At 50.4% G+C, this 57671-nt stretch carries 52 protein-coding genes and 3 pseudogenes (1 of these 55 running past the window's edge); 5 read left to right on the top strand and 50 right to left on the bottom strand.

Going from position 1 to position 57671, the window contains the following annotated elements:
- Both AWJ19_RS14310 and AWJ19_RS14305 read right to left on the bottom strand, forming a co-directional pair.
- Positions 1–753, bottom strand: partial view of an ABC transporter permease gene (locus AWJ19_RS14310; RefSeq protein ID WP_068724695.1) — the 5' portion only. The gene continues 417 nt to the left of window position 1, outside the view; the window shows 753 of its 1170 coding nt (coding positions 1–753); the start codon lies at positions 751–753; its stop codon lies beyond the left edge, outside the window.
- 20 nt (positions 754–773) lie between these two features.
- The gene (locus AWJ19_RS14305; protein WP_068724694.1) at positions 774–1709 is read right to left on the bottom strand and encodes an ABC transporter ATP-binding protein; all 936 of its coding nucleotides are present in this window, start codon (positions 1707–1709) and stop codon (positions 774–776) included.
- A 183-nt stretch (positions 1710–1892) separates the two neighbouring features.
- On the opposite strand from AWJ19_RS14305, the gene AWJ19_RS14300 reads away from it, so the two are divergent.
- Together AWJ19_RS14300 and AWJ19_RS14295 are read left to right on the top strand one after the other, a co-directional pair.
- Positions 1893–3050 carry a histidine kinase gene (locus AWJ19_RS14300; protein ID WP_157890012.1) on the top strand — a complete coding sequence of 386 codons (1158 nt, stop codon included), beginning with the start codon at positions 1893–1895 and terminating at the stop codon, positions 3048–3050.
- Between the two features lie 51 nt (positions 3051–3101).
- Complete coding sequence (locus AWJ19_RS14295; RefSeq protein ID WP_068724693.1) at positions 3102–3770, top strand: response regulator transcription factor; 669 nt, start codon at positions 3102–3104, stop codon at positions 3768–3770.
- A 120-nt stretch (positions 3771–3890) separates the two neighbouring features.
- Here AWJ19_RS14295 and AWJ19_RS14290 read toward each other — a convergent pair whose 3' ends face one another.
- The 5 genes and pseudogenes from AWJ19_RS14290 to ftsE form a co-directional block, all read right to left on the bottom strand.
- Complete coding sequence (locus AWJ19_RS14290; protein ID WP_157890013.1) at positions 3891–5246, bottom strand: PDZ domain-containing protein; 1356 nt, start codon at positions 5244–5246, stop codon at positions 3891–3893.
- A 65-nt stretch (positions 5247–5311) separates the two neighbouring features.
- Entirely contained in the window at positions 5312–6781 is a 1470-nt protein-coding gene (locus AWJ19_RS14285; RefSeq protein ID WP_068724768.1) for a S41 family peptidase, read from the bottom strand.
- Positions 6782–6894: 113 nt separating this feature from the next.
- Complete coding sequence (locus AWJ19_RS14280) at positions 6895–8193, bottom strand: M23 family metallopeptidase (RefSeq protein ID WP_068724692.1); 1299 nt, start codon at positions 8191–8193, stop codon at positions 6895–6897.
- A gap of 61 nt (positions 8194–8254) precedes the next feature.
- Positions 8255–9169, bottom strand: a complete 915-nt coding sequence (gene ftsX / locus AWJ19_RS14275) for a permease-like cell division protein FtsX (RefSeq protein ID WP_068724691.1) — start codon at positions 9167–9169, stop codon at positions 8255–8257.
- A pseudogene (ftsE, locus tag AWJ19_RS14270) lies at positions 9159–9843 on the bottom strand (cell division ATP-binding protein FtsE). The gene ftsX and the pseudogene ftsE overlap by 11 nt, the downstream one beginning before the upstream one ends.
- A gap of 346 nt (positions 9844–10189) precedes the next feature.
- On the opposite strand from ftsE, the gene AWJ19_RS14265 reads away from it, so the two are divergent.
- The gene (locus AWJ19_RS14265) at positions 10190–11620 is read left to right on the top strand and encodes a VanW family protein (protein WP_068724689.1); all 1431 of its coding nucleotides are present in this window, start codon (positions 10190–10192) and stop codon (positions 11618–11620) included.
- A gap of 64 nt (positions 11621–11684) precedes the next feature.
- Here AWJ19_RS14265 and AWJ19_RS14260 read toward each other — a convergent pair whose 3' ends face one another.
- The 8 genes and pseudogenes from AWJ19_RS14260 to AWJ19_RS14225 all read right to left on the bottom strand — a co-directional run bounded on the left by AWJ19_RS14260 (position 11685) and on the right by AWJ19_RS14225 (position 20189).
- The gene (locus tag AWJ19_RS14260; protein ID WP_068724688.1) at positions 11685–12287 is read right to left on the bottom strand and encodes a DL-endopeptidase inhibitor IseA family protein; all 603 of its coding nucleotides are present in this window, start codon (positions 12285–12287) and stop codon (positions 11685–11687) included.
- A gap of 220 nt (positions 12288–12507) precedes the next feature.
- A complete protein-coding gene (gene pilO / locus AWJ19_RS14255; RefSeq protein ID WP_068724686.1) occupies positions 12508–13107 on the bottom strand; it encodes a type 4a pilus biogenesis protein PilO in 600 nt (199 codons plus the stop codon).
- Positions 13094–14737: a pilus assembly protein PilM gene (gene pilM / locus AWJ19_RS14250; protein WP_068724684.1), complete on the bottom strand. Its 1644-nt coding sequence runs from the start codon at positions 14735–14737 to the stop codon at positions 13094–13096. The genes pilO and pilM overlap by 14 nt, the downstream gene beginning before the upstream one ends.
- A gap of 15 nt (positions 14738–14752) precedes the next feature.
- Positions 14753–15502, bottom strand: coding sequence for an A24 family peptidase (locus AWJ19_RS14245; protein ID WP_068724682.1), 750 nt, complete (start codon positions 15500–15502; stop codon positions 14753–14755).
- Positions 15503–15579: 77 nt separating this feature from the next.
- Complete coding sequence (locus AWJ19_RS14240) at positions 15580–16065, bottom strand: prepilin-type N-terminal cleavage/methylation domain-containing protein (RefSeq protein ID WP_068724680.1); 486 nt, start codon at positions 16063–16065, stop codon at positions 15580–15582.
- 186 nt (positions 16066–16251) lie between these two features.
- Positions 16252–17457 (bottom strand): type II secretion system F family protein, encoded by a 1206-nt coding sequence (locus tag AWJ19_RS14235; RefSeq protein ID WP_068724678.1) that lies wholly within the window; start codon positions 17455–17457, stop codon positions 16252–16254.
- Complete coding sequence (locus tag AWJ19_RS14230) at positions 17457–18506, bottom strand: type IV pilus twitching motility protein PilT (RefSeq protein ID WP_082707891.1); 1050 nt, start codon at positions 18504–18506, stop codon at positions 17457–17459. The genes AWJ19_RS14235 and AWJ19_RS14230 overlap by 1 nt, the downstream gene beginning before the upstream one ends.
- Positions 18507–18525: 19 nt before the next feature.
- Positions 18526–20189, bottom strand: a pseudogene (locus AWJ19_RS14225) (ATPase, T2SS/T4P/T4SS family).
- Positions 20190–20499: 310 nt separating this feature from the next.
- On the opposite strand from AWJ19_RS14225, the gene AWJ19_RS14220 reads away from it, so the two are divergent.
- Positions 20500–22917, top strand: coding sequence for a choice-of-anchor A family protein (locus tag AWJ19_RS14220; RefSeq protein ID WP_068724677.1), 2418 nt, complete (start codon positions 20500–20502; stop codon positions 22915–22917).
- A gap of 83 nt (positions 22918–23000) precedes the next feature.
- On the opposite strand, the gene AWJ19_RS14215 is transcribed toward AWJ19_RS14220, so the two are convergent.
- Genes AWJ19_RS14215 through AWJ19_RS14200 form a run of 4 tightly spaced genes read right to left on the bottom strand, consistent with a single transcriptional unit; the run spans position 23001 to position 26051 of the window.
- Positions 23001–23204 (bottom strand): hypothetical protein, encoded by a 204-nt coding sequence (locus AWJ19_RS14215; RefSeq protein ID WP_068724675.1) that lies wholly within the window; start codon positions 23202–23204, stop codon positions 23001–23003.
- Between the two features lie 2 nt (positions 23205–23206).
- On the bottom strand, positions 23207–24901 hold the full coding sequence (locus AWJ19_RS14210; protein WP_068724673.1) for a pilus assembly PilX N-terminal domain-containing protein: 1695 nt from the start codon (positions 24899–24901) through the stop codon (positions 23207–23209).
- Positions 24902–24916: 15 nt separating this feature from the next.
- A complete protein-coding gene (locus AWJ19_RS14205; protein WP_068724671.1) occupies positions 24917–25462 on the bottom strand; it encodes a prepilin-type N-terminal cleavage/methylation domain-containing protein in 546 nt (181 codons plus the stop codon).
- On the bottom strand, positions 25446–26051 hold the full coding sequence (locus tag AWJ19_RS14200) for a prepilin-type N-terminal cleavage/methylation domain-containing protein (RefSeq protein WP_082707889.1): 606 nt from the start codon (positions 26049–26051) through the stop codon (positions 25446–25448). Before AWJ19_RS14200 ends, AWJ19_RS14205 begins: the two co-directional genes overlap by 17 nt.
- A gap of 117 nt (positions 26052–26168) precedes the next feature.
- On the opposite strand from AWJ19_RS14200, the gene AWJ19_RS14195 reads away from it, so the two are divergent.
- Entirely contained in the window at positions 26169–26978 is an 810-nt protein-coding gene (locus tag AWJ19_RS14195; RefSeq protein WP_068724668.1) for an alpha/beta hydrolase family protein, read from the top strand.
- 181 nt (positions 26979–27159) lie between these two features.
- Here the strand turns inward: AWJ19_RS14195 and argH are convergent, their stop codons facing one another.
- The 31 genes and pseudogenes from argH to AWJ19_RS14050 all read right to left on the bottom strand — a co-directional run.
- Positions 27160–28575, bottom strand: a complete 1416-nt coding sequence (gene argH / locus AWJ19_RS14190; protein ID WP_068724666.1) for an argininosuccinate lyase — start codon at positions 28573–28575, stop codon at positions 27160–27162.
- 116 nt (positions 28576–28691) lie between these two features.
- Entirely contained in the window at positions 28692–29927 is a 1236-nt protein-coding gene (locus AWJ19_RS14185; protein WP_068724664.1) for an argininosuccinate synthase, read from the bottom strand.
- Between the two features lie 358 nt (positions 29928–30285).
- The gene (gene argF, locus AWJ19_RS14180; protein ID WP_068724663.1) at positions 30286–31254 is read right to left on the bottom strand and encodes an ornithine carbamoyltransferase; all 969 of its coding nucleotides are present in this window, start codon (positions 31252–31254) and stop codon (positions 30286–30288) included.
- Positions 31251–32537 carry an aspartate aminotransferase family protein gene (locus AWJ19_RS14175; RefSeq protein ID WP_068724661.1) on the bottom strand — a complete coding sequence of 429 codons (1287 nt, stop codon included), beginning with the start codon at positions 32535–32537 and terminating at the stop codon, positions 31251–31253. The genes argF and AWJ19_RS14175 overlap by 4 nt, the downstream gene beginning before the upstream one ends.
- 83 nt (positions 32538–32620) lie before the next feature.
- Positions 32621–33424, bottom strand: a complete 804-nt coding sequence (gene argB, locus AWJ19_RS14170; protein ID WP_068724659.1) for an acetylglutamate kinase — start codon at positions 33422–33424, stop codon at positions 32621–32623.
- Between the two features lie 31 nt (positions 33425–33455).
- On the bottom strand, positions 33456–34685 hold the full coding sequence (argJ, locus tag AWJ19_RS14165) for a bifunctional ornithine acetyltransferase/N-acetylglutamate synthase (protein ID WP_277815809.1): 1230 nt from the start codon (positions 34683–34685) through the stop codon (positions 33456–33458).
- 27 nt (positions 34686–34712) lie between these two features.
- Entirely contained in the window at positions 34713–35762 is a 1050-nt protein-coding gene (argC, locus tag AWJ19_RS14160; protein WP_241781750.1) for an N-acetyl-gamma-glutamyl-phosphate reductase, read from the bottom strand.
- A 258-nt stretch (positions 35763–36020) separates the two neighbouring features.
- Positions 36021–36905 (bottom strand): YitT family protein, encoded by an 885-nt coding sequence (locus AWJ19_RS14155; protein ID WP_068724656.1) that lies wholly within the window; start codon positions 36903–36905, stop codon positions 36021–36023.
- Positions 36906–36959: 54 nt separating this feature from the next.
- Positions 36960–38073, bottom strand: a protein-coding gene (gene prfB / locus AWJ19_RS14150; RefSeq protein ID WP_128083602.1) for a peptide chain release factor 2 whose coding sequence is annotated in 2 segments (ribosomal slippage) — positions 36960–38000 and positions 38002–38073 — 1113 coding nt in all. Because the reading frame shifts where the segments join, the coding sequence is not laid out codon by codon here.
- Positions 38074–38520: 447 nt separating this feature from the next.
- Entirely contained in the window at positions 38521–41028 is a 2508-nt protein-coding gene (gene secA / locus AWJ19_RS14145; RefSeq protein ID WP_068724653.1) for a preprotein translocase subunit SecA, read from the bottom strand.
- Positions 41029–41325: 297 nt separating this feature from the next.
- Positions 41326–41877 (bottom strand): ribosome-associated translation inhibitor RaiA, encoded by a 552-nt coding sequence (gene raiA / locus AWJ19_RS14140; protein ID WP_068724651.1) that lies wholly within the window; start codon positions 41875–41877, stop codon positions 41326–41328.
- A 260-nt stretch (positions 41878–42137) separates the two neighbouring features.
- On the bottom strand, positions 42138–43562 hold the full coding sequence (locus AWJ19_RS14135; RefSeq protein ID WP_068724649.1) for an S-layer homology domain-containing protein: 1425 nt from the start codon (positions 43560–43562) through the stop codon (positions 42138–42140).
- Between the two features lie 516 nt (positions 43563–44078).
- Positions 44079–44276 (bottom strand): cold shock domain-containing protein, encoded by a 198-nt coding sequence (locus tag AWJ19_RS14130; protein ID WP_068724647.1) that lies wholly within the window; start codon positions 44274–44276, stop codon positions 44079–44081.
- Positions 44277–44499: 223 nt separating this feature from the next.
- Positions 44500–44835: a hypothetical protein gene (locus tag AWJ19_RS14125; protein ID WP_068724646.1), complete on the bottom strand. Its 336-nt coding sequence runs from the start codon at positions 44833–44835 to the stop codon at positions 44500–44502.
- Positions 44825–45217 carry a flagellar export chaperone FliS gene (gene fliS, locus AWJ19_RS14120; protein ID WP_068724644.1) on the bottom strand — a complete coding sequence of 131 codons (393 nt, stop codon included), beginning with the start codon at positions 45215–45217 and terminating at the stop codon, positions 44825–44827. The genes AWJ19_RS14125 and fliS overlap by 11 nt, the downstream gene beginning before the upstream one ends.
- Before the next feature lie 33 nt (positions 45218–45250).
- A complete protein-coding gene (gene fliD / locus AWJ19_RS37305; protein WP_277815808.1) occupies positions 45251–45658 on the bottom strand; it encodes a flagellar filament capping protein FliD in 408 nt (135 codons plus the stop codon).
- Entirely contained in the window at positions 45610–46740 is a 1131-nt protein-coding gene (gene fliD / locus AWJ19_RS14115) for a flagellar filament capping protein FliD (protein ID WP_277815807.1), read from the bottom strand. Before fliD (AWJ19_RS14115) ends, fliD (AWJ19_RS37305) begins: the two co-directional genes overlap by 49 nt.
- A 20-nt stretch (positions 46741–46760) precedes the next feature.
- Entirely contained in the window at positions 46761–47153 is a 393-nt protein-coding gene (locus AWJ19_RS14110; protein ID WP_068724642.1) for a flagellar protein FlaG, read from the bottom strand.
- Positions 47154–47214: 61 nt separating this feature from the next.
- Entirely contained in the window at positions 47215–49116 is a 1902-nt protein-coding gene (locus tag AWJ19_RS14105) for a glycosyltransferase family 2 protein (protein WP_068724640.1), read from the bottom strand.
- Positions 49117–49316: 200 nt separating this feature from the next.
- Positions 49317–50207 (bottom strand): flagellin Hag, encoded by an 891-nt coding sequence (hag, locus tag AWJ19_RS14100; RefSeq protein ID WP_068724638.1) that lies wholly within the window; start codon positions 50205–50207, stop codon positions 49317–49319.
- A 262-nt stretch (positions 50208–50469) separates the two neighbouring features.
- Positions 50470–50712, bottom strand: coding sequence for a carbon storage regulator CsrA (csrA, locus tag AWJ19_RS14095; RefSeq protein WP_068724637.1), 243 nt, complete (start codon positions 50710–50712; stop codon positions 50470–50472).
- A 1-nt stretch (position 50713) separates the two neighbouring features.
- A complete protein-coding gene (fliW, locus tag AWJ19_RS14090) occupies positions 50714–51157 on the bottom strand; it encodes a flagellar assembly protein FliW (RefSeq protein ID WP_068724635.1) in 444 nt (147 codons plus the stop codon).
- A gap of 89 nt (positions 51158–51246) precedes the next feature.
- Positions 51247–51810: a DUF6470 family protein gene (locus tag AWJ19_RS14085; protein WP_068724634.1), complete on the bottom strand. Its 564-nt coding sequence runs from the start codon at positions 51808–51810 to the stop codon at positions 51247–51249.
- 18 nt (positions 51811–51828) lie between these two features.
- Positions 51829–52746, bottom strand: coding sequence for a flagellar hook-associated protein FlgL (gene flgL / locus AWJ19_RS14080; protein ID WP_068724632.1), 918 nt, complete (start codon positions 52744–52746; stop codon positions 51829–51831).
- Positions 52747–52761: 15 nt separating this feature from the next.
- A complete protein-coding gene (gene flgK, locus AWJ19_RS14075) occupies positions 52762–54357 on the bottom strand; it encodes a flagellar hook-associated protein FlgK (protein WP_068724630.1) in 1596 nt (531 codons plus the stop codon).
- A gap of 51 nt (positions 54358–54408) precedes the next feature.
- The gene (locus AWJ19_RS14070; RefSeq protein ID WP_068724629.1) at positions 54409–54909 is read right to left on the bottom strand and encodes a flagellar protein FlgN; all 501 of its coding nucleotides are present in this window, start codon (positions 54907–54909) and stop codon (positions 54409–54411) included.
- A gap of 12 nt (positions 54910–54921) precedes the next feature.
- Complete coding sequence (gene flgM, locus AWJ19_RS14065) at positions 54922–55209, bottom strand: flagellar biosynthesis anti-sigma factor FlgM (RefSeq protein ID WP_068724627.1); 288 nt, start codon at positions 55207–55209, stop codon at positions 54922–54924.
- Positions 55210–55314: 105 nt separating this feature from the next.
- Positions 55315–55725, bottom strand: coding sequence for a TIGR03826 family flagellar region protein (locus tag AWJ19_RS14060; RefSeq protein WP_068724626.1), 411 nt, complete (start codon positions 55723–55725; stop codon positions 55315–55317).
- Between the two features lie 179 nt (positions 55726–55904).
- Positions 55905–56504: a ComF family protein gene (locus tag AWJ19_RS14055; RefSeq protein ID WP_128083601.1), complete on the bottom strand. Its 600-nt coding sequence runs from the start codon at positions 56502–56504 to the stop codon at positions 55905–55907.
- Between the two features lie 23 nt (positions 56505–56527).
- Positions 56528–56773 carry a hypothetical protein gene (locus AWJ19_RS34800; RefSeq protein WP_128083600.1) on the bottom strand — a complete coding sequence of 82 codons (246 nt, stop codon included), beginning with the start codon at positions 56771–56773 and terminating at the stop codon, positions 56528–56530.
- A gap of 2 nt (positions 56774–56775) precedes the next feature.
- A pseudogene (locus AWJ19_RS14050) lies at positions 56776–57671 on the bottom strand (helicase-related protein); the annotation flags it as partial.

Below are 57671 nucleotides of genomic sequence, written 5' to 3'. Positions count from 1 at the left end.
AATGACGCCGACACCCAGCATTTTGCCGATGAACAGCTGCGAGCCTTTGACCGGCATGGAATTAATCCGGAATAAGGTATGATTATCCTTTTCGCTAAAAAGAGAGCTGGTAACCGTAAGTCCGCTGTATAAAAGGAACATCAGCAGCATGGAAGCGGCGTAGAACTGGGAGGCCGTATAGGTTTTTCCTCCATTATTGAGACTTCCAAGCTGCACCGCAGGCTGGTCCGCCGTGGCCGGCATAACTGCTGTCAGAGCCTCAGGCCCCAGCGTCATGGCTGCCGCCTGCTTATAATTGATTTCGCTGAGAAAGTTGTCGAACACTGTGCCTGCGGTGGTATTGTCGCTATGGTTTTTACCGAGGATCAGCTCAAGCTCCGCCTGGCCGCCGCTTTGGATTTCACTGTCGAATCCCTGCGGTACTATGACTGCATAGCCGTATTTTCCGGTACGGAGTCCGCTTTCCGCTTCCTCGCGGGTCTGCACCTCAAACGGGCTGATATAATCCTTAACCTCATCCGATTTCACAAAAGCATCCAGCGTGGCCGATTTCGCCGGGGCTGCCGCTGCCGTATCTACAATAGCAACCTTCACCGGATTCACGGTCTCTGCGCCCTCAACCCCGACTACTCCGGAGAGTGAAGCTCCCAGCAGGAAAATCAGCACCACCGGCAGCAGAATCATATTCAGCAGCCAGGTACGTGAACGCAGCTGCCGGCGCAGCTCAAAGGTCATAATAGTCCAGATGTTCATATCCGTATACAGCTCCTTCCTCAGTCCCGGAGGGTCCGGCCGGTTAGGCTGAGGAACAGCGTCTCCAGATCCGGCTCTTCGATATGCAGGGAAACAATGCTTCCTTCATGCCTGGAAAAAATAAACAAGATATCCTGAAGCTCACTCTGCGAAGACGGCAGATACAGCTCAACCGCATCCTCTACAACCTCTACACGGTTGATCCGCGGATGTTTGCCCAGCTCACTGATCAGTCCGGGTGTAATGCTGGTTGCTTTCACGACGATTTTTTCTTCATGGGCGACCCGTTCGCGCAGCTCCTTTTCGGTACCGCAGGCGATGATATGCCCTTTATCCATAATCGCTACCCGGTCGCAGATCGCCGCAACCTCTTCCATGTAATGGCTGGTGTAGATGATCGTCGAACCGAGCCTGTTCAGTGCCTTGACCGACTCCAGAATATGATTGCGCGACTGCGGATCAATGCCGACGGTCGGCTCATCCATAATAATCAGCTTCGGACGGTGCATGATTGCACAGGCGATATTCAGGCGCCGCTTCATCCCTCCCGAGAAGGTGGACGGCTTCTCTTTGGCCCGGTCACTCAGTCCGGTAAAAACAAGCGCCTCCTCCGTCCGTTCCTTCAGCAGGCTGCCCCGCAGCCCGTACAGCTTGCCGAAGAACCGTACATTTTCCGCCGCCGTCATGTTTGCATACAGCGCCAGATCCTGGGGGACGAGCCCGATCCGCCTTTTAACCTCAATCGGATGCTCCTTCACGGATATGCCGTCGATCCGGATCTCACCGGAATCATATTTCAGCAGGCCGCAGATCATGCTGATGGTGGTGCTTTTTCCAGCTCCGTTCGGCCCGAGCAGCCCGAAGATTTCTCCCTCTTCAATATTGAAATTCACATGGTCCACTGTAAGCTTCTGATCATACCGTTTAACAACATCACTGAGCACTGCAAGAGTCATCCGCTCATCTCTCCTGTTCTTATCACTTCTATGGTTTCATTGTAGCGCATGGAGCGTTCCGCCGGAGGTACGCTAAGTCATGAGCTGGTGGTGACTAAAGTCATCTCCTGAACAGGGAGCCGGGTATGCTAAGATGAATATAGACTGTTACGGCCTTATATTATGATACAAAGGATGAATGACTTGACCAGAGAACTGCGTATCCTCCGTTACGGCCTGCTCATTATTCCGGCCGTGCTCTCCGTATATGTCTATGATTATCCGGACTACGGCTTGTTCACCTTCTATGTTCTGATGCAGCTGCTGCTGGCCACTGCCGGCGCACGGCTGCCGAAGCCTTTCCCTGCTCTGGCCGTTACTCTTGAACTGCTGTACAGTGCCTGGATGTGCCGGGAGTACGGGCTGCTGATGATTTTTCCGGCAGTCTCGGCGCTGCTCTGCTATTCCCGGCTCCAGCCCAAAGCGTTGCCTGTCCTGCTGACCTTTCTACATCTGGGCGTGCTGAACGCCGCCTTCAGCCCTTCAGCCCTTCAGGAACTGATCTATATGAATTTCACCTTCCTGCTGGCCGCCGGGCTAAACGAGCTGCTGCGCCGGGCGGGACGCGGCCGGGAAGATACCTTGTTCCTGTATGACGAGCTGCGCAAAAAGCATTTTGAGCTGGACGAGGCCCGCGGCCGGCTGCTGCAGTTCGCTTCCCAGGTGGAGAACGCGGCGCAGGCAGAGGAGCGGGTAAGAATCTCGCGGCAGCTGCATGATGATATCGGCCACCGCCTGATCCGGGTCAAAATGATGGTCGAGGCGGCCATCCATACCCTGCCGGGTTCACCTGAAGCAGGCATGGCCATGATGGGCCAGATCCGTGACCAGCTCGCCGCCAGCATGGACGATATGCGGACTGCCCTGCGGCAGGTTAACCATGCGCCCCAGCTTGAGGGAGCCTACGCCCTGGACCGGCTGCTGGAGGAGACCGGCCGGGATACCGGCATAGAAACCTCATACCAGGTGGAGGGATATGCCTATCCGCTCTATCCGAGCATGCAGGTGGTACTCTACAAAAATGCCCGGGAGGCATTAACCAATGCTTTGCGGCACGGAAAAGCGACGGTTGTCTGGATCTCTGTATTCTATAGCGAGCGTGAGGTTGTTATGGAGGTCGGCAATAACGGGCTGCTGCCGGAGGAGGATCAGCTGCGCAGGCTTCACGCAGGCGGCGGAATGGGGATGAAGGGAATGAACGAGCGTACCAGCCTTGTAGGGGGAACGCTGGAAGTGCGCGCCGGAGCACCGTTCACTGTTGTTACAAGACTGCCTGTTTACCGGCAGGGTGATTTTAAATGATATCATGAATAGATACATTACACCCAATCCAAACCGAGGTGAGCTTTCTGTATGATTAAAGTTGTAATTGTAGACGACGATCCTTTCATCCGCGAGAGCCTCAAGGTACTGGTCGGCCTGGATGCGGAGATTGAAGTAGCCGGCTGCGCAGGTGACGGCGCCGAAGCGCTGACGCTGCTGCAGGGGCTGACCCCTGTTGCCGATGTCGTCCTGATGGATATCCGGATGCCGGGCTGCGACGGGGTTGAGGGGACACGCCGGATCAAGGCGGCTTTTCCGCATGTATCCGTCCTGATGCTGACCACCTTTGATGATGATGAATACATCATTGAGGCGCTGAGGGGCGGGGCCAGCGGGTATCTGCTGAAGAATATTCCGCCGGACCGGATTATTCAGGGAATCAAAACGGTACATCAGGGCAGCATGCTGATCCACCCCGATATTGCCCGAAAAATGGCGGGATTTCTCCAGTCCGCAGCTCCCGCGGCGCTGCCTGTGCGGGAGCATCCGTCACTGGAATCCTACGGCCTGACCAAGGCGGAGCAAGGCATCGTTGCCTCTATTTCGGAGGGGCTGACCAATAAGGAGATCGCCGCCAAGCTGTTCCTGAGCGAGGGCACCGTCAAGAACTACATCACCGACATCCTCAGCAAGCTTGGCCTGCGTGACCGCACGCAGATTGCAATTTTTTATTTGAAGAGCCGGCAGCAGCAGGGGTGATTGACATCACCTGCGCCAGGCATGGGTATGCTATAACAAGATAAGGCCAGCCCCCGCAATTTCAGCGGGAGGCTGGCCTTTTGTTATATGCGAATTTTAGCCGGCTGGAAATCTGTCTGGTCAGGCATCCAGTGTCTCTGTATTAACGGTATTGGCTGGCTGCACCTTCTCCTTACTGGAGGCTGGCTGATCGTCGGCCGATTTGGCCCGTTTCAGTCCGGCCGGGGTGATCCCTCTGCGGCGGGTGCGGGTTCCTGTCTTCATCCCGATGATGCCGAAGATGCCGGTGGGCTTCGCAGCTGCAGTAACAGCCTCATCCGGGTCCGGCACTAGGATCATGCCGAGCTGGTGATGGTCCCCGGCGTAGATCGGACGCTGCAGATATTTGCTCTCCCCTTCCCGGTTCTGCACCTCCAGCTTGCAGTATGCCGGGTTCATGCGCAGCGCATCATGCAGCTGCGCCGCTTCGGTCAACAGGACCCCGTTGACCTTCAACAGCACTTCGCCCGGCAGGATGCCCAGCTCCTCAGCCGGGCTGCCCGGCAGGACGGCCAGCACCTTGCGGCCGGCCGGGGGATGCACGAACATGGGGCTGGTGCTGCGCTCTTCCAGAGCGCTGTACCAGTTCAGGCCTTCGTGCAGGAGAAGTGCGAGCAGCGCCGCAACCAGCGTCAGCGGACTCCAGACGGAAGCCAGCAGGCTTACGCCCAGGAGGACAACGCTGTACGCCAGCAGCCGGCCTGCGGTGCGGGCTGCCTTGCGCGCCGGCAGCAGGCTCTGGGTCATCTCGCTGAAGCCGATGATTACCGGCAGCGACACCAGCCCAAGCCCGCCGCCGAGCAGCGGCTGCCAGGGCAGATCCCCGGTTCCCGCGGCAGAGGGAACCAGCAGGAACAGCGGCAGCGGCCAGAAGGCCTCCAGCTGGTAGCCGCCGACGACCTTGCCGCGCTTGCCTTCCAGGAAGAGCGGGGACGCCAGCCGCGCGCCCTGCCAGCGCGCGAGCAGCGCTTCCGCGAGATGCAGCAGCCCGGCGAGCACGAGCAGCGCCGGGATGTCCATCTCCCGAAGTGCGGTTACCAGCCGCCCGGCTGTTCCAGCCTGCAATGCATCAGGGAAGAAGGAGAAAATAAACTGTAAAACACCGAGTAGCCCGATAGAGTAGGCAAAACACAGAAAGCGTACGCGGAAGAACATCAGGACCAGGCTGACAATCCAGATGCAGATTACAGCGTCAGGGGGCAGCGAAATGCCTAATGCAACCGCCGCTAATGAAACGAGCAGCCCCATCACCAAACCGCTCCACACCGTCCGCCATGTTTCAAGGCCCCAGCTATGCTGCTTCACATGAATCAGCTTGCGCTCCAGCGCGACCTGTCTGCGGTAATAGAGGACAATAAATAGAAGGGCAATATAATAATAAGGCTGAATCAGCAGATGTATGACCGCTGTGCCCAAGCTTGTAAGCAGTTCTAGCATCTCATTCAAACTGTCGTCACACTCCTTCTACTCGCTTCAAAAAAAGAAGGCTGAATTCAGCCTTCCTACTTGTTCGACGCGGCTTTCTGGATTTCCTTCCGTACCTCTTCGATTCCCCGGTTGCGCTGATTGTCATTGGCCGGGTCCTGAATGACCTTGATCAGAGCCAGCTCCAGCGCTTCCGCGGTTTTGGCATCGATGGCGCCGGTTGTCTGCAGCTTGGACGCGCTCTGGAATTTCTTCACTGCTTCCTTCGTCCCAGCGTCGAAATATCCGTCCTTGCGTCCCGGCTTGTAGCCAAGTCCGTCCAGCATCGTCTGGGCGCTCTTCACATCCGAGCTGTTCATATTGTATTGCAGTGTTACACTCTTGTTAATCGGCGCCACCGAGAAATAGTCCGGCTGGGCTACCGCAATGTCCGGCTCAATCCCTTTCCCGTGAATCCAGGTGCCGTCCGGTGTCAGCCACTTGGCGATCGTAATCTTCAGCAGACTGCCGTCTCCCAGCTCCTTTTCGAAGCTGGTCTGCACCGTTCCCTTGCCGAAGGAATGCTCCCCGATCAGCTTGGCTCCGGCTGATTGCTGCAGTGCTCCGGCCAGAATCTCCGAGGCGCTGGCGCTTCCCTTGTTCATCAGCACGACAACGGGATAATCCTTGCTGGAGCCCTTGGAGGTGCTGACCTCGCGCGATTTATCCTTGTTCTCTACCTGAACAATGGTTTTGCCTGCAGGCACAAACTGCTCTGCCATCTCGATAACCCGCTGCAGTACACCGCCCGGATCATTCCGTACATCGATGACAAGCCCTTTCATGCCCTGCTTCTCCAGATTGTCCAGCTCTTCCTTGAACCGTTCAGCGGTATTCATGGAGAACTGGGTCACTTCAATTACACCGATTCCGTCTTTCTCCATAGTGGCATAGACGGTCTCCAGCTTCACATCGTCACGGGTAATCACAAATTCCAGCGGCTCCGCTGATCCGGTACGCTGTACCTTGAGCGTTGCCTTGCTGCCCTTAGGCCCGCGGATTTTGGCGACTGCATCATTCAACTCCAGCCCGTCCAGCGTTTCGCCGTTAACGGACAGGATGATATCCTTAGCCTGGATTCCGGCTTTTTCGGCCGGTGCCCCCTTGATCGGTGAAACAACGACTACCTTGCCGTTATCCGAGGATACCTCTGCACCGATTCCGGAGAAAGAGCCTTCAATGCTCTCTTCAAACTTCTCTGCTGTTTCCTTGCCCATATAATTGGAATAAGGGTCGCCGAGTGCTTCCATCATACCGTTGACAGCACCGTCAATCAGCTTGTCCCGGTCTACTGTATCGTAATAGTTATCTTCAATCAGGTTAAGCGCGGTACCCAGCTTCTGCGATTCCTTATCCTGCAGACCGCTTCCCGTCTGCAGAACAGCCGCAACCCCTTCCCCCGCAGCTTGTCCGACAACCTGCATATAACCGGTTACGCCCAGGGTTAGAAGACTGCCGCAGAGCAGTGCAGCGACGATCATAAAGACCGCCGTGCTTTTCTTTAACATGATGTTCCCACCGTCCCTTCTGTTCATCTCATCAAGCCTGCATCCGTCCAGAAAGGACGGTATCTCTTCCAGTATATGCCGCTGGGCGGATTAATATTTATTGGTCCTCAAAATTACAGGTATGGCATCGGATCAACAGTCTTGCCGTCTACCCGGACTTCGAAATGAAGATGCGGTCCTGTGGAGCGGCCGGTCGAGCCGGACTCGGCAATTACCTGGCCTCTGTCTACCTTATCCCCGGCGGATACTCTGAGGCCCCCCTCGCGGATATGGCCGTACAAGGTCCACACGCCGCCGCCGTGGTCGATAATGACGCAGTATCCGTAACCGCTCCACCATTCGGCAACCAGCACTGTTCCGGAATCAGCAGCATGGATGCTGGTGCCCTGCGGAACTGCAAAGTCAACGCCGGTATGCATTTTGCCGACCTCGCCCGTCACCGGATGCGTCCGCTTCCCGTATCCCGAGGAGATCCGGGCCGAACCTACCGGCATGAGGAACGGACCGTTGCCGCCTGCATATTCCGAGGAGGAGCTCTCGCTGCTGACACTGCTGGAGGCCCTCGCTTTCGCTTTGGCCGCTGCGGCTGCCGCTCTGCGCGCCGCTTCTGCTTTGGCCGCCGCTGCCTTGCGTGCTGCTTCTTCTGCCTTCAGCTTGTCCTTCTGCGTTTCGAGTGCGGAACGCTCGCTGGCCAATTGCACCAGCTTAGCTTCCTGCTCCTCGGAGATTTCGCCTGAAACAAGAATCTCTTCATCATAATGGGCGATAAGCTCCTGCTTCTCTGCTTCCTTCTCTTTGAGGATGCTGCGCTGATCCTCCAGTTCGGTGTACAGCTGCTTGGCATTGGCATACTGCCCTTCCAGCTCGATCTTCTTTGCTACCACAGTCTCTTTATCCAGCTTGTGCTGCTCCAGCAGATCCTGATCCTGGTCTACGATCATTTTGAGGGAATCGGCCCGATCCAGGAAATCCGAGAAGCTGGTCGAAGACAGCAGAACGTCAAGATAGGAGACTGCCCCATCGGTATACATCAGCCGGACGCGGGATTCCAGCAGCTTTTCACGCGAAGCAATCCGCTCCTCTGCTTCACTAAGCTCGGTTGCCGTTACATTCAGCGACTCCTCGGTGCTGGCGATTTTACCGGAAATGGTTGTCATTTCACCTTTTACCTGCTCGATCTGAGCCAGTACATACTCGAGGTTCTGTGTCGTTTTGTTCTTATAGTGCTGCGCCTCCTGAGAGCGGGAAGCCGCCTTCTCCTGCGCGGCCTTGGCCGCTTGTACCTCTTGCTGCAGCTTCTTCAGCTGCTGATCTATTTCAGCTACAGTTGTCTTTTTGGCATATCCGTCAGAGGGTCCTACTAAAGTGACAGCCAGCAGTGCTACGGCTATTCCGGCGGCAATCTTCTTCAACTCGCACTCCCCATCCTTTTACTCCGTAATTTATAATGTCATTTCATGTCAGTAACGGTACTTACACCTTCAAAAACTTGCGGATCGACACGGTACTTCCCCAAATTCCGATCAGCATCCCCAGCCCCACCAGCAGACCGCAGAGCAGCACCCAGATTTCATTGAACGGGATCATCTGCAGCCCCAGCATCGGGTCTCCCTGTACGGAACGGGTCAGACTGCTGTAACCAATATACAGAACCCCGGAAGTCACAAGTGAGCCGATCAGCCCGATCAGTGCCCCTTCCACAAAAAACGGCCAGCGGATAAAAGCGTTTGTCGCCCCTACCAGCTTCATAATGCCAATCTCCTTGCGGCGGGCAAGAATGGTTACACGAATCGTATTGGAGATCAGGAACATGGACATCAAGGCCAGTCCCGCCACAAAAACAAAACCTATATTGCGCACAGCGCGCGTAATCTTGAACAGCGTCTCTACTGAGCCTTTACCGTAGTTCACTTTATATATCGGCTGCTCGTCATGCGTTTTGTTTAGTGCTTCTATCTTATCTGCTACAAACGGGACTGTGGTCGGTTCGATCACTTCAACCAGCAGCTTGTCCGGCAGCGGGTTATTATCTTCGTCAAAGCCTTCCAGCAGCTCGGCTGCATCCGGTCCCATATCCTCACGGAACTCGATCAGCCCCTGCTCCTTGGATACAAACTCTACCTTGCTGACTTCCGGCATGCTGCCGATTTCGTTCTGCAGGGTTTCCCGCATCTTCTGGTCAGTATTAAGCGTCAGATGCACATTGATCTGCACCTGGCTGTCCGCCTTGTCGGCGATGGAATTTACATTGAGTACAAGCAGAATAAAGACACCGAGCACGAATAGGGAGACGACGATAGATGTGATGGAGGCCACCGACATCCAGCCGTTGCGGAATACATTTTTGAAGCCTTCCCGCATATGGCGCAAGAAGGTTTTAAAACTCATAACCGTATTCCCCTCTCACCTGGTCTCTGACAATGTTGCCATGCTCGATTGCCAGCACCCGTTTGCGCATTTTATTAACAATATCCCTGTTGTGGGTAGCCATTACAATGGTTGTGCCGCGAAAATTAATTTCGTCCAGCAGCTGCATAATGCCCCAGGAGGTCTCCGGGTCCAGGTTGCCGGTAGGCTCGTCCGCAATAATGACCGACGGATTGTTGACAATCGCCCGGGCAATCGCAATCCGCTGCTGCTCTCCGCCTGAGAGCTGGGAGGGTTCACGGTTCGCCTTGCTTCGCAGTCCCACCAGATCAAGCACCTCGTTGACACGCTTCTTGATAATTTTCTTGGGGGCTTCAATGACATCCATTGCAAAGGCGACATTCTCGTAGGCCGTCAGCCTCGGCAGCAACCGGAAATCCTGAAACACTACGCCGATATTGCGTCTTACATAGGGAATTTTACGCGGCTTCAGCTTGCCGATATTGAACCCGCCTACTGAAATCTGGCCTTTGGTGGGCGTCTCTTCTCTATAAATTAGTTTCATGAACGTTGATTTTCGCGCCGGACGGTCCGACGACATACACGAATTCGTTGCGGTCGATCTTCACGGATATTCCCTGTAGAGCATGGGTCCCGTTGGGGTATGTCTTCCATACATCCTGCATTTCGATCAAAGTTATCACTTCCCGATTTTGTCATATTCCTCCAGCCGGCCGTCAGGTTCGACACCAAACCGCTGAATTTTACATAACTGCCCATTATCACAGGCTTATCTATTGTAACAAATCTGTAACCAAATGAGTACCCCGAAAGTTTTCGCGGACACGCTCATATACATAAAACAGGCCCTCACATGACGGGCTGCACTTCCTTTGTAATACATTCGAGCCTCTGCTGAGAAAATCCTGCCAGCCATTGTCCTACCTCTATATATCAGCTGGAAAACATGTTCCGTAAGTCTGTAACCTTGGCCTGCGCTGCTGCCCTGCGCAAATATGCCGCCCCGAAGGAGATCTTCTGATGAAAAAAATCCACCTCGCCCTTATTGCAGCTATCGCACTGCTTCTGACCGGCTCCCTGCTGGCCGGCGGGCTTCATTTATATGCGGGCCAGCAGACCGTGCCCAAGGGCACCCGGCTGGCGGGCTGGGATATCGGCGGCCTGGACATAGCCGAAGTCCGCAGCGGGCTGACGGACCGGCTGCAAATGCTCGAAGCCCTCCTCCTGATTCTCAAGGCAGGAGCCAACACGGAGTTGACCGTCAGCCTGCAGGAGGCCGGAGTGGCCTATGAAGCCGACAGCTTCCTTCAGGGCCTAAGGGCATTGTCCGAAGGCAACATGCTCGAGCGGGCCAAAGCCCGCCGCCGTTTTGCCGCCAGCTGGGATCTTGGTATTCATCTGGAAATTGAACATCTGCAAACGAGCTTAAGCCCTGCCTGGGAAAACGAATCCTTCGGCATTCCGGTTGACGCAACCCGGCGCATTACTGAAGATGACCGGGTGGTTTACACCAAAGAGACTACCTCATATGAAGTGGACTGGCACGGGCTGGAGCTCGCCCTGCGGGCTGCTCTGCCAACAAAGCTGGGCAGCCCGGACATATTGCCCGGTAAGAATATTACCCTGGAGGTGCCTTTAACTGTTAAAGAGCCTTCTATTACCTTAAAAGCTCTTCAGGATCAGGGAATCGAACGAAAAATCACGCAATTTAGCACCTCACTGGGCTTAAGCGGACCGGGGCGCACCTTTAATGTTGAGGCCGCCGCCAAGGCGGTGAACGGCACAATCCTGCCGCCGGATGCTGTATTTGATTACGGCAAGGCGATTGAAAAAGCCCAGCGGGAATCCGGCCTCCGTGAAGCACCGGTTATTGTCAACGGCAAGCTGCAGCCCGGCACAGGCGGGGGCATCTGCCAGGTATCCAGCACCCTCTACAATGCAGCCCTCAGGGCCGGTCTCGAGATTGTGGAACGGCGCAATCATTCCCTGCCGGTCAACTATCTGCCCAAGGGCCAGGATGCTACCTTTGCCCAGGGTTATATTAACTTCCGGTTCCGCAACAATACCGGTAAATACCTGATCATCAAGGCGGCTGTTGAAGGCCGGACCTTGACCGTGAAGCTGTTTGGCACTTTCCCGAAAAACGTATATTATACCGTTCAGTCCCAGACCGTCGAAATCCTGCAGCCTGCGGCCAGATATGTCAGTGATTCCTCACTGCCCCGCGGAGGCACACGCATGCTCCAGAGCGGCAAGGTCGGATATGTAGTCGAAACATATATTACGCGTTATGTAGATGGCAAAGCGGTGGAGAAAACAAAGCTGTCGCGTGATGTCTATCCGGCCCAGAAGCAGGTAATCGCCATTAACCGGGGCGGCATGAGCAAGGCTGTCCAACCTGAACCTGTAAAAAGGCCTCTGGTTGAAGACGGCGTGCGCAGCAATGAATAACAACTGCAAAAGACGTCAGAATCAGCTCTGACCGTCTTTTTGGATGCTACTATATAACTCTGCCTTAGAATAAAGTATCCGGCGACATATCAATTCTCCAGTAGCCGTTCACTTTTTTCAGTTTGACTACTACATCAGCATTATCCCCCTGCCCGTTAGGCTGAGGTACACTGAGCTCGAATACAGCCGTGGTTGCTGTTTTGGAGACCATTACTGCGGTGGCTTTATCATACTGCAGCTGGTTACCGATATCCTCATTAATCTGCGCCATTCTTCCATTCACTTCAATAAATTGAGTCTGTGCATAAAAAGCAGCCGCGTTATGCGTAAAGCCTCTTTTTATGTAATTCATCAGCTGCTGTCTGCTGCCGAGATCACTGGAAAGGTAGCGATATTCCGTTCCGTTGTACATAAAGGTCTCCATACCATGGGTATTACCGCCCGCATTGGAGTAGGTGTACAGCTTTTTGGCATGGACAACCAGCGGAATGATGCTTTTGACCGTTAGATTGTTGATCGTCGCAGGACCCTCTTTGCCAGGCAGAGAGGCTGCTACTGTCTTGACTGTTGTATTTCCTACTGTCGGCGTAGCCGCCAGCGCCCCGCTTCCCGCCGAAACCAGACCGAGCGACAAGGCCAGCGTACCGATCATCCACTTTTTATTCATCCTAAGTTCCTCCTCTTTATTCTGCTTCATTGTAGAGTGTGTTACATTCCATTGCTGCGTTCACTACTGTATACCTTACGGCAGCCTGTAAGCTAAAATACCCATTCCTTCTAATAATGAAAACGGATTTACCACCTTTCCGCGCAAAAAAACTCCGCTTTCCCGGAAAGGGAAAACGGAGTGTGCATACACCATTTATTTGCTGCTATGAGCCTGGTGATTATTCGGGGGAATCAGCCTGATAATAAGCCGTAAAAGCCACATTTGCCGTCAGGATGCTGCCCGGATTTTGTGCCGTTGGAAATTCATATGGCTGCTGAAAAGCAAAGGAATCGACTGTTACCAGTCTTGGCATCTTATTCAGCTGCTTCAGCCACTCATGGATCTCGGCATATCCGCCTTCAATGATAGCCGTCATCTTGATCTCCTGCAGTCCGGCTGCAGAGGCTGCCGCTACTCCCGCCCAGGTACTTGCTGTACTTGTGCCTGTCAGCGAGAAGCCGATGTCCTTCAATCTGGCATGCGAGCTGTCGCCGATAGCCTTCAGATCATTGATCAGCGCCTCACTGCCGTCGCCGGACGGAATAGCGGCCAGCGCCGTCTCTTCATCTGCACTCAGGCTGTCTCCAGCGCCTTTGAGCTCATTAATCTTGTTCTCCAGCACCGATCTTTCCCGGTCCAGCAAAGAAAGCTCACTCTCTTGCATTGCTATATCACTGCTTACCGGACGAATCGCCAGCATGTAAAAGGCAAACAGAATCAGAAACAGGATGAGCATTCCCATCACAATCGGCGAACGGTACTTGTTAATCTGTTCCACTGATATCCGCTCCTTCCTCCGCAGCAGCCTGCACATCCGCCGCTGACGGCTCTAAGGCTTCAGGTGCCATATTCACACGGTATACTGCTGTGTATTTAATCAGATTGGATACACTGCCGCCTATTCCAGTGCCTGCTCCGCCTTCGGTTAACTTTTCAATGGCCACTTCACGTGCGAACGGCATGCCCCGGAGGGAAGTCAGGTACGCTCCGCTGTGCACCATATCTGTAAAGTTCACGGTCAGCAGCAGATCTCCGCGGAACGAAAAGCTGATCTCACGGATTGCAGCGGCATAAGGCAGCTTCGACTGCAGCTCATTAAGCACAGCCGCGGCGTTCACCCGGCTAGCAGACAAAGCTGCAATGATCGCCGCCCGGTCAAAGCTGCCGCTTGCGGCTCCGCTATTGTTCAGGCTGGCAAGCTCAAGCTGCAGAGCTGCATTTTGTTCCTGGACACTCTGCATTTGTGCACGCTGCTCATCATACTCTCCGCGGACAGAAGCGTATAGAATCCCTGTTCCGACAGCGCCCAGCACCCAGACGGCTGCAAGAGTGACTGCCAGATACGGAAATACAATGGTCTCGCGGTCCTCACGCGGCAGCAGATTAATATTGCGCAGCTTGGGATCGCGCAGCGCCGCCCCGGCAGCCACCCGGTAATCATTGAGGCTATTGTCCGGCTTCACGCCTGCCGAGAACTGGTCAACGGCAATCGGGGCAATAGCAAGCTCCGGCAGCGCCGCCTGCAGCTCCTGCTGCAGCTCTCTGCGCATATCAGGTGCGCCTGTAATCAGCAGCTCCGTTATCCGCGTTGAGCCGTCATGTAAGCTGTACTGGTAAAAGCTCAGCATGCGTGAGATTTCTGCTGTAATTTCCACGATCTGCTCAGCGGACAAGTGATCCTGGGAGGCTGACGCAGCAGCAGCTTCCGCCTCGGCTTCAGCGGCAAACGGCTGCTCTTTGCTTAAATCGAGCGGCAACGGCTGCGGCCGGCCCAGATCCACCAGATTGATCGTCCGCATAAACACCGGATTTCCGCTGCGGAACATATAAATATCGAGTAGCGACTGCTCGAGATGAATCAGCATCGTTTCATTAAAAGAGTGCCCGTAGCCGGCAACAATACTGCGTGCCAGCGCGGTAGCCGAAACCTCGACGCTTTTGATTTTCAGGCCGGCATCTTCCAGCACATCCACGTAGTCCTGAACAACCTTGCGTGGCGCAGCAAAAATAATCAGCTGGCTCTCGTTCTCACTCTGCCCGGTAATGACATAATCGTACACCGGATTCTCGAAGGGCAGGTGCAGCCCGGTTTCCACCTCCAGCTTCACCAGCTGTTCGATCTGCTTCTCCGCCGTACTCGGAATCGTCATTTTGCGGATGATCATCTGTGAAGGGGGGATCGACAGGTTCACTGCGCTGCCGCGGAGCCCCTTGGTCTTCACCCATTGTTTCAGCCGGTCCAGCAGCGCCTCGCTGTCAGCCACCTGATTCTCTACAATCATTCCCGGCAGCAGCGGCATGAACCTTTTTTTATGGACTTGCTTCGCCTGATTATTCTTGAAGCTGATATAGCGGATACCCGTCTGCTCAATGGAGACTCCGGCCGCTTTGTTACCTATTCCAAACATGCTATAAAGTTCCTCCTAACGGATGAGCGCGAGATAACCGCTGATAAGTTGTGAACCGTAAGCGAATGCAATCAGTGATCCGGCCGCCAGCCACGGTCCAAACGGAACAGGCTGTCTGCGCTTCACCTTCCCCAGCAGCATCAGCACCACACCGGCAATCGTTCCCAGTGCACAAGCTATCATAAACGCCAAAATAACATTGGGAAAGCCGACCACCAAGCCCAGCAGCGCGAACAGCTTCATATCCCCCATGCCCATACCCCCGAGCAGTGCCAGCCCCAGTACAATAACACCGCCGGCAGCGCCACCCAGCAAATGAGACCATAGCGGCCCTTGCGGAAACAGCAGCACCAGCACCAGAAGCAGCGGCAGAAAAAACAGCAGCACCTTGTTCGGGATCAGCATGTATTTCAGGTCAGCTATGGTCACGATCACGGCCAGACTGACGAGCACAAAGCCGGTAAACGCTTGGCCGGATAGGCCAAACTGCAGATAAATCCATAAGAACAGAAGCCCCGTTGCCGCCTCACCCAGCATATATAGCGGTGACACCTTTGCCCCGCAGTGCCGGCACTTGCCTCCGGCTAGAATGTAGCTTGCCACCGGCAGCAGATCCCGTGCCTTCAGCCGTGTCCCGCAGCTGGTACAGTGCGACGGCGGCCGCACCAGCGACTCCCCCGCCGGCACCCGCAGCGCTACTACATTATAGAAGGAGCCCAGAATCAGGCCGACAAGCGTGATGTATACTGCGATAACAATGGTCATGGGATGTGGGTTCCTGTTCTGTGGATTTTAAAAAAGGAATCGGGAATTCCGATTCCTTAGGAGTATTTGTATCAGTTTTATGGAGTAGGAGAAATTTCAGTGGTAGCTATTTGATTCTTAGAATAACTTCTTGTCTTACCAGTGGTCACCAAAGTTATAGCCGGGCCTGTCGCTGCACCGGAGACTGTTGTATTAGATAATACTCCTCCAGAATAATATACTGTACCGGCAGTAATTGGTTGTTTATTACTTGGCAATAGAATTCCACTCTCCAAATACCCCAATGCTATCAAACCATCGGCTCCTTCAAGTGTAATAGTCTTAGTGCCAGCATTGCCATTAAGTTCTGTCGTTACATATAAGCGAGACGCTTCATAAACTTGTCGAGCTGTGGCCAAATCGGCTTTGTCTCCAGTGTTACTTATAAGTCTAGTTATCATAGGAATAGCAATCACAGCAATAATCCCCAAAATAACAATAACCGCCAATAACTCAATCAGCGTAAACCCCTTTTCCTCTTTACCCGCCTTGCCCAGCTTCTTGCGAATTGCCTGTGCCAACATGATGTTTCCCCCTCATAATTGATGTTATTGAATAAGACCGATACTCCGTTATCTGTGTAGCTCCCAGCTGTCCTGTTGCTGTTATCCAATGTACTTGTCCTATTCCAGCAGGCTCTGGAGCCTGCTTCTGCTCCCGGTCCGCCTGCCTGGCGTCACCCCTCTCAATCTATGCAAGGAGCACATGGCTCACATATTACTGTACAGACTGAACATCGGCAGCATAATTGCTGCTACAATCACACCTACTACACCCGCTAAAAAAGCTATAAGTAAAGGCTCCAGCAGCGACTTCAGCCGGTCAACCGTATTCTCTACGTCCATCTCGTAAAAGTCCGCTACCTTGGAGAGCATCTGATCTAGCGCCCCGGTCTCTTCACCGATGGCAATCATCTGCGTAACCAGTGGCGGGAACACCCATGCTTTCTTGAGCGGCTCCGAGAGCGGCTTCCCCTGTCTAAGGGAGTCCGCAGCACTGCGGATATATCCGCCGATCACCTTGTTTCCGGCAACCTCCTCCACAATGGACAAGGCCTGGAGAATAGGAACCGAGCTCGCATAGAGCGACGAAAAGGTCCGCGTAAACTGTGCGATGGAACCCTTCTGATTCAATTTGCCGAATACAGGAATTTTGAGCTTGGCATAATCAAGCGCGTAAGCGCCCTTCTCAGTCCGTTTAGCGATCATAAAACCAGCCGCAAGCAGAATAATAACGATCAGCCATATATACCATTGTCCCTGAATGCTTTTGCTGAGCGCCAATACCATCTTGGTTATTGCCGGCAGCTCGGCATTCATGGATTCGAACATACTGACAAACTGCGGCACAATAGCCCACAGCAGATAGACAACAGCCGCTACTGCCATTACCGCAACAGTCACCGGATAAGTCAGTGCTGACTTAATCTTTTCTGTAGTGGTATGCTGCTTCTCAAAATAAACCGCCAGCCGCTCAAGCGTCCCTTCCAGATCACCCGATTCTTCCCCGGCCCGGATCATGCTGATGAACAGCGGGGGAAAAATCTTCTTATGATCCTGAATCGCCTGTGACAAGGCTACCCCGCGCAACAGGCTGGAATTAACATCCTGCAGCGCTTTGCTGAGCGGCTTGCTCTCTGTCTGCTCTGCCAGAATTCTTGTAGCATCCACAATAGATACTCCAGCCCGCATTAAGGTGGCAAACTGCCGGCAATAGATAATGAAATGAATGGTCTTCACCGGATTACCGATGTAGATTTCCATCGACAGGATGGAAGACTTCTGTTCGACCAGGGAGAAGACGGTCAGCCCCCGTTTGCGCAGCTCCTCCATCGCCGATCCTTTATCTGAAGCTGTCAGCTTGCCCTTGAGCTGCTTGCCCGCATTGGTCCGGACCTGATACTCGAATTGGGGCATCAGCCGCTCACCTCCGTGAGATAACCTCTGGCCGCTTCAGGCTCAATCAGCCCCAGCTGCAGCTGCTCGCGGATGTTCATCTCAAGGGTATGCATGCCGAGCGCACGGCTAGTCTGCATGACATTTTTGAGCTGATGCGTCTTTTCGGTCCGGATCATGTTGGCCACTGCCGGTGTATTAATCAGCAGCTCGGTCGAACACAATCTTCCCTTGCCGCCAGCCCGCGGAAACAACCGCTGCGAAAGAACCGCCAACAGCACCGATGCCAGCTGGGAACGGATCTGCCCCTGCTGATGCCCCGGAAACGTGTCGATAATCCGGTCAATCGTCTGCGGCGCATCGGTTGTATGCAGAGTAGCCATGACCAGATGGCCCGTCTCAGCCGCTGTAACCGCGGCCGAAATCGTCTCCAGATCACGCATTTCCCCAACCAGGATAACATCCGGGTCCTGACGGAGCACTGCCCTTAACCCGCTGGCGAAGCTGCCGGTATCACTGCCCACTTCCCGCTGATCAATCAGGCAGGTTCCGTGGCTATGCAGAAACTCTATCGGATCTTCCAGTGTTACGATATGCTTGCTGGCAGTCCGGTTAATATAGTTCAGCATGGCAGCGAGGGTTGACGATTTGCCGCTCCCTGTAGGCCCGGTGACCAGAATCAGTCCTTGAGGCTTCATTGCCAGGCTGGATAACACACCCGGCAGTGACAACTGCTCCATGTTGGGAATCTGAGCCGGTATGGAACGTGCTGCAATGCTGACCTGACCGCGCTGCCGGTATACATTCACGCGATATCTTACCCCGTCACCCAGCGGATAAGAAAAGTCGAATTCCCCTTTATTGCGGAACTCTACGCTTCTCTCACTCCCCAACAGCAAATCGGCCATATAGGCTGCTTCCTCAGCACTAACTCTTTCACCTTCCAGCGGCTTTAGCTTTCCGTCAATCCGCATGACCGGAGATGACCCTACAGAAATATGCAAGTCTGACGCCTTGGAAGCAAAGGCCATATATAGCAATTGAACAATATCCCATGAAAAGGCTGGCACTTTTGTCTCCCCCTAAACTCTAATGCGATACCGTCTCGCGCATAACCTCCTGCAGGGTGGTTATGCCTTTGGAGACTTTGAGGAATCCATCCTCCATCAGATGCACCATACCCTGCGCCTTACCTGCAGCACGGAGCTCTTCAATGGATGCCGATTCGGTGATCATCTGGCGCAGATGATCGTTAATGGTCAATACCTCGTGAATCGCAATCCGGCCTCTGAAGCCGGTATTATTACAGCTGCCGCAGCCTCTGCCGCGGTAGATAACCCGGTCTGGCAGGCCGTACCGGCGCAGCATGATCGATTCCTGCTCGGTCGGCGCATGCTCTTCCCGGCAATCCGGGCAGATTTTGCGGACCAGACGCTGGGCAACTACCCCCAGCAGCGAGGAGGCGATCAGATAGGGCTCTACGCCCATATCCCGCAACCGCAGAATCGTACTGACCGCATCATTTGTATGCAGCGTAGACAATACCAGATGCCCGGTAAGCGAGGCCCGCACAGCAATTTCAGCAGTATCGGTATCACGGATTTCCCCTACCATAACAATGTTAGGGTCCTGCCGCAGAATCGAGCGCAGCCCGGCTGCAAAGGTCAGGCCGATCGCCGGATTCACGTGTACCTGATTAACTCCTTCAAGCTGATACTCCACCGGATCTTCAATAGTGATGATATTGGCGCTTTCGGTATTCAGCTGATTAAGTGCAGCATACAGGGTAGTGGATTTACCGCTCCCTGTAGGCCCGGTAATCAGGATAATGCCGTAAGGCTTGCTGATCATGTCCTGAAAAGCCCCGGCATTCCAGTCGCTGAATCCCAGACTGTCGACCGTCTTCACACCGGTGCTCAGATCAAGCAGCCGGAGTACAATCTTCTCGCCGTGCATCGTCGGCAGCGAGGATACGCGGATGTCGACCATTTTGTAATCGAACTGCATCTTGATCCGGCCGTCCTGCGGAAGCCGCCGCTCGGCGATATTAAGCTTGGCCATAATCTTGAGTCTGGCGTGATGAACCCCTGCATCTGCTTGGGGATAATCCGCTCTGTACGCAGCGTACCGTCAATCCGGTAACGGATGGACAGGTTATTTTCACCCGGGTCCACATGGATATCTGATGCCCTCAGCGAAACAGCCTGCTGAATCATCTGGTTCACAAGCCTTACAATCGGCGAATCCTCATCCGTGATTTCGGTTTCTTCGATCTCTTCCTGTGAGGGCAGCTCCACCATCATCTGGCTCATCGAATCCCGCATGCCGTAGTGGCGGGCAATCGCCCGGGTCAGCTCGTCCCGGCTGGAAATCGCAGGCTCGATGCGGAAGCCGGTGCTCATGCGCAGATCCTCAATCGCAAAATAATCGAGCGGGTCGGCCATCGCCACCATCAGCTTGCTGCCCTCTTTCATGAACGGGAGCACCTGATAACGCTTGGCCATGCTCTCAGGAATGATCTGCGTGATGGCCGGATCGATCTGATACTTGAACAGGCTGACATGGGGAATTCCAAGCTGGAACTCAAGGACCTCAATAAGCTGCTGCTCGGTAATATAGCCCTGGGTGATCAGCAGATCGCCCAGTTTGCGCTTGGATTTGCGTTGTTCCACCAGGGCTTCTTCAAGCTGCTCCTGAGAGATAATTCCGTTTTCGACCAGCAAATCGCCCAGCCTTTTTTTCATGATAGCCATACCCTTTTCACTCCAGAGCGCTTAAATTTTGTCGTATACAGCCTCTCCCGGACCCGTCCGGCAGTCCTGCTTAATTAAACCTATGTATATTGTAAAAATATTTCAAATTTAATAGTTATTTAGTCTCACTTTCCAGCAAAATACGCATATCTTTTAATTGCCTATCTACTAAATATGTCCTAGAATGATATATAGCATAGATTGGTACTTTTTACAATGAAAACACCCTCCACATACATCCATTAAATGACATAATGCATTCACTTTTGACAGAAAGCATGAATTATATATCGGCCAGGGAGAGATGAACATGAAGCGTATCAAGAAGAAAAGGTTATATTTTGTTTCAGGCTTGGCCTTGGTGATGCTGCTTGTACTACTGCTTCGCAATCTAGTAGTTGACGTTTTTGCTGATCAGACAACAGGTACTATCGTTAACGCAAATCTTAGCTTAGCCCGGTCAATCACTAATACCGCTGGTGAAACAGTCACTAATCAGATTACACGTGGTGAAGTATACAATTTAAAATATACAATCACTCCACAACCAGTCCCAAGTTCGACTACACCTTCTGTACTCCAGAAAACAGTTTCCGATATCCGTTTTGAAGAACGGCTTCCTGCGCAAATTAACGTTTTACCTACCGACCTTCCGACTGGCTTTACAATTAGCGGGACAATAGATACAGGCCTCATTTTAACTGGTAGCCTAAGTGACATTGCATATACTTGGAAATCAGAGAAGCAAGCTTTTATAGCTGAACCCGCAGAAACACAAGGAATTATTTCATTGAATATTCCTTTCACTCCTGTGGTTAATACAGAACTTATATTTAAGAGTGCAACATTAAAATATACAGATATGCCTCTTTCTAATGTTACAAGTTCCACTTCAGCGGCAACTTCAACACCGACGCCAACTGGTCCGGCATCTACCTTTGATCCCTCCAAATCCTCGTCATCTTCACCACTGGGTATTGCTGGAGATTACAATGCTTTTATCTTCGGAGATACTAGCATGTACGGTGGGGGGGACATTGGCGGGACCTTAGCTTCTGGCGGGAATGTGATTTTGAACCGGATGACGATTAACGTAAAGACAAAAATGAATACGAAATATGCCGTTATCGCCGGCAAAGACATTGACTTTCGCGAGGGGACTGTTAGCGGTAGCATATTATACGGCGGAAATAAAATTAAAATTGGGACTATCCCCGCTGGGGCAACGGTTGACTATGGTGTGCTTATAACTCCAGAGGACTTTAAAGAGGCCCGGATTTATTACAAGAATCTTTCAAACTCGCTTGCGTCAATTAAGGCAAACGGTACAACCTTCCCACAATATGGCGGGCTTTATTTAACAAGTAATAGTTCAACAGCTGTGTTTGATATTAAAAATTCAGAATTCAATAACATTAATTGGACTAATCTCGATAATGTTAAAAATGCTAAGACAATTCTTTATAACTTTCTGGATACCAATATCGTTTTTAACAAGGGCTTCATTTTGCCTTCAGGTGTAACCGCAAAACAAGTGATTTACAACTTTCCGAATGCAACTTCTATTGAATTTAAAAATACCGAAGTTTCGGGAAGTATAATTGCTCCGCTTGCAAGTATTAACTTCACTAATGGAGGACAAATTCACGGGAATGTCATCGCAGAAAATTTAACTGCATCTTCATTAATTGATTATTACGCCTATAACACGGAGCTTCCAAAACCTGCTGCTACAGCAACACCCGTTCCTACTGCAACGCCGACGGCAACTCCAACACCTGTGCCAACAGCACCGCCGATCGTTACAATAACATTCCCTGATCTCGACCCTGTGACCGTTGTCGATCCTGTAGACAACACGCCAAGAACTCTGACCTTGCAAGGCGAAAGTATCGTCAAACTTGGTACAAAAACCGATCTAAAAGCTATATATACGGGACCTGCAACAGAAAAGGACATTACTTACACCTGGATCGTTACTCAAGATGGGAAAGATGTTACAGCATCAAAGCTAAAGAATGGAACTGATAACACTCAGAAGGTACTTGATACTTCAGAAGTTGGCGATTATAAAGTCATCGTTAAAGTCAACAGCTCGAATCTGAAGGTAGAGACTATTGCTGAAAAAATCATTTCCGTTAGATCGCTGACTATTGACGGTCCTGATAATATTTTTGTTACTAAAACCAAAGACTTCACACTAACCACAGGAAACATACCGGCTAATTCCGTAATTAACTGGAGCATTACAAAGAGCGATGAGCAATATGCGACTCTAAGCAAAGCTTCAGGCGATACAACTAACACCAAATACACACTTACTGGTAAACAGATTCATAACGGTGTTGTCATTACAGTAGAGGCTGGCGGAATTACCGAGACCCGTACAGTTAATATTATTCCGTTTAGCTTAACCGGGTTGAGCGCTATTGGCGAAATAGAAATTAATGTGGGTCAGGAGTTGGATCTTAACAGATTGCTCCATGCTACTCCTAGTGAAATGAACATTGATGATATCAAAAACCAGTTCAGCTGGACTAGCAATATGCCACATATCGCTAATTTTGACAGCAACCCTACCGATGAAAGAAAAGGTATTATACGAGGTATTCAAAAAGGAGAAAACGTGTTGGCTACTGTTTCGTACGCCCCTCCCGGTACAACCTCTCCTATCACTGCAACAATTAGAGTTAAAGTAAATACTCCACCAAACGGAGATTTATACTAATCTTCTATCTGAAATCAAAAAAGACCGCCTCCGGATATTATTCATCCAGAGCGGTCTTTTTGCTAATCAGGCAGAACTATGTGCTACTTCACTAATTTCATCGGACTGACACTCATGCTTACCCCCTTAACCCGCGGAAGGCTCGCCTGCTGATCAGCATAAATCTTGTAGTTATAATCTATAATAAATCTGGCATCTATAGTCTTCGATTGTGGCGTCACAAAGGTAAAACCTACGCTTACATTCGCAGCATCAGGCGGATCAACTTGTCCAACTACTGCATTCACAGTCAAATTCCCCTTTGCAAAAAACCGCCGTTCAACCAAAATTTAGACCCCACACCATACAACATTCCCTCTGTGTCTGTGTAGAAAAAGGCTTTCATCTCATCAGCTGCATTCTGGCCTTGACCGCTAACCTGCTGCGAAAAAGAGTCAATCCGGGTAATCAGTATTTCATGTTTAGAAATTACCAATAACTCCTTTTCATTTCCACCTTCGGTTAAACCGTGAATCTTCGCATCTTCAACAGTTGTCTTCCCCAGAACAAACACCGTCGCATCGAACTCTACATTGCCTCTGATGATCAAATTCCCGGTAACCAGAATATTGCCTTTAACCTTCAGAAAGTCAGGTTTGAAATTATCAATAATCAAATCACCGGCAATAATCAGCCATTTCGGATTAATACTATTTGAACCCTGCTTAGCCTCAGAGGAAAATGTGATTTGTTTATAATCCACATTATCTACCTGCAAAGTGTTATCATATATTGCCGATGTGCTTAAATTAGTGAGCTGAGTATTTAGAATATCATGATAGTCGTCCACTGCTTTCTGATAGTCTGCTTCTATTTTATTTTTCTGCTCGTCCGTAGCATCTGCACTTATTGGAGCTTTAGCCGGAAAATCCGGCTTTTTCAGATGAGCAAAAGAACCTGCGTTATATAGTTTAAGCCAGGCATTCAGATTGGTTTGCGCTTTTGCCTGCCCGTCTGCCGATTTCACATAACGTGCACGCAACTCATTTCTTACATCAGTACCCAACGCCTCGGATACTTTGTCCCAAAAGGATTCTTCCACATTAATTTCAACAAACTTTTTCTGTTCTTTGATTCTTACTTTATCGGCCGTAACGCTAAGGATATCATTGAGTGCCTTGGTATTTCCCATCTTAAGTGGAGTTAGCGGTGATACTCCTGATGGGGGAGCTGAGCCGTTGGCATATAGGATACTATCCCAGGACTGGACATGTATTTCACCGCTTGCTTCTGCTGAACCGGCCTGCTGCATTACTGTTGGATACACAGACGGCTGGTGATGTGAGAACCCTTTGTACGTATAATCCGCTGTATCAGTAATTACTAGCTGTTTGCCAGCATAAATATTTCCCCTCAGCAATGGGGCGCCGTTAAGCCTTAACGTTTCACCCGAGCCAAAGGCATATTTCAGAAAATCAGGATAGCTGTCGAGGGTGATCCGCTGCTGCAGCTTACGGGTCACTCCGTTGACTACTGCCGATGTAGTCACATCGATATAATATTTGCGGGACTGTAGATACTTATCATCTATAGGTGAAATAGACTCTTTTCCCGAATACTTAATCTCTTGAATTTCGCCGCTGGCTGTATTATGGAGTGGAAGTGTACCCAGTTCAGTTGTGACGTTAAGGTTCTTTTTATCCAAAGAGCTAAAGATCCCTTCCAGCGTATCCGGATCAATATCTTCAACGTCCTTAAGCTGTGATTGTATATATGCCGTTGCTTCGTCCAGACCCTTTTGCGCCAAATGCAGACTCTGTACATCACTCTCGCGAGTTTCAGTAATCTGAGCTCCGCCTATTGTGGCTCCTATAACAGCCAGACCAAGGATTGTCAGCATAAGCACCAAAAACATAACTAATACAAGCGCCGAGCCCTCTTCATGCTTAATTTTTTTTATAAGCCTCTTAAAACAAGACGGTCTGTCCGATGGTATTTCTATCATTTAGATGCTGTCCTCCTAGAACCCGAATGTACTCTCTAAAGTTAATGTATAATCTTTGCCGCCATATGTTTTCAGAAGATTGAGATTAATATGAATTAAGCCGCTGCTACAAGAGCCTGTATTACCACATTGCAAAACAATACTTGATCCGGGAGTCAGCCTTGAGGTTACAGAAGTCATAGAATCTGCATTTGTGTCATCCGACCTCACGATAGACAGCTTCTCATCCTTAATACTAATAGTCTCCCAAGCGCCACCTGTACCATCTCGTTGCAACTTAATTGAACTGCTTATAATTTCCTGGTTACTGTTAACTTCATATGCTGAAGCGGTCACCGTTTCGGCACCAAAGGTGTACATTTCATTGATAACAGCTGACATCAGCAGATCGCCTTCGTCCCTTAACTTATTCTCAGTAGTTACTTGATTGAAGGAGCGCATTCCAAACATCATTACCGCATAGATCAGTCCGGATACCATCGCAAAAATGGTTATAGCTGCTATAAGCTCAATCAAAGTCAGTCCCTGTTCGCGGCGGAGGAGGTTAACGAATTTTTTCATCTGTAATGTATCCCTCCACAACGGTTTGTTTCGTCCTGGCAGTATCTTTCGAGTCCCACACTATGACCTCAACCGGAAGCAAATAAGGCGAGATATCCTTATCAAAATCCGGTTTACTGGTAGGCATTTCCTTATGCGTTTTCTGCTGGTAGACAATCTGAATGTGATATTGAATTTTATTAATGTAAGGATTCAGTACAGCTTCTAATATTTTTGTGTCATCAACCATATTGTTATATGTCGTGCAAGAAGTCCCGGTGGCCGAGCATTCAAGCTTATTATTGTTTTCTACCTTAGTAAAATAAGCCTTCCACTTATCAAAATCCTGCTTCTCCGCATAAAACAGCGCATTGCGCGCCAGATTGACCATAATCGTCTTGTTCTGGTTGGCTTTGGCGTATGACATCGCATTGGTAAAATAAGACGTTAGCACCAGAGATACGATCGACAAAATGATAATTGCCGCCAGCACTTCGATTAGTGTGAATCCTTGTTCCTGCTTAAGACGATCTTTCATCCTGCCTTTTCGCCCCTCACTCTGCAAAGCTTTCGCACTTGCACATTCCGAATCTATTATTCCTGATTCCATTATATTCTTTCCCCTCTTAACCCAGCAATCCTATTAGACATAATAATTCCAGCGATTTCTACTCTATATATCGGCTATGCGCTATGCTATCATTTGTGCTAAAAGGAGGAAATGACAATGGCTCTGATAGAATGCAGATTTTATTCGGATGTGCTTGGCCTCAGTACCTCAATGACGGCGATACTGCCGCAGCAGACGACTACACAAATCGGACTCAATAATGTAAAAAGAGGGGGGCTTCACCCGACGCTCTATCTGCTGCACGGCCTGTCGGATGATGATTCGATCTGGCTGCGCCGGACTTCGATAGAACGTTATGTAGCTGAGCTGGGCATCGCTGTGGTTATGCCGCAGGTGCACCGGAGCTTTTATACGGATATGGCAGACGGGGGTCAGTACTGGACCTTCATTAGCGAGGAGCTGCCGGCGCTCGCCCGCTCGTTCTTTCCGCTCTCCTCGAAGCGTGAGGATAACTTCGTGGCAGGGCTCTCCATGGGCGGTTACGGGGCGATGAAGCTGGGACTGCGCAAGCCGGAGGCTTTTGCCGCTGCTGCCAGTCTGTCGGGGGCGCTCGATATGGCGCATCATTACATGAACCCGGAGGACCCTGCCAAGAGGTCCCAAGAGTACGCGAGGATCTTCGGTAATGCGGACATCGCCGGCACTCCGGATGATCTGCTGTGGCTGCTTCAGGAGGTAGACAAGTCAACGGGACCTAAGCCGCTTCTTTACCAGTGCTGCGGCACCGAAGACTTCTTGTATGAGGACAATCAGGTGTTCCGTGCTGCCTGCGACAAAACTTCATTGTCATTAACCTATGAAGAAGGTCCAGGCGAGCACGAGTGGGGTTATTGGGATGCCAAAATCCAGGATGTGCTGAAGTGGCTGCCGCTAGGCAAATCATCCTCCGATTTGTGGAGTATATAGGACGAGCATTATTATTTCTGGTAGCGTATACAGAAGGCTAAAGCGGCAAATAGTCACTCGAACTCGATTGGCTCTTTCATAATAAAAGACTGCCCTTTCCGCATATCATAACAGCGGTGAGGACAGTCTTTTTGGTTTTCAGTCTGAATGATCCCGTTCTGCAAAGCCTTGGACAAACTGCTTATTCAGCGCTTCCCGTATGCTGCGCTACCCACTTACCCGCTTCAAGCAGGGAAGCCTCGGCGCGCTCAATGGCCGCTTTGACCTGTACAGTCGCTGTACCGCCGTAAACGTTACGGGCGTTCACTACAGCCTCAGGCTGAAGAACAGCGTAGATCTGATCATCGAACAGCGGGGAGAACTGCTTGAATTCATCCAGGGTCAGATCGAGCAGGAATTTGCCTTCGTTGATGCAGTAGAGCACGGTCTTGCCGATGACCTCATGCGCCTGGCGGAAAGGAAGACCTTTGCCTACCAGGAAGTCAGCGATGTCGGTCGCGTTAGAGAAGTCGGTGTTGACTGCTTCACGCATCCGGCCCTTATTCACCTTCATGGTGGAGATCATTGGAGCGAACAATTGTAGTGCGCCTGTCAGCGTAGCTACTGTGTCGAACATGCCTTCCTTGTCTTCCTGCATATCCTTGTTGTAAGCCAGCGGCAGCGATTTAAGCACAGTCAGCAGGCCGATCAGGTTACCGTAGACACGGCCTGTTTTGCCGCGTACCAGCTCGGGTACGTCCGGGTTTTTCTTCTGCGGCATAATGCTGCTGCCGGTGCAGAACGCATCGTCAAGCTCCACGAAGCTGAACTCGGTGCTGCTCCACAGCACCAGCTCTTCGCTGAGCCGGGACAGGTGGGTCATGATCAGGGCTGAGTTAGCCAGGAACTCGACGATAAAGTCGCGGTCGCTGACAGCGTCCAGGCTGTTCTCATACACACTGTCGAAGCCAAGCTGCTCCGCCACAAAATGACGGTCAATCGGGAACGTCGTTCCGGCCAGCGCCCCCGCGCCCAGCGGCAGCACGTTGATCCGCTTGTAGCTGTCTGTCAGGCGCTCCGCATCGCGGCGGAACATCGACACGTAAGCCAGCAAGTGATGAGCGAACAGAATCGGCTGTGCGCGCTGCAAATGCGTGTAGCCCGGAACAATCGTATCCACATTGTCTTTGGCTTGTTCAATCAGGGCTTCCTGCAGTTCATGCAGCAGGCCAACGAACTCGACCACCCGGTTGCGGAGATACAGATGCATATCTGTCGCCACCTGGTCGTTGCGGCTGCGTCCTGTATGCAGCTTACCGCCGACTGGACCCACTTCCTCGATCAGGTTCTTTTCAATATTCATGTGAATATCTTCATCCGCTACGGAGAATTCAATCTCGCCTGCACGAACCTTTTCCAGCACCTTGTTCAGTCCGGCTTTGATCGTCTCAACATCCTCCTGCGGCAAAATCCCGCATTTGCCCAGCATCGTGACATGGGCCAGACTGCCCTGCACATCCTCCTCGGCCAGTGCCTTATCGAATCCGATGGATGCTGTATACTCCTCCACCAGCTTGTTTGTTCCTTTTGTAAACCGGCCGCCCCAAAGCTTGCTCACCTGATATGCCTCCTCTAATGGACGATAGAAGGGCCGCTCCTGTCCTGTCGGAGGAACGGCCTTCTGGTGTCCGCTTATGTTATGTTCTGTTATGAAACCGCTGAGCGGTAAATATTCTACTTATTGGACTCTGCTACGCCGGAGGAAACCTTCAGCCGCAGTGCATTCAGGCGGATAAAGCCTGTTGCATCACCCTGATCATAGGCCTGTGTCGGATCGGCTTCCATTGTAGCAATATCCGGGTTGTACAGGCTGACCGGTGATTTCACGCCGGCGCCGATGATGTTGCCTTTGTAAAGCTTCACACGTACTGTACCAGTTACGTTCTTCTGGCTCTCGTTCACCAGTGCCTGCAGCGCAAGGCGCTCAGGAGCGAACCAGAATCCGTTGTACACCAGGGTGCTGTAACGGGTGATCAGGCTGTCACGCAGGTTCATCACTTCACGGTCCATCGTGATGGATTCCATTTTGCGGTGTGCGGTGAACAGAATGGTTCCGCCTGGTGTCTCATAGACGCCGCGGCTCTTCATGCCGACAAAACGGTTCTCGACCATATCCACACGTCCGATTCCGTGCTTGCCGCCCAGTTCATTCAGCTTCTCCATTACCTGCAGCGGAGTCAAGGCTTCACCGTTCAAGGCTACACAGTTCCCCTTCAGGAAATCCAGCTCAAGGTATTCTGCTTCATCCGGAGCATCCTCAGGAGCGTTACTGAGCAGGAACATTTCTTTGTTCTCCGGAGCACTTGGGTCAAACCAAGGATCTTCGAGCACGCCGCTCTCATAGCTGATATGCAGCAGGTTGCGGTCCATGGAATACGGCTTCGCAGCCGAAGCCTGTACCGGAATGCCGTTCGCTTCAGCGTAGGCGATCATTTCCGCACGGCCCGGGAACTGGTTGCGGAACTCTTCCAGCCGCCAAGGTGCAATCACCTTGATGTTCGGCGATAACGCCGCCGCATTCAGCTCGAAGCGGACCTGGTCATTGCCTTTGCCGGTTGCGCCGTGGGCAATTGCTGTAGCGCCTTCCGCGATCGCAATGTCCACCATACGCTTAGCAATCAGCGGACGGGCGATACTGGTGCCGAGCAGATATTGGCCTTCATACAAAGCGCCCGACTGGAACATCGGATAGATGAAATCACTCGCAAACTCATCGCGCAGATCATCAATGTAGACCTTCGATGCGCCGGTAGCCAGCGCTTTTTCCTCCAGGCCGTCCAGCTCTTCCTTCTGGCCGATATCGGCTGTGAAGGCAATAATCTCTGCATCATAGGTTTCTTTCAGCCATTTCAGAATGACTGAGGTATCCAGCCCGCCGGAATAGGCGAGTACAATTTTTTCTTTAGGCATGGGGGTGCAACTTCCTTTCAGTGTGGGGGTATGGGATGGATTTATGAAATAACAGCTAATATAACTCCGGTGCCCGGACGCAAGCTGCGTGAATGTTTGGACTTCCGGTCGCTGTTGTCTCAGATTTCCTGATTTGAACCGCTATACAGCGGTAGAAATCCGAAGACTGGTTATGCTTCCGAAGTGAGCTTTTCTACGAAAAGCTTTTAGGCGAACGCTAGCGCTCCTACAGTTCCAAACTTCACTCCGTTGCTTAGCACCGAAATTATAACGCGTAATATTCCAACCTCATCCTATATAGTGTTTTTATATAGTATAAGACCTCTACGGCCTTTGCAGGTTCAAATCTGCAATTTCTTTAGCCCATCAAAGCAGCCATCAGCGCCTTCTGTGCATGCAGGCGGTTCTCAGCCTGGTCGAAGATGACCGAGTTCGGGCCGTCGATTACGCCCGTACTGACCTCTTCCTCGCGGTGGGCCGGCAGGCAGTGCAGGAACAGGTAGTCGCTCTTAGCGCCTTTTACCAGCTCCTCGTTGACCTGATAGTCCTTAAATGCCGCTTCACGCGCCAGCTGCTCCGCTTCGAAGCCCATGCTCGCCCAGACATCGGTGTAGATCACATCAGCGTCCTGAACTGCTTCCTGCGGGCTGCGGGTGATGACGATGTTCGCGCCTGTCTCCTTAGCAATCTCACGCGCCTCAGCAACGACAGCCGGGTCAGGCTCGTAGCCCTCCGGCCCGGCAACCGAGACGTGAACGCCCAGCTTGGCGCCGCCGATCAGCAGGGAGTGGGCCATGTTGTTGCCGTCGCCAATGTAAGCGAGCTTGAGGCCTTTCAGCTTGCCTTTGTGTTCATATACAGTCTGATAGTCAGCCAGCACCTGACAAGGGTGTGCCAGGTCGCTCAGGCCGTTGATTACAGGCACGGAAGCATAACGCGCCAGCTCCTCAACCTTATCATGGCCGAAGGTGCGGATCATGATGCCGTCTAGATAACGGGACATTACCTGTGCTGTATCGCCAACGGTTTCGCCGCGGCCGAGCTGGATATCATTTTTGCTCAGGAACAGCGCATGGCCGCCGAGCTGATACATGCCTACCTCGAAGGACACGCGTGTACGGGTCGAGGATTTTTCAAAAATAAGTCCGATCGTCTTGCCCTTAAGCGGCTGGTAAACCTCGCCGTTCTTTTGTTTCTTCTTCAGCTCGATAGCCAGCTCAATCAGATACGTGATTTCTTCCGGGCTGTAATCGTTCAGCTCCAGCAGATCACGGCCTTTGAGCTGCTCTGCAATCGCCAGCTTCCCGCTATGTACACTCTGGCTCATGAATGTGCCTCCCCGTTTCCTTTGTTAGCATAAGTATGAATGAGCGGAACAAGAATGTCCACCGCCTGGCCGATCTCATCCTGGCTCACATATAGATTAGGCAGCAGCCGGATCACGTTCGGTCCGGCTTGCACAAACAGCAGTCCCTGCTTCTGTCCGGCCAGTACTATATCGCCTACCGGCTCGGTGCATTCGATCCCAATTAAGAGGCCCTTGCCGCGCACTTCCTTCACAAACGGCGTATCCGCCAGCTTCTCTCTCAGCAGGCCTCGCAAATATTCACCCATCTCTTCAGCGCGCTGCGGCAGTTCGTCTTCCAGCATTGTCTCAATCGTCGCTTCCATCACCGCTGCCGCCAGCGGCGTGCCGCCGAACGTGCTGGCATGACTGCCCGGGCTGAACGCTTCGCGCAGGTAACCTTTGCCCAGCATAACGCCCGCCGGGAACCCGCTGGCTACGCCTTTAGCCAGGGTGAAAATATCCGGCTCAATGCCATAATGCTGATGTGCGAACAGCTTGCCTGTACGGCCCATGCCGGTCTGCACCTCATCGACGATCAGCAGCAGGCCATGCTCGTTGCATAGTTCAACCACAGCATGGAGGAATTCCTGCTGCACCTCCAGCACGCCGCCTTCAGCCAGAATCATCTCAAGCATGATAGCTGCAGTATTATCTGTAATCGCTGCTTTCAGCGCCGGCAGATCATGCAAAGGAACCGTCTTAAAGCCCTCCGGGAGCGGCAGGAAGCCCTCTTTTACCTTTTGCTGTCCCGTGGCTGTCAGCGTCGCCAGAGTACGTCCATGGAAGGACTGCTCAAATGTAATAATCTCATAACGGCCTGTGCCCTTCACCTTCTGGTGATAACGGCGGGCTAGCTTGATCGCAGCTTCATTCGCCTCCGCACCGCTGTTGCAAAAGAAGACCTGATCCGCACAGCTGTTGCCTGTCAGCAGCGCTGCAACCCGGTCCTGTCCCGGAATGTGGAACAGGTTCGAGACATGCCACAGCGTATCAACCTGCGCCTTCAGCTTCTCGCCGACCTTCTCGGGAGCGTGTCCCAGACTGGTTACTGCCAGCCCGCACATGAAGTCGAGGTACTTGTTGCCCTGATCATCCCAGACCCAGCTGCCCTTGCCCTTAACCAGACTCAGATCATATCTGGCATAAGACGGGAATACCGCACTCAGCTTGGCAGGAGCAGCCTCCTGAACCTTCGTTTCCCCTGAACGGGTATCCGCAGCCCCTGTTAAAGAATCTTTTTCCGCCTGTGTAAGCTCACTCATTCTTAGTCACTCTCCCACCATGCTGCTTCCGGTAAGCCGGCAGCGCTATATTTTGAATAATACCTAGCCTTGAACTCCCATTGCTACGAACGGATAATTTTCGTCCCCAGCTTCTCCCCGCCCAGCACCCGGCTCAGCACCTGAGGCTCTTTGCCGTCTACGATGACAACCTCGGACACACTGCCCTGAATGCAGTCCATCGCCGCGCGCACTTTGGGGATCATCCCGCCGTAAATTTCACCGCTGGCAATCAGCTCTTCAATCTGTGTTACTGTAACCGATGGAAGTACGACCTTTTCACCATCAATGGTGCGCATAATACCGGGAACGTCCGTGACCACAATCATCGAAGGTGACTCAACAAAAGAAGCCACCGCCCCAGCCGCCGTATCCGCATTAATATTGTAACGCTGCCCCCCGGCATCTACACCTATAGGTGCGATAACCGGAATGTAGCCGAGTGCCAGAATCCCTTTTATGATCTCCGCCTTTACTTCCGTAACCTCGCCGACCTGCCCTACTACATCGCTGTTGGCCACAGGCTGTGCCAGTATCAGATTGCCGTCCACACCGGACAAGCCAAGGGCCTGCCCGCCGCTGCCCTGGATTCTGCGGACAATCGCCTTGTTGATGCTTCCGGCCAGCGTCATCTCTACAACATCCAGTACTTCCTCTGTGGTCACCCGCAGTCCGTTCACAAAACTGCTCTCAATCCCCAGATTCGCCAGATTATCGGAAATTGCCGGTCCGCCGCCATGTACAATCACAGGCTGTATCCCGCTAGCCTGCAGCTCTCTTAAATCCGCAAAAAAAGAATCCGGCAGCGCAGCCAGCGTACTCCCGCCGCATTTCATCACAAACAGCTTTTCTATCTTTTGCTCCGTCATTTTCTTGATATCCTCCTTATGGAACCGCGTTTTAGGTACGGTATGCCGCATTAATCCGCACATAATCATAAGTGAGGTCACAGCCCCAGGCTGTAGCTTTGCCTTCGCCGTCAGACAGAGCTACGGTAATCAGAACCGTATCGGTCTTTTGCAGATAATGCAGAGCCTGTTCTTCATCAAAAGCCACCGGCCGCGACTGGCGCAGCACCGCTATCTCGCCAAGCGTTATATCCACGTTCTCCGGCGACACCGGAACACCTGCGCGTCCAACGGCAGCAATAATCCGGCCCCAGTTGGCATCCGCCCCAAAAATCGCCGATTTCACCAGACTCGAGCCTACCACCGTCTTCGCAATCGCACCCGCAGCCTCATCATGCACCGCACCGCTGATCTGCACCTCAATCAGTTTGGTCGCACCCTCGCCGTCCCGGGCAATCGCCTTCGCCAAGTGCCGGCACACATGGGTAAACGCCGCAGCAAAAGCATCCCAGTCCGCATGCAGACGCGTCAGCTTATCATTTCCGGCCAGGCCGCTGGCCATCGTCACCAGCATATCGTTCGTGCTTGTATCTCCGTCAACTGTGATCATATTAAAAGTAGTATTAGTAGCGGTACGCAGCAAGCTTTGCAGATCTTCCCCGTCAATCAGGGCATCCGTCGTCATGAAGCCCAGCATCGTGGCCATATTCGGATGAATCATCCCCGAGCCTTTGGCCGCACCGGCAATCGTTACTTTTTCTCCGCCTACCAGCACTTCGACGCAGCATTCTTTTTTCACCAGATCGGTTGTTAAAATAGCCTGGCTGAACTCCTCCGCTCCTGCGGCGCCTCCATCCAGCTTCTCCGGCAGTCCGGCAATCCCGGTACGCACACGGTCCATCTTCAGCAGCTCACCAATTACTCCGGTTGATGCTACTGCAACATTCTGTTCGTTCACGCCAAGCGCTTTGGCCGCAGCTGCACGCATCTCATAAGCATCGGCTTCGCCCTGCTCGCCTGTGCAGGCATTGGCATTCCCGCTGTTCACGATTACCGCCTGCAGGGTACCGTCCGCCAGACTCTCCCGGGTTACTTTAAGCGGTGCAGCCTGGAATACATTCGTCGTATACACAGCCGCAGCCGTTGCCGGAACCTCACAGAGGATAACTCCAAGATCGTTGCGGGTTGTTTTTTTGAGGCCGCAGTGCAGTCCTGCAGAGGTGAAACCCTTTGGTGCGGTAATGCTTCCGCCCTCCACGACGGTATATGTTGCCTGATTTATGCTCATTGTATGTTTGACCGCTGAACCTTACGGATACACTGGTGTGTAACCGAGGCCGCGGGTTTCCTCCCATCCCATCATCAAATTCAGGTTCTGAATCGCCTGCCCTGCTGCGCCTTTAACGATGTTGTCAATGACAGACACAATAGTTACCCGTCCTGTACGGGCATCTGCGGAGAAGCCGATATCGCAATAATTCGAGCCGCTGACCTCTTTGGTCGCCGGAAGCACTCCAGCCTCACGGATCCGCACAAAAGCTCTGCCTGCATAATACTTGCGGTATAATTCCACAAAATCCTGCTCACTATAAGCGCCATTCATCCCGGCATACATGGTGCTCATAATCCCACGGGTCATCGGCACCAGATGCGTTGTGAAGGTTACCGTTACTTTTTCACCAGAGATATCTGTAAGCACCTGTTCAATCTCCGGAATATGCTGATGCTTGTTAACCTTGTAGGCCTTAAAGTTCTCATTGACCTCAGCATAATGAACGCCCAGATTCACCCCGCGTCCCGCTCCCGAAATACCTGACTTCGCATCGATAATAATGCTCTCCGGCTTGATCCAGCCTGCCTCTACCGCAGGAATCAGCCCCAGCAGCGTAGCGGTCGGGTAACAGCCTGGGTTGGAGATAAAATCAACTCCTGCAGCGCGTTCACCATATACTTCACATAACCCGTATACGGCTTGCTCCAGATATTCAGCAGGCGGAGCTGTGTGCTTATACCACTGCTCATACTCTGCGCCGTCCTTCAGCCGGAAATCACCGGACAGATCGACAACCTTCAGGCCCGCTTCCAGCAGCTGCGGCACCAGCTTGGCACTCACACCCGACGGTGTTGCCGTGAATACTACATCAGCCCTGCCCGCAATCTCGGCCGGATCAACGCCATCCAGCTTCCGCTCCACAATTCCCGTCAAATGCGGAAACCCGAGCTCAATCGGCTCCCCTGCACTTGATGAAGAGATTACCGATGTAATTTCTATATCCGGATGGTTCTGCAAAAGCCTGATCAGCTCCACGCCACCATACCCCGTCGATCCCACTATCGCCGCTCTCAGCTTGCCTGCCACTGTCATCCCCGCTTTCTGACTCATTCATGAATGCATACCGTCCTGCAAATATGTATTATTATACGACCGAATTAATATAAATACAACACGTTAGGTTAACTTTATTAGAAGGATTGTTATACAAGCAGAAACGGCTATGCCGTCCTTTAGAGAAGGCGGTAACCGTTTCTGCGAGAAATATAAGGATTATTGATAGCGTAAAACTTATAAATTCTTATATTTTAAAAAAGAGAAGCGCAGACTTCTCTCATGGAGATTCTACGCTTCTCTTTTAAATCCTTCACCGAGCACCTCATGGGCCTCGGTAATGATAACGAACGCGCCCGGGTCTACAGACCGGACGATCGCTTTTAGCCGGGTAATTTCGTTCTGGCCGACAACCGCCATCAGCACTACCCGGTTGTCACCGGTATAGCCGCCCTGTGCGTTCAGCTTGGTCAGCCCGCGGTCCAGGTCATTCAGAATGGCCTGGGATATCGCCTCTGTATGATCTGAAATGATGTAAGCCACCTTGGTCACACTGAAGCCCATCTCCAGCGCGTTGATTACTCTTCCGGTCACGAACAGGCCGATCAGTGCATACATCGCCTGCTCCATCCCCAGCACAAACGCAGCCAGTGTAATAACCGTACCGTCCAGCAGCACTACAGACAGCGAGAAGCTGAAGCCGGTAATCTTTTGAATAATCTGCGCCAAAATGGTCAGTCCGCCCGTGGATCCGCGTCCGCGGAACACCAGCCCCAGACCAAGCCCGACTGCGATCCCGCCATAAATCGAGGCAAGCAGCGGATTGGTTGTCGGAACCGGACCGTCTTTGGTCAGGTAGATAAACAGCGGCAGCACAAAGCTCCCCAGCAGGGAGCGCATGCCGTATTGCTTACCAAGGAAAATAACCCCGAGGATAAATAACGGGATATTCAAGGCCCACTGTGTAAAAGCCGGCTCGGCGCCGAACCACTCCTCAGCAAGCACCGATATGCCGGATACTCCCCCTGAAGCGATCTGGTTAGGCAGAAAAAACAGATTGAACCCAAGACCGGTAATCAATGAACCGATCAGGATTAACGCCACATCCACTGTATGGCGCAGCGGCCCGTTCAGCGGAATCAGCGGCGGTTTGTTGCGTGAATTTTCTTTTTGCATGTTCTCTAGCTTCTCCTTACTACACTCCGAGGACGCGTAGAAATCCAGTTATGCTTATTCAACTTCTGTCTTGATCTGGCTGCGCAGATAGCCGTCGATGAACAGGTTAATATCGCCGTCCATCACAGCCCCCACGTTCCCGGTTTCCACGGAAGTACGGTGATCCTTCACCATGCTGTAAGGGTGGAATACATACGAGCGGATCTGGCTGCCCCAGGCAATATCAGATTGTTCGCCGCGGATCTCATCCAGCTGCTTCTGCTGCTCCTGCAGCTTCTGCTCGTACAGCTTGGAGCGCAGCATTTTCATCGCCTGCTCCCGGTTCTTGATCTGCGAGCGTTCATTCTGACAGGTTACCACTACACCTGTAGGAATATGCGTAATCCGCACCGCAGAGTCCGTCGTATTGATATGCTGACCGCCCGCGCCGCTGGCCCGGTAGGTATCTATTTTCAGATCCTCTGTACGGATCTCCACTTCCACATCATCGGTAATCTCCGGAACCACATCGCAGGAAACGAACGAGGTATGACGTCTACCGGAGGAATCAAACGGCGAGATGCGCACCAGCCGGTGTACACCCTTTTCCGCTTTCAGATAGCCGTAGGCATTGAAGCCTTTAATTAGCAGCGTTACACTCTTGATGCCCGCCTCATCACCCGGCAGATAGTCGAGCACCTCAACCTTGAAGCCGCTTTTCTCCGCCCAGCGTGTGTACATGCGCAGCAGCATCTGGCCCCAGTCCTGGGACTCCGTTCCGCCTGCACCCGGATGCAGCTCCAGAATGGCATTCAGCTTATCGTACGGCTGATTCAGCAGCAGCTGCAGCTCGAACTCATCCACTTTGCCGCTGATTGTCCGGATGTTTCCGGCCACCTCGGCAGCAAGCTCCTCGTCGCCTTCCTCATCGGCCAGCTCCACCATCATCGCCGCATCATCGTACTCCTGCTGCAGCTTCTCAAACTGGTCTACTACAGATTTAACTGCATTCATCTCACCGATGACTGCCTGGGCCTGTTCATTGTCATTCCAGAAATCCGGCGCTGCCATCTTCTCTTCAAAGTTCGCAATGACTTCCAGCTTCAGGTCTAAGTCAAAGAGACCCCCTAAGGTTGGTTAGTTTCTTGCCTATTTCACGCAGGTCCTGCTTCACATTGGAATCAATCATGGTATCACTACACCTTTCAAAATAAAATATTGCGCGGGGCCGCTGATTGGAGTTTGCATCGTTCCAGGGAGTATAGCGCGCATGGCTCCTTGCTCCTCAATCTTGCACCTGGCGTATTCCGCAGCTCCTGGGAATGTTTGGACTTCCGGCCGCTGTTGTCTTCAGATTTCCTGATTGGGACCGCTGTTCGCGGTAGAAATCCGAAGACAGCATATGCTTCCGAAGTGAGCTTTTCTGCGAAAAGCTTTCAGGCGGACGCATTCGCTCCTACAGTTCCAAACTTCCCCTCCGCCGCTCCCGCCAGGGGCTAGAGCAGAGCATCTTCACCTGCTCTAGCCCCTGGGAAACTCCCCAAAACTCCAAAAAAGCGGCCGGGCCGCAAACGGGGGAAACCCCGGGCCCAGCCGCTTTTATTATCATTATAAGCCTGAGACGCCTCGGATATCCTTATGCGTTCTGGCCGTGGCAGTTCTTGTACTTCTTGCCGCTGCCGCATGGGCAAGGATCGTTACGGCCAATGGCCGCTTCGACATGTACCGGACGCTTCTCAGCCGGCTCAGCGTTGGTCGAGATTTTATCTTCCTCGACTACAGACTGGCGTTCCTGATTGGCTTCGATGTGCGCCTTCATAATATAAGTAGCGACTTCCTCCTGAATGGCGGCAGTCATGGCGTTGAACATCTCAAAGCCTTCAAATTGATATTCACGCAGCGGATCGGTACCGCCGTAAGCACGCAGGTGAATCCCTTGACGAAGCTGATCCATCGCATCAATATGATCCATCCATTTGCTGTCTACGGAACGGAGCACGATAACCTTCTCGAATTCACGAACCAGTTCAGCGCCGAGGCGCTCTTCACGCGCATCATATTTCTGCATAACACGGTCAAAGATGAAATCAACGATTTCTTCCACTTCCTTGCCCCACAGATCATCACGGGTAAGGGCGCCTTCATCCAGCAGCTTGCTGTTGACATAGTCGGCAACCTCCTGCAGCTCCCAGTTCTCCGGAATATCGTCACTGCAGTGAGCACGGACTACACGGTCAATGACCGGCTTGATCATCTCGGTTACAACGCCCTTGATATTCTCGGATTCAAGAATTTCGCGGCGCTGTTTGTAAATGATTTCACGCTGCTGGTTCATAACATCATCATACTGAAGAACGACCTTACGAATATCAAAGTTATTGCCCTCTACCCGCTTCTGGGCCGATTCAATTGCGCGTGTAATCATACGGCTCTCGATCGGCTGGTCTTCTTCAAAGCCCAGACGGTCCATCATGTTCAGCACGTTATCCGCACCGAACCGTTTCATCAGCTCATCGCCAAGGGACAGATAGAACTGCGTCGAGCCCGGGTCACCCTGGCGTCCGGCACGTCCGCGCAGCTGGTTATCGATCCGGCGTGATTCATGACGCTCTGTACCAATGATATGCAGACCGCCAACATCTCTGACACCGTCACCCAGCATAATATCTGTACCGCGTCCGGCCATATTGGTTGCAATGGTTACGGTTCCCGGCTGTCCTGCCTGGGAAATGATCTCCGCCTCGGATTCGTGATGCTTGGCATTCAGCACCTGATGCTTGATGCCCTTGCGCTTCAGCATTTCAGATACGCGCTCTGAATTCTCAATGGATACTGTACCAACCAGTATAGGCTGGTTCTTCTTGTGGCGTTCTACAATCTCGGATACCACTGCGTTGAATTTGCCGTTCTCGCTCTTATAGACAACGTCAGGCATATCTACACGCTGGTTCGGTTTATTCGTCGGTACCTGCAGAACCTCCAGGCCGTAAATTTTCTTGAATTCTTCTTCTTCCGTCTTCGCTGTACCTGTCATACCGCCCAGTTTGCGGTACATCCGGAAGTAGTTCTGGAAGGTAATTGTAGCCAGGGTCATGCTCTCGTTCTGCACCTGGATTTCTTCCTTGGCCTCAATCGCCTGATGCAGTCCGTCACTGTAGCGGCGGCCAGCCATCAGACGGCCTGTGAATTCATCGACAATAACAACCTCGTCGCCGTTCACCACGTAATCGACATCACGGCGCATGATGACATTAGCCTTGAGCGCCTGGACGATATGATGATTCAGCGTAACATGGCTGTGATCGTACAGGTTCTCAACGCCAAAAGCGCGTTCAGCCGTAGCCACGCCCTTCTCAGTCAGTGCTACCGACTTCACTTTAATATCAACAGTATAATCTTCTTCAGCCGTCAGCTTTTTAACAAAACGGTCTGCTGCATAATACAGCTCTGTCGACTTCTCAGCTTGCCCTGAGATAATCAGAGGAGTACGCGCTTCGTCAATAAGAATGGAGTCCACTTCATCAATAATACAGAAATATAGCGGGCGTTGTACCATCTGCTCCTTATAGAGCACCATGTTGTCACGCAGATAGTCGAAACCAAACTCATTATTGGTACCATACGTAATATCGCAGGCATAAGCGTCTTGTTTATCAGCATGGTCCATGCCGTTCAGGTTAACCCCGACCGTCATGCCCAGGAAGTTATAGATTTGTGCCATTTGCGCGCTGTCGCGCTGGGCCAGATAGTCATTCACCGTTACTACGTGTACACCCTTGCCGAGCAATGCATTTAAATAAACCGGTAATGTACCTACCAGTGTCTTACCTTCACCTGTCTTCATTTCGGAGATCCGGCCTTCATGCAGCGCCATACCTCCAACAAGCTGTACGTCAAAATGCCGCATGCCCAGCGTCCGTTTGGAAGCTTCGCGTACGGTTGCAAATGCCTCGGGGAGAATTTCCTCCAGAGTCTCGCCTTTTTCGATCCGGGCCCGGAATTCTTCCGTCTTCGCCTTAAGCGCCTCATCCGAGAGGGCTACGAATTCAGGTTCCAGTCCGTTAATAACATCGACCGTCTTCATGAGACGCTTAACATCGCGTTCGTTGGTGTCGCCGAATATTTTCTTTACAAGTCCTAGCATGGTTAACCCCTTTCATGCAACACAGATGGTGGAACCGAGCCCATCCTTAAATATAAATTGAAAGGGCCATATATTATTTCGATTCCGCTGCTTCATAAATTGTAACAGTTTGTAAGACAAGCCGCAATACGAGCAGCCGCAACCTTATTTTGCAAAATAGAAGAAGCGGCAAATTGTCACCCTTTATATACGATTAAGAGCCCTATTCGCTTCAAGCGAATAGGGACTCGGCTGATTTTTTGAAATTATTACTGGCGGCAATAACCTTCCAGCATAGTTCTGTGCCTGATTATCAGATTAATCTTGTTCGATCAGGCCGTACTTGCCGTCATTGCGTTTGTAAACAACGCTTACTTCAGAAGTCTCAATGTTGGAGAATACAAAGAAATTATGTCCAACCATGTTCATCTGCAGAATGGCTTCCTCGACATCCATAGGCTTCAGGGTGAAGCGCTTGTTCCGCACTACTTCCAAATCATCGTAGTCCTGTTCTTCAACGGCAACGCTACTCGCCGGTTCTTCCACGAAGATGGTCTTCAGGCTGCCTTCCTGGCGGAACTTACGGTTGAGTTTGGTTTTGTGCTTGCGGATCTGCCGTTCCAGCTTGTCCACGACAGCATCAATGGATGCATACATGTCGTCGCTGCGGTCTTCTGCACGAAGTGTCACGCCGGCCAGCGGAATCGTTACTTCCACCGTATGAAGGCCGCGGACTACGCTAAGCGTCACATATCCTTCTGAGGTAGGGGGTGCATCGAAATACTTCTCAAGTCTGCTGAGCTTCTTATCAACATAATCTCTCAAAGCATCTGTCACTTCAATTTGTTGACCTCGAATGCTGAATTGCATAGGGCACTCCTCCTTTGTTTACGTTCCCATTATACCAAATTGTCAGCGCTAAGTAAAAAGCAATTCGTTACAGACTTTACATTTACCTAACATTAATCTACAGCTTTCTATATTTACAAATAAACAAAGTCCGGACGAGGCAATCAGGTTGCCCTCATCCGGACCATATATAGCCGCTTATATTATTCCTAGACGGCCTGATTTTATAATAGCAAATTCCTTACAGAGTGCCTGCTTACGGGCTGTATTAAGCTTTAAGGCTATTTCGTATGAATCCGTAATATTTCTATTGGTGACCATGAAGTTCCGCTGCCTGCAATGACATACACTTTATAAGCGGTATCAGCAGTTAGATCACTTAGAGTCAGTGTCTGTCTTACTCCTGGAACCGGTGTAAAGCCACCGCTCCAAGGTGCAGCAAGCTGTGCACCGGAACTGTTTTGACCTGCTGCAATCTGTTCTGCAGTAGGCTGGGTAGCGCCAGCCGGAAGCACCACATACCGTACGGGTGCGGCTATCCCCCCCGTCTGGCCGTAGGTAACATAAACATCAGCCGTGACTGTCCCCATGGTGCCCGGACTAAGTTCAGTAATGGCCCCACCGCTGGCAGATTTAGTAGTTAATCGGAGAGTATAAACCCCTGACCAGCTGCCTGCAGTATCAGTAACCGCAATATAGGCCGCATACTCAGTACTGGCCTGCAATCCGTAAACCGAGAATGACACAGTGCTGCCGGCGGTAGCGGCCGTAGAGCCTGCATTCACACCTGCTGTCCCGGCAGCAGTCAAACCGTCACGGACCTGCAGATGGTTAGGCGTAGCCGCTGTACTGCTGTAAGGGGCAACAACATAATAAACGGCTCCTGTCACCGACGGGGTCATATACACATCTGCCGTAACAGAGCCCACATGTCCATAAGTTATTCCGCTAACAGTTGGAGCAGTACCTCCACCGCCACCGCCGCCCCCACCGCCGCCGCTACCTCCACCAGCCGGGCTGGTTGGGGTTGCCGTCGGAGTTGGAGTGGCCGTTGCAGAAGGTGTAGCTGTAGGTGTAGGAGTTGGCGTGACTGTCCCGCCTGGCTTATTAGCCGCCGAGTTACCGATGATACCAACTGCTTCAGCTCTGGTCAGAGCTTTTTTCGGCCCGAAGGTTCCATCCGGATAACCGTTAATGATGCTCTTGGTAGCCGCGGCTGCGACTGCGCCTTTTGCCCATGAGGCAATTTGAGCACTATCTTTGAAGGTCAGCGTTGTGGTGTTAGTATTCAAACTGAGGAGCTTGGCAGTAATCACCGCAGCTTCCTGACGGGTAATTGGACTGGTAGCACGGAAAGTATTATTCTCATATCCGCCAATATATCCGGCTCTTACAGCTTTGGCCACTTCACTGTAAGCCCAGTTGGTGCTCTTGAGATCTGTAAACGTGATTGCTGCCGTGTCCGTAAATCCAAACAGGCGGTTTACCAGCGCCACATACTCACCTCGGGTAATCGCATTATTCGGTTTTACCGTCCCGTCAGCATAACCTTGCAGGTATCCTTTATCGAGCCAGTCCTGTAGCTGGCTCTGTGCCCAGTGTCCCTGAATATCCTTGGCCGTTGCGGCAGAGACACTTCCAAGAGCTCCGAACAACATGCTGATTCCGAATATTCCAGTCATCAAACCGCGCCACATCTTCTTCATTCTGCTATCCATCCTCCTAAAAGTTTGATTGCGCATTCCTCCATGGCTGTAACCATAATCTTGCAATATCATTCTTGGAAGCATGCGCTTACATTTGTGGGCCTCCAGCGTTATTAAATCCGCTTTATACAACACATCTGCTTCAGGAAGCATACTGTACGCAATGTCAGCTTAGGCAGCATAGTGTAATTCATTCCTTTTATGTGTAGGCACATTTCACTGTACTGCAGAAGGGCATTAGCTTCACGGTATTGCTTTTCACACCTTTCTCAACCATACGCCTAAGCTGCGAATAGTCTGCATCGAGGCAAGATCGTAGGCCCAACATCTGTCATTACCCATTTTTTTCATATCCCTAACAGAATATTGGGAATTCATGTTAGGTTTGGGCGATTTGACTGTGGATTAGCGCTTTCAGAACAATAAAAAAAGACCCCGGGAGAATCCCAGGGTCCCTGCTAGCGTTGTCTAAATTGCTAACCATCTACCATATATGTAGGTCGCTGCGCCGGATGATTATAATTTGATGACGTTAGCTGCTTGTGGTCCGCGTGCGCCTTCAACGATGTCAAACTCTACGGATTGACCTTCATCCAAAGTTTTGAAGCCTTCAGTTTGGATTGCGGAGAAGTGTACAAATACGTCGCCACCATCGGCAGTTTCGATGAAGCCATAGCCTTTTTCTGCGTTAAACCATTTTACTTTACCTTCCATTGATTAAACATTCCCTTCGTCATCAGATGAACGTGAGTCTTGCCCACAACTCGACTATACCACCGCAGCTTCTTCATTGTCAATTGGAAAAGTAAATGTTTACTTTCAATAATTTACCACCCACAAATTTAAACAAATCAGCTTCAAATGTGATCAATTCATCAAAAAGGAGCAGACGCTATATAATACCCGTCTGCTCCTGAGCTGAAACATCAGTACCTGGTTATTTTTTGCGGTCCATAAGGAGGCTATCAGGTGTATAGGCCGTTTCATAAGCATTACGCTGCATCTTGGCCTGATTCCGGTTCAGTAGCCATTGGGAGGCTTCAAGTTTCAACGCATTCATACGCTGGCTCAGCTGCTGGTCGTGAGCCAACAACGCTCTTATCTTCACCTTCTCATCGTCATTCGGCGGATTATGACGAAAGGAATCTATAAGCTCGTCCGTCAATTTCTCCCGCTGTTCGACAAATGCTGTGATCTCATTATCATCAGCCTGGCTTAATCCCCCAAGTATACTCCGGGTCAGCTCCTCAAGAGCATGAATCCTATCGGCCATGAGTATGTTCCTGAGATGAGTTCGATTTGGAAGCTTCCATCCAGGTTACACGCAATTCATTGAGGTACGTTAATGCTTCCTCAGCAAGACTCTGATCTTTCTTCACATTTGCTTGTATCATTAAATGTCTAATGTATTCGTAAAGACTGAAGAGACTATTGGAAATACTATAGCCCGGATCAAGCGTAGCCATTAATTCACTCATTATAGCCTGGGCTTTGACAAAGTTTTGATTTGTCTTCTGAATATCCGCTGCAGCAATTCCTTCCGCACCCGCCTTGGTAAAACGGATAGCTCCATCGAAAAGCATAATCAGCAGTTGTCCCGGCGTAGATGTTTTTACCGACGACTGCCGGTATTTTTCATATGGAGAAATCATCATTGTTTTCACCCTTTTCTTATCCTAAATCTCATATCAGAGAAAGCTAGACAAACTGCTTGACTGTGAATTATATTTAGACATTGCTGTTTCCATCGCAGTAAACTGTTTGTAATAGCGTGTTTCCAGATCTGTTAAACGATCCGTCATGGCCTCGATTCTGGATTTATAATCCTTGAGCATTCTCCCCATTACGCTTTCCGTTTTATAGGTAGCCGTCAAATCTGTCGTAAATTTCGATGTCCCTGCTTTGGTAACGATGTTATCAAGAGACTTATCTACTAATTTAGACATTTGACCAAATATACCACCGTCTATGCTTACGGAGTTGCCCTGGAATAATTCGGTAACCCTTTGAGGATTTGTAGTAAGCGCCTGTTTAAGCTTCGCTTCATCTAAATAGATTTTCCCGCCTTCATAATACTGGCCGGTAGTAATCCCCATGTCACTGAGACTGCCAGATTTTTAGATATGACCGAACGGAGATCTGAAATAACGGTTTGGAGAATGGAATCATTTTTTAAAAGACCGCTTTTGGCCTTATTCTCCCAGTTTGTAATATCCGCTTCTTTCATTTCGGCCTTTTGTTCATCAGTCAGAGGAGGGAAATTACGATATTTTTCTTCCCCCACCTTGGTAGACATTGTTGAAATGAGAGAATTATACGTATCTATGAAGGACTTAATTGTATCAACCGTTTTATCTGAAGATGGCACGGTTGAAATATTGGAGGCTCCGCCAGTTCCCGATACAGCCAGAAAAGTCAGGGACACACCATTTACCATCAGGGAATTGGTTGACGGAGTGTAAGTAACGGCTGTCTCTGAACTGCCCTGCTTAGCGCTTTTTACAGTCACTTCTGCGTTTTGGGCATCGCTGTAAGTTGTCAGATTTATCAGCGATTTTAATGAGCTGTCCAGGTTAGCTTCTTTCAAATAGGTGTTTGCCCCATCTTCCGTTGAGGTTATATTAAATTTACCGCTGACCTCATCAAAGGTTGCTTTAACCTTGGCGTTACTGCTGTTAATTCTCCCCATCAGACTGGAAATTGTATCTGTACTGGTAAGAGCAATATCTACACTATTGATTGTAATCTTACTGGGTATGGCGACTGCACCGCTGTGCTGGATGTCAGATAACAGCGTCGAACTCGTAGCCGTTTTGCCGGTAGAAGTACTTACCAAACCACTTGATTCTGTACTTGATCTGGTAGCCAGCTTATTCACAGTTACTGTCATCCCTACTCCGTTTGCGCTTGCCAAAGCATCGGCTTTCACCGCAGCTGTATTCCCCGTTACCACTGCCTGCTGTGTATTCATCTGAGCGGATTTATTCCATTCACTCAGCTTATTCATCTTGAAATCTACCAGCTTACTGTTGATTTCGCGGTAACTATCACGTTGCCACTCCAACAGCGTCTTTGACTGGTTAAGCTTTACAAGCGGCTGGCGCTTTGCATTCATCAGTTCTTTGACAATACTATCAATATCCATGCCTGAAGAAAATCCGTTGACCCGGATAGCCATTCGTTCATCCCAGCTCCCTTCTACACACGTTCATCAATCAAAATTCCGGCAATCTCCATCATGTTCGCAACCAGATTTAATGTCTTCTCGGATGGCACTTCTCTAATTAATTCTCCAGTATCCTTGTTGAGCACCTTTACCATCAGTTCATGTGTCTTCTCATGAATACTGATTTCCAGTGTTGTCTGCGGTCCTTCCAGAGCTTTGACTGCCTTAGCTATAGCCTTGATCAGCTGCTCCTGCCCGATTGATACTTTAGCGCCTTGTCTTTCCGCTTGTACGAGCTCTGAATTGGTGCTGATTTTATCAGGGAGCTTTTGCTGCTCCGGGGCTTTTACGGCAGCAGGTTCATAGCCTGCGCTCTGTTTAGGTGGATTAACCGATACCGCAGACAAGGAGAAATGAAATTCCATATACAAAAACCTCCGAAAAGAATACTATTATTTAATTTATATATCGGAAGAAGGATAGTCTTTATGAAGACGTTCTTCCATTTAAAGCTAAATCCCATTGAGATAGTGGAAAGAGCCGTTTAATCTCATGCCATATCACTCTCATTCCTTTAATATTGCGTTTGTTCTCATATAAACTGTAACAGCTCTCAAATGAGCTATACACCGGTAGCAGCTCCATTAATCTAGCATACAGCACTTCCGCATCATCTAAATGACCAAGCCTGAGGCAAAGATCTCCAAGGATTTTCAGCACTTCCACATTTGCAGGTTTTTCTTCATAGAGCTCTACTAATTGGTCAAATGCCGGCTTTTCATAACCATAATCGATTAAGACTTCACACAGCTTAATTTTGGTGTCGATTTTGGCTGTTAAAAGTACGGCAGAAATCGTTTCGAAACGGTCCATTTCCTGAAGAATGATAAGGTTCCGTGCCATTTCAAGGAGCTGAGCCTCTACTGGGCCTGTCATTTCGGCAGCCTTTAGTTCCGCTCCTCCGACAAGCTTGCTGAGTTGCTTGGCCTCACGATGGCTTAGATTCATAGCCCCAACAGCAAGCTTTAGTAGCTCTGGATCTTGCATGATATAAGCCAGCAGCAGGATATCTGGCCCGTTCTCCGGAAGAACTGCCTGTGGGGCCATTCCGCTCCAGATGGCACGGGCACCTTCATAATCCTTATTGTAGAGTTTGGCCACTGCTTCAATATGCTTTTGCGAATTAACGGAATATTGTGTAAGAAGATCCCACAGCAGCGGGTGTCTAAGTCCATACAAGATATTCAGAAGCAGATGAAGCTCCTCGATATTGGCAATATTATAGAGCTGTTTAATAGTCTCATAAACATCCTTTAATGGGACCTTAGCCTTCAGTGTGATATTGAAATATCGTTTAAGTGCAGGGGTATAATTTTTTTTGGCCTGAAGAGATTTCAAGACTGCGTCAAAACCCTTTGTAAGCTGTCTCTGCTTCTCATATACTCCTCCCAGTGATTCTAAGGCTTTGTAACTCCCTGATCCTTCAAGCACCAGAGATCCGCTGTCTCCGATTTTCAGACACTGCTCAAATGAAGCTACAGCATCTATATAATAGCCAGTCTTTGCGAAAAGTTCCCCGCGGATATACCACATTTCGGTTTCTTGAGGGAATACGTTTACTGCATCGTTCAAGATGCTTAAGCCTTCCTCGTTCCTGTCTAGTTCCCCAAGAGAATAGGCTAGCTTTACCAGCAATTCCGGCAGAAAGACACGGTTTGTGCTTAACGGGTATGCCTTTTTGAAAAATTCTACAGCCTTAAGGTGCTCATTCAGCGATAAATAGGTTTTACCCATGTTATATAGATTGTAGGCATCGGGGTTTTCCCTTACAGCTTGCAGCATCAGGGGTAAATTCCGGTTTATCTTATCCTTTTCAATCATCGTTTCCGCGTTGTACCCGGTATGATGAATAAGTGCTCCAGCTTCTCCGCCTTTAAGTGCATCGTTACCCACAACATTCAAATGCTCATGTAGCCGGTTTTCATAATAAAGATCGGCATCATTTTTGAATAGTCGCACTGCGCTGTGAGTAAAGCTCTGCCCGTAGGAATGGTAATTTTTAATGTTAAAAAGATAATAGTCCAGTCTTGAAGAAAGCTCCTGGTGCAAGTCGGCTTCTGGATCTAAATACTCATCTGCATCCAGGACCAGAATATACTCCTTGGTTGCCTGGCGCAGCGAATAATTTCGGGCTTCTGAAAAGTCATTAGTCCAGGCAAACGTATACACTGATGCGTTATACTGCTTGGCAATTTCTACTGTATTATCAGTTGATCCGGTATCTACAATAATCATTTCATCCACTTTATCTTTTATACTGTCCAGACACCGGGCCAGTATATTCTCTTCGTTCTTAACAATCATGCATAATGAGATGGAGGCATTCATAAGTACGATCTCCTCTGAATTAAATGTTACTTATTATATCGGCATCATTCAAAAATAAGTTAGTTGCGATAAACAGATTACTTACTGCTGAAAGCAATTTTACCCTTTACAAATCAAAGAGGACTGATAGCAGCCCGTTCAGGCATACCTATCAGTCCTCTTTGATTAAGAGACTAACATTAATTCAATTGAATTAAAAATTAACGAAGGAGCTGCAGTACGCCTTGCGGCTGTTGGTTCGCTTGCGCCAACATCGCTTGGGCAGCCTGCGCAAGAATATTGTTCTTCGTCTGAGCCATCATTTCCTTCGCCATGTCAACGTCACGGATACGGGATTCAGCTGCAGTCAGGTTCTCGGAAGAAGTATTCAGGTTGTTGATAGTGTGCTCCAGACGGTTCTGGTAAGCACCCAGCTTAGCGCGCTCAGTGGATACAGTTGTGATTGCAGTATTGATAGTTGTAATAGCTGCATTCGCGGAAACCTGGCTGGAGATGCTGATACCGGAAGTTGCAATTGCTGCAGTACCGCCTGTTGCCGAAGCGCCGCCTGTTCCTGCTACACCCAGGGAATGAGCATCCATAGCAGCAATTGTAAGCGAGATGCTTTGGCTTGCATTAGCACCGATATGGAACGAAAGGTTAGCTGCACTGTTTACCAGAGTACCGCCGTCTGCAGAACCATCAAGCAATTTCTTGGTGTTGAACTCTGTAGTGTTGGCGATACGGGTGATTTCTTTTGCCAGTTCATCTACTTCTTTTTGCAGAGCTTCACGGTCGCTGTTTGTGTTTGTATCATTGGAAGACTGAACAGCCAGCTCACGCATACGCTGCAGAATGCTGTGTGTTTCATTCAGTGCGCCTTCAGCAGTTTGAATCAGAGAAATGCCGTCTTGCGAGTTCTTGGCAGCCATGTCCAGACCGCGAATCTGGCTGCGCATTTTTTCGGAAATTGCCAGACCTGCTGCATCATCGCCTGCGCGGTTGATGCGAAGACCGGAAGACAGTTTCTCGATAGATTTGTTAGTATTAGCTGTGTTAACAGACAATTGACGTTGTGTGTTCATTGCTGCTACGTTGTGATTGATAATCATTGGGTATTTCCTCCCTGAAATTAAATTGATTCCACATCCTTGTGGTAAACGCCAATCCGTTAAGGTCGGCCGCCCTGCCGGATCAGCGTCTAAATAATATATCGACGGGAGCTGCCGAACTGTTTAGAGCATTTTAAACATTTTCTAAAAAATATTGAAATTTACTCAAAGTGCTGATTTGCCTGTATATGCCGGCTTAATTAAATCAATAAAAACCCGGGACTCTTAAACAGTCCCGGGCTAAATGTGGCCTCTGCAATTATTAATCCTGATTCCCTAATCCCCTCAGCCGGTGAAGCAGGGCATTAAGATCAGACTGCTGGGGAGCAGCCGACTCGCGGTTAGCCTCCTGGATCGAGAGATAAACCTCTTTACGAAAGATATCCACATGCTTTGGTGCTGAAATACCAACCTTGACTGTATCACCATCTACACTAAGGATCGTAATCTCAATTTGATCCTGAATAACGATGGATTCACCTTTTTTACGGGAAAGCACTAGCACATCAGCCACCATCCTTTCCGTCTGCGGGCTGCTCCTGAAGCAGAATATGTTTGGTATGATAGGTCCGGCTATGGATCACAATCTGTTTACCTAGCCGCTGAGCAGGGTTGAATACAATCGGAGCCAACAAGTTAATTGTAGATTGTTCTGCATTTTCATGAAGGGTAATAATACTGCGGATAAGAATATCCGATTCAATTTGCAGCTCTGCAGCTTCCTCATCCGGCAGTTCAAACTCATAACCGGGATAAAATTTAAAGGGATCCGTAAGCAAAAAGGATATTCCCTGCTCTTTTAATGACTGCAGTACCCAAAACGGTGTATCTTCCAATGGAATTAAAGCGTAGTCCGTTTCTTCCTCAAACCCCGGAATACCCTTGGGAAAATGATACAATTGTTCTTCACTCACTTCAAGTCTGCCCATCGACAATGTTTCTATAATCAATTGACTCAACTCCTAAACATTTTATGAAAATGGAGTAATATAGAAAAATGGCTATAGACGCGCACTCAGGCACATCTATAGCTCACATGCTATATCTGCATATTAATTTCAGGTGGAATGAATTCCACAGAATTATACTGCTGCATATAGATATCCAGCTTTCCGCGGGTGTATTCAATCTCAGGGTCATGCCGGGTAGCCTGTATATCTACTGTAGCAGCTCTGTAACTGATCTTCGGTGCCTGAGATTCAAACCGGATTTTCACGTTATCGTAAGATGCCGGTCCGCACGGATTAGGAAAAGAATTGGGTTCTGTATCAAAACCATAAACTTCGCCAATGGAATTACCGGGCTTAAAAAATTCAGACATCCGGTTGCCCTGCTCCACCCTCCGGGCGATAGCCTGCAAATATAATTGCTTGATACCTGAATAGATACGACCGTTCATTTCAAGCACCGTGCCCCCGTTATAAGCGGCTCGCGCCTGTTTCTGATCTATCAGAAGCACCGGACGTGTAGACTCCACACTTAGCTTTCCTGGTGTAGTTGTTATATTAACTTCAGCCTTAGGCTGTGAAATGGAATAATGGCCGGGATCTGCATCAATACCAATAACCGCCGGTGTCTGTCGAATTTGCAGAATACCCTGCATCAGCGAGTAGCACCTCCGTTATCTAATAAAGTCTACGAGTGTGGTTGAGATGATTTTCGCTCCAACAGATAGGGAAGCATTATAAATGTTCTCCTGAATCTTCGAGTTCATAATCAGCTCTTCATAACTTGCATCCTCTGTCTTGGCCTGGAGTTCCGTAAGGTTGGTATTAAGGTCGCTAAGGCGCTCCTGCATCAGCTCTACCCGGTTAGTCTTTGCACCAATCTCAGAACGGGCTGTCAAAAACTTTTCAATACGGGTATCCACATTGGCTAAGTGGTCTGATACTCCAGTGATGTTGCCTGACTTTAGAGCACTTGAGATATTGTTAATGACTGTGAAAATATTATCTGCGTCTGACGAGTAGCCAAACACATCATTTCCGCTTTGGCTGATGGGCAGCTGAACCCCTTCACCTACGACATATTGAATCTGTCCAGGGTCTGTAGTAATAGCCTTAGTTGTATCAAAGGTTCCGTCTGCTCCCTTAACAAAGTCATACGGCTTAACATCATATTGCTCGCCATTAAAGATGTATTTCCCGTTAAGCTTACTGTTAGCAATATCAACAAGCTGCTCTTTGAGCTGCATTACTTCCTCATTGATACTGTCCAAGGCTGACTGGGGATTACTTCCGGTCGCCGCCTGCACAGTAAGCTCTCTTAAACGCTGAACGACCTCACCGGCTTGTCCCAGCACCGTATCATTATAATCAAGCCAGGAGAGCGAGCTATCCACATTCTTCGTATATTGCTCGTTAGATGATAACTCAGCACGATAGCGCAAAGAATAGGTGATACCCACCGGATCATCCGAAGGCTTGTTAATTTTGCGGCCAGTCGAAAGCTGAAGCTGCGTATCATTCATTGTCCGGGCATTCCTGTTCAAGTTAAGCAGCAGCTGTGAATTCATCATATTGGAGGTTACCCTCAACATCAGCTATTCCTCCTTTTATCTGCCGACTGTGCCGGTACCGTTAATCAGTTTCTCAAGCATTTCGTCATAAGTAGTCATAAAGCGTGCAGCTGCACTGTAAGCGTGCTGAAATACCAGCATATTCGACATTTCTTCATCCAGCGATACACCGCTCACCGACTGGCGCCGCGAATTTACCTGTTCAACCAGATAATCAGAGTTGCTGGCCTGACGTGTTGCTTCCTGTGACTGGATTCCCAGCTGTCCAACCATAGAACTGAGATAGGACCCAACAGTACCTGTTTTTGTGCCGTCAGTAGAAGTGAAAGTAGTGTTATCCTTCATATTACTGAACAATGTGGCAAGGGAATTGTTTCCTTTTATAACAGTGGTAATTCCGGCACTATCTGTAGTCACCCTCATTGAGGTTGCAAACAGATTCGCGTTAGCAGCTATTTCCGGATTAAGCCTCAGATTGCCTGCGGTAATCGGTTCACCTGCAATTGCCGGTGTAAAAAAGGCCCGTCCCGAGCTGCCGTCTATGGCATATCCTAACTCATGCAGACCATTGAGTCCCTTAACCGTAGTTTTGAGATCTCCAGTCAATGGTACCGGAACTGCCGCTCCGGCAAGAAGTGTAGTTTTGGTGCCGTCTGCATTAATAATTTCCGAGTCCCGAAGAACCGTAGTTCCTGCCGGAAGCGTAGATCCCGAAGGAATCGTAACCTGAACCTCACCATTAGCAATTGTATTAGCCATGTCATCGAGCTGCTTTTTGTAATCCGCAACATACGTTTTGCTGGAGAAGATCATACCGTAGGCTTCGCCTGCTTTGAGATCCCCGGAAGCGTATGCGTTATTTAAAAATGCACTGTCTACTGTAGCAGCCACAGCTGCTCCCTGGACAAGCGGTTGTCCGCCAAGTGAAATCGTATATCCGGCATCTGTATCAAGTACAGTAACATTAATTATTTTTGAAAGCTTGTCCGTCAGCAAATCCCGCTGGTCGCGCAAGTCGTTAGCCTGATCGCCCATGCCCTCAATTTTGTAGATAGACCTGTTCAGATCAGCAATAGAACTCAGATAGCTTTGAATCTCTTTACCTTTAACATCAATATTGGTGTTAAGGTCCTTGTCCAGATTATCTAACTGTGTACTCATATAGTTAATTGCATCTGTAAGTGACTGTGCCGTCTGTACAACAATCTTCCGGGCTGTAGGATCCTCCGGATTCTTACTTAAATCTGACCAGGATTTCCAGAAGTTATCAAGCACTGTCCGGATTCCTGAATCAGAAGGCTCATTCACAATGGCTTCTAGTTTATCCAGAGTATCGGATTGGATAGTCCAGTTCCCGCTTGAGGCATTCTCCCCCCGGTACTGGTCGTCCAGAAACATCTCACGAATCCGTTGTATGGAAGTAAACTCCACGCCTGTCCCCATCTGTCCGGGCATCGCCGAATTATTCATGCCGTATGCCTCGATCGGAATAGCAGCCTTCATATTCACACGCTGGCGGGTGTAACCTTCTGTGTTTGCATTAGCAATATTATGTCCGGTTGTGTTGAGTGCAGCAGTCTGGGTAAAAAGGCTCCGCCTTGCCGTCTCTATCGAATGAAATGTGGATGTCACTGCTTATTCCTCCCTATGATTGCTCCGGCAATGCGGAATATATAAGATTCATTATCCGCGGGCGTCAAAAAGTCCTGAACGGCTGCTGTTATATCCTTTGTCGGCCGGATGATGATACGTAAATTCCTGGTTCGGTCTTCCGACAAGCAAATCCAGGGAATAGTCTATAAAAGTAAGCGACTGCTCAATCAGCTTCTGGTTCAGCTCGTTGGCTTTTTTTAAGCGAAGCAGTGTGTTAGACAGCTTCTGCTGTATTTGCTGCAGACGCGATTTTTCTTCAGGATCAAATACAAGCCGGGACAGCTCGGTCAGGTTCAGGTTCAGATTGGATCGTATGCCTACTCCCTGTAAGAAGGTATAGGCAGCCTCTGCACGCTGCTCCTCAAGCTGTCCAATCAGCTTCATCAGCTTGGACTCCCGGTTCATGACGTCAATCAGGCCATCGACCCTGTTGTCCATAATCGTCTGCTTCTTGACTGCGGCCAGATCAAGCATCTGAAGATGCGTGTCATCCAGCCGCTCAAGGAGTTCAAGTAATTTCGTCAATGCCATGGATGAATTCACCTAATTCTCGGAGGATTGCTTAAAGTAGGGGGCGAGTGAGTCTGCGAGTTTAGCTGCGTCAACTTGGTAGGTACCTGCGGATACTTGCTGTTTCAGGCTCTCGATCTTGTTTGCACGTTCTGCATCGATCTTGCTGCTGTTCTGGGCTTTCAGAAGCTGGATTGCTTCATCAGATATTGAAACCTCGTCCTTGCGTGAACTTTTCTTGATCTGCTCCTGGCGCTGTGCTTCCGCACTGCGCTGATACGGGTTAATTGGGTTAATTCGTCCGGTCTCGTTAATTTTCATAACTTCCACCTTCCTTTAAAATAAAAAAGCCGATAATCTTTACTAAGTTTATCGGCCTTTATTGAATCAATCTTTATAGCTGAAAACGTTTTTTCCAAGATTTTATTAATTGCGGAACTTATCAACGGCGCGGTAAGCGGATTTATTGCCACTTTTAGGCGTTTCATTCGCAGCAGCAGTTTCAGCCGCAGCTCTGTTTAGATCCTTGCTTAAACGGGACCGGCAGCTGTCACACATGTGCCCTTCGCGGATCAGTGTTCCGCACACTTCGCAAGGAAGCATCATGTTCGGAGCATTCGCTATAGAAATCCGGCCTTCGCGGATAAACCGGGTGATCTCTTTAATAGGAATTTCAGTAGCATCGGACAGCTCCTGAATATTGGTGCCACGGTTCTTGCGCAGGTACTCTGCACAAATCACATATTGATTCTCAAGCTCTTTGATACAGGGCTGGCAAAGTTCCATAATATTCTTAACGTATAAACGGCCGCATTTGGGACAATTGTCTACATTCATTTTACCGGCGGCTCCTTCCCTTACATTTTGTGCATTGCATAATGAACTTATGCTTAGATTACATGATTGCAAACGCTTAGTCTATGATTAGTATCGGCTAGATGATTTAAACTTGTAAGGCTTCCCCTCTTTTTTCTTTTTCTATATTTCCGGTTCAAACTATATAGAATTATTTCGCATTAAGAACGGGCCCACGTCAGGCTATAAATCTCTGCATCTCTTCTATGACCCGAGCATATAATCTGTACCGCTTCTGCACACGCGCGAATGGTACTGCCTGTAGTGTAAATATCGTCAATAATGAGAATCTGCAGCGGCCGGCCGGGAGCTTTTACTTGAGACAACCAGCTGCTGAATTGTGCACTGACCGGCTTATCCGGATTTGCAGCAAAAGCGTGCCTCATATCTGCGATGCGCTCTGCCCTGCTTTTAAAGCTCTGTTTCCCGGTATGGTGGGTACGGACAAGGAGCGGGAGCTGCGGAATCCCCCTAAGTCCGGACAATACATCTGCCAGGCGCTCGGCTTGATTAAAGCCGCGTTCCATGAGGCGGGACTCGGAGACGGGTACAGGAACAAGCAGGTCGGCGTGCCACAGGCTAGCTGGATTAGCCCTCTTTTTTCGAAGGAAATGATGTTCATACAACCAGTGAGATTGGACCTGCATGAAGTTTTGGGGATGATCTATATAAGCTTTTAGCTGTAAGTATGCACGATCCAGCATGAGACCGAGCAATGGTGCAAGCCGTTCATGCCCCCTGTATTTATAACGTCCCAGCAATTCACGCATCACCTGTGTATAGGCTACTGCACTCCGGTTATAGAGAATAGTTGCCGATTGGCCGCTCCGGCTGCAATCCGGACAACCGGTGTGGCGGCCGCATTTCTGGCAGCGGGGCTGACGGATCCAGGGAATACCAGCTTCGCAGCCTGTGCAGATGCCGGGCAGTCCGGCTGACGGACGGCGTTTTTACCGCAGATTAGACAGCAGATGATTGCGGGAGCAAGTAAGGAGCGGATACTGGTTATCCAATCGCTTAAAGGATTCATGGTCATTTCCTCCTCTTCAGGTATCCCCGCCTGCGGGCAATGGCATTCATCGTGCGGATCTGGGCAATCGCCTTGCGCTGGGAGCTCGTCCACTGAGGGGAGAGAAACAGCACTGTGCCTACCGGGTCTTCCTGCGAACGTCCTGCCCTCCCCGCCATCTGCACGAGTGAAGCCTCATCAAACAGACTGCTGTCTGCATCCAATATATATACATCGCTGCGCGGAACCGTCACCCCCCGCTCCAGAATGGTTGTGGTAATCAGCATTCTAATCTCCCGTTTACGGAAGGCCGTTACTTTGCCGGCACGGGACGGATCCTCAGAAGAGGTTCCTTCAATGCTGATTTCCGGGTAAATCCGGAGCAACAACATCCGTATGGGCTCAATATGGGCAATGCGTGACACGAATAGAAACACCTGTGCTTCCCGTGCCAGCGATCTGCGCAGTGCCTGTATAAAAGCCCGGGGCAGCCCGCCCTTTTTGATACACAGATGTACCGGACTCATCGTCAAATGCTGCGGTACTGGCAGCGGATGGCCGTGAAAGCGCACCGGCACTCTTGCATGCGGCAGCCTTCCGAAGCTGACTTGCCTTTGCAGCTTCCGGGGCGGCGTTGCTGACAAAAAGATAAAGGCTCCGTCCGGCTTGCAGGCCTGCCCGGCTGCAAAAGCCAACAAAGGATCGTTGTGATACGGAAACGCATCGACTTCGTCGATGATTACCAGATCAAAAGCCTGGTGGAACCGCATCAGCTGGTGCGTAGTGGCGATGGTAATCCGGCCCGGTATCCAGCGGTCCGGACTGCCGTGTACAGATGGCCAGTGACGCTGCCGGGAAGGCCCGCGCCAGACGCGGGGCCAGCTCCAGCACGACGTCGCGCCGCGGCCGTCGCCACCAG

Source organism: Paenibacillus sp. DMB5, from assembly GCF_001517085.1.
Taxonomy (GTDB): Bacteria; Bacillota; Bacilli; order Paenibacillales; family Paenibacillaceae; genus Paenibacillus_AQ.
The sequence above is the reverse complement of the archived record's forward strand: the minus strand, read 5'-3'. Positions and strand labels throughout refer to the sequence as shown.

What these genes read in the sequence shown, in the direction of transcription:
- AWJ19_RS14305 (WP_068724694.1), bottom strand. Translation starts at nt 1,709, where the DNA reads ATGACTCTTGCAGTGCTCAGTGATGTTGTTAAACGGTATGATCAGAAG.
- AWJ19_RS14295 (WP_068724693.1), top strand. Translation starts at nt 3,102, where the DNA reads ATGATTAAAGTTGTAATTGTAGACGACGATCCTTTCATCCGCGAGAGC.
- AWJ19_RS14290 (WP_157890013.1), bottom strand. Translation starts at nt 5,246, where the DNA reads ATGCTAGAACTGCTTACAAGCTTGGGCACAGCGGTCATACATCTGCTG.
- AWJ19_RS14285 (WP_068724768.1), bottom strand. Translation starts at nt 6,781, where the DNA reads ATGTTAAAGAAAAGCACGGCGGTCTTTATGATCGTCGCTGCACTGCTC.
- ftsX (WP_068724691.1), bottom strand. Translation starts at nt 9,169, where the DNA reads ATGAGTTTTAAAACCTTCTTGCGCCATATGCGGGAAGGCTTCAAAAAT.
- AWJ19_RS14265 (WP_068724689.1), top strand. Translation starts at nt 10,190, where the DNA reads ATGAAAAAAATCCACCTCGCCCTTATTGCAGCTATCGCACTGCTTCTG.
- AWJ19_RS14260 (WP_068724688.1), bottom strand. Translation starts at nt 12,287, where the DNA reads ATGAATAAAAAGTGGATGATCGGTACGCTGGCCTTGTCGCTCGGTCTG.
- pilM (WP_068724684.1), bottom strand. Translation starts at nt 14,737, where the DNA reads ATGTTTGGAATAGGTAACAAAGCGGCCGGAGTCTCCATTGAGCAGACG.
- AWJ19_RS14245 (WP_068724682.1), bottom strand. Translation starts at nt 15,502, where the DNA reads ATGACCATTGTTATCGCAGTATACATCACGCTTGTCGGCCTGATTCTG.
- AWJ19_RS14240 (WP_068724680.1), bottom strand. Translation starts at nt 16,065, where the DNA reads ATGTTGGCACAGGCAATTCGCAAGAAGCTGGGCAAGGCGGGTAAAGAG.
- AWJ19_RS14235 (WP_068724678.1), bottom strand. Translation starts at nt 17,457, where the DNA reads ATGCCCCAATTCGAGTATCAGGTCCGGACCAATGCGGGCAAGCAGCTC.
- AWJ19_RS14220 (WP_068724677.1), top strand. Translation starts at nt 20,500, where the DNA reads ATGAAGCGTATCAAGAAGAAAAGGTTATATTTTGTTTCAGGCTTGGCC.
- AWJ19_RS14210 (WP_068724673.1), bottom strand. Translation starts at nt 24,901, where the DNA reads ATGATAGAAATACCATCGGACAGACCGTCTTGTTTTAAGAGGCTTATA.
- AWJ19_RS14205 (WP_068724671.1), bottom strand. Translation starts at nt 25,462, where the DNA reads ATGAAAAAATTCGTTAACCTCCTCCGCCGCGAACAGGGACTGACTTTG.
- AWJ19_RS14200 (WP_082707889.1), bottom strand. Translation starts at nt 26,051, where the DNA reads ATGGAATCAGGAATAATAGATTCGGAATGTGCAAGTGCGAAAGCTTTG.
- AWJ19_RS14195 (WP_068724668.1), top strand. Translation starts at nt 26,169, where the DNA reads ATGGCTCTGATAGAATGCAGATTTTATTCGGATGTGCTTGGCCTCAGT.
- AWJ19_RS14185 (WP_068724664.1), bottom strand. Translation starts at nt 29,927, where the DNA reads ATGCCTAAAGAAAAAATTGTACTCGCCTATTCCGGCGGGCTGGATACC.
- argF (WP_068724663.1), bottom strand. Translation starts at nt 31,254, where the DNA reads ATGAGCCAGAGTGTACATAGCGGGAAGCTGGCGATTGCAGAGCAGCTC.
- AWJ19_RS14175 (WP_068724661.1), bottom strand. Translation starts at nt 32,537, where the DNA reads ATGAGTGAGCTTACACAGGCGGAAAAAGATTCTTTAACAGGGGCTGCG.
- argB (WP_068724659.1), bottom strand. Translation starts at nt 33,424, where the DNA reads ATGACGGAGCAAAAGATAGAAAAGCTGTTTGTGATGAAATGCGGCGGG.
- AWJ19_RS14155 (WP_068724656.1), bottom strand. Translation starts at nt 36,905, where the DNA reads ATGCAAAAAGAAAATTCACGCAACAAACCGCCGCTGATTCCGCTGAAC.
- secA (WP_068724653.1), bottom strand. Translation starts at nt 41,028, where the DNA reads ATGCTAGGACTTGTAAAGAAAATATTCGGCGACACCAACGAACGCGAT.
- raiA (WP_068724651.1), bottom strand. Translation starts at nt 41,877, where the DNA reads ATGCAATTCAGCATTCGAGGTCAACAAATTGAAGTGACAGATGCTTTG.
- AWJ19_RS14135 (WP_068724649.1), bottom strand. Translation starts at nt 43,562, where the DNA reads ATGAAGAAGATGTGGCGCGGTTTGATGACTGGAATATTCGGAATCAGC.
- AWJ19_RS14130 (WP_068724647.1), bottom strand. Translation starts at nt 44,276, where the DNA reads ATGGAAGGTAAAGTAAAATGGTTTAACGCAGAAAAAGGCTATGGCTTC.
- AWJ19_RS14125 (WP_068724646.1), bottom strand. Translation starts at nt 44,835, where the DNA reads ATGGCCGATAGGATTCATGCTCTTGAGGAGCTGACCCGGAGTATACTT.
- fliS (WP_068724644.1), bottom strand. Translation starts at nt 45,217, where the DNA reads ATGATGATTTCTCCATATGAAAAATACCGGCAGTCGTCGGTAAAAACA.
- fliD (WP_277815808.1), bottom strand. Translation starts at nt 45,658, where the DNA reads ATGGGGATTACTACCGGCCAGTATTATGAAGGCGGGAAAATCTATTTA.
- fliD (WP_277815807.1), bottom strand. Translation starts at nt 46,740, where the DNA reads ATGGCTATCCGGGTCAACGGATTTTCTTCAGGCATGGATATTGATAGT.
- AWJ19_RS14110 (WP_068724642.1), bottom strand. Translation starts at nt 47,153, where the DNA reads ATGGAATTTCATTTCTCCTTGTCTGCGGTATCGGTTAATCCACCTAAA.
- AWJ19_RS14105 (WP_068724640.1), bottom strand. Translation starts at nt 49,116, where the DNA reads ATGAATGCCTCCATCTCATTATGCATGATTGTTAAGAACGAAGAGAAT.
- hag (WP_068724638.1), bottom strand. Translation starts at nt 50,207, where the DNA reads ATGATTATCAATCACAACGTAGCAGCAATGAACACACAACGTCAATTG.
- AWJ19_RS14085 (WP_068724634.1), bottom strand. Translation starts at nt 51,810, where the DNA reads ATGCAGGGTATTCTGCAAATTCGACAGACACCGGCGGTTATTGGTATT.
- flgL (WP_068724632.1), bottom strand. Translation starts at nt 52,746, where the DNA reads ATGTTGAGGGTAACCTCCAATATGATGAATTCACAGCTGCTGCTTAAC.
- AWJ19_RS14070 (WP_068724629.1), bottom strand. Translation starts at nt 54,909, where the DNA reads ATGGCATTGACGAAATTACTTGAACTCCTTGAGCGGCTGGATGACACG.
- flgM (WP_068724627.1), bottom strand. Translation starts at nt 55,209, where the DNA reads ATGAAAATTAACGAGACCGGACGAATTAACCCAATTAACCCGTATCAG.
- AWJ19_RS14060 (WP_068724626.1), bottom strand. Translation starts at nt 55,725, where the DNA reads ATGAATGTAGACAATTGTCCCAAATGCGGCCGTTTATACGTTAAGAAT.
- AWJ19_RS34800 (WP_128083600.1), bottom strand. Translation starts at nt 56,773, where the DNA reads ATGAATCCTTTAAGCGATTGGATAACCAGTATCCGCTCCTTACTTGCT.